The sequence below is a fragment of the Cohnella yongneupensis genome (assembly GCF_042655785.1).
GTDB classification, from domain to species: domain Bacteria; phylum Bacillota; class Bacilli; order Paenibacillales; family Paenibacillaceae; genus Cohnella; species Cohnella yongneupensis.
Window position 1 is genome coordinate 1 of sequence record NZ_JBHSNC010000013.1, and the last position, 56,653, is coordinate 56,653.

At 53.0% G+C, this 56,653-nt stretch carries 57 protein-coding genes and 2 pseudogenes (1 of these 59 cut by a window edge); 33 read left to right on the plus strand and 26 right to left on the minus strand.

Translation table 11 applies throughout. From position 1 onward, the window contains the following. Positions 1-184 precede the first annotated feature (184 nt). The 6 genes from ACFPQ4_RS04945 to ACFPQ4_RS04970 all read left to right on the plus strand — a co-directional run bounded on the left by ACFPQ4_RS04945 (position 185) and on the right by ACFPQ4_RS04970 (position 5,342). Entirely contained in the window at positions 185-1,333 is a 1,149-nt protein-coding gene (locus ACFPQ4_RS04945) for a S1 family peptidase (protein ID WP_378110670.1), read from the plus strand. A gap of 25 nt (positions 1,334-1,358) precedes the next feature. Then, positions 1,359-1,820, plus strand: a complete 462-nt coding sequence (locus ACFPQ4_RS04950) for a DUF3221 domain-containing protein (RefSeq protein ID WP_378110740.1) — start codon at positions 1,359-1,361, stop codon at positions 1,818-1,820. A 166-nt stretch (positions 1,821-1,986) separates the two neighbouring features. Further along, positions 1,987-2,580: a hypothetical protein gene (locus ACFPQ4_RS04955; protein ID WP_378110671.1), complete on the plus strand. Its 594-nt coding sequence runs from the start codon at positions 1,987-1,989 to the stop codon at positions 2,578-2,580. A 106-nt stretch (positions 2,581-2,686) separates the two neighbouring features. After that, a complete protein-coding gene (locus ACFPQ4_RS04960; protein WP_378110672.1) occupies positions 2,687-3,811 on the plus strand; it encodes an SGNH/GDSL hydrolase family protein in 1,125 nt (374 codons plus the stop codon). A gap of 71 nt (positions 3,812-3,882) precedes the next feature. Beyond that, on the plus strand, positions 3,883-4,560 hold the full coding sequence (locus ACFPQ4_RS04965) for a response regulator transcription factor (RefSeq protein WP_378110741.1): 678 nt from the start codon (positions 3,883-3,885) through the stop codon (positions 4,558-4,560). Then, the gene (locus ACFPQ4_RS04970; RefSeq protein WP_378110673.1) at positions 4,560-5,342 is read left to right on the plus strand and encodes a GNAT family N-acetyltransferase; all 783 of its coding nucleotides are present in this window, start codon (positions 4,560-4,562) and stop codon (positions 5,340-5,342) included. Before ACFPQ4_RS04965 ends, ACFPQ4_RS04970 begins: the two co-directional genes overlap by 1 nt. 8 nt (positions 5,343-5,350) lie before the next feature. Here ACFPQ4_RS04970 and ACFPQ4_RS04975 read toward each other — a convergent pair whose 3' ends face one another. Continuing rightward, on the minus strand, positions 5,351-5,965 hold the full coding sequence (locus ACFPQ4_RS04975) for a glycerol-3-phosphate acyltransferase (protein ID WP_378110674.1): 615 nt from the start codon (positions 5,963-5,965) through the stop codon (positions 5,351-5,353). Beyond that, entirely contained in the window at positions 5,962-7,065 is a 1,104-nt protein-coding gene (locus tag ACFPQ4_RS04980; protein ID WP_378110675.1) for a glycosyltransferase family 2 protein, read from the minus strand. The genes ACFPQ4_RS04975 and ACFPQ4_RS04980 overlap by 4 nt, the downstream gene beginning before the upstream one ends. Before the next feature lie 140 nt (positions 7,066-7,205). Between ACFPQ4_RS04980 and ACFPQ4_RS04985 the strand changes: the two genes are divergently transcribed. After that, complete coding sequence (locus ACFPQ4_RS04985) at positions 7,206-7,427, plus strand: methyl-accepting chemotaxis protein (RefSeq protein WP_378110676.1); 222 nt, start codon at positions 7,206-7,208, stop codon at positions 7,425-7,427. A 161-nt stretch (positions 7,428-7,588) separates the two neighbouring features. Continuing rightward, the gene (locus ACFPQ4_RS04990) at positions 7,589-7,849 is read left to right on the plus strand and encodes a hypothetical protein (protein WP_378110677.1); all 261 of its coding nucleotides are present in this window, start codon (positions 7,589-7,591) and stop codon (positions 7,847-7,849) included. A gap of 49 nt (positions 7,850-7,898) precedes the next feature. Here ACFPQ4_RS04990 and ACFPQ4_RS04995 read toward each other — a convergent pair whose 3' ends face one another. After that, positions 7,899-8,246: a VOC family protein gene (locus ACFPQ4_RS04995; RefSeq protein ID WP_378110678.1), complete on the minus strand. Its 348-nt coding sequence runs from the start codon at positions 8,244-8,246 to the stop codon at positions 7,899-7,901. A 136-nt stretch (positions 8,247-8,382) separates the two neighbouring features. On the opposite strand from ACFPQ4_RS04995, the gene ACFPQ4_RS05000 reads away from it, so the two are divergent. From ACFPQ4_RS05000 to ACFPQ4_RS05010, 3 genes are all read left to right on the plus strand, one after another. Beyond that, entirely contained in the window at positions 8,383-9,192 is an 810-nt protein-coding gene (locus ACFPQ4_RS05000; RefSeq protein ID WP_378110679.1) for a GNAT family N-acetyltransferase, read from the plus strand. An 80-nt stretch (positions 9,193-9,272) separates the two neighbouring features. After that, positions 9,273-10,244, plus strand: a complete 972-nt coding sequence (locus ACFPQ4_RS05005) for a glutathione S-transferase family protein (RefSeq protein WP_378110680.1) — start codon at positions 9,273-9,275, stop codon at positions 10,242-10,244. A 34-nt stretch (positions 10,245-10,278) separates the two neighbouring features. Beyond that, positions 10,279-10,779: a GNAT family N-acetyltransferase gene (locus tag ACFPQ4_RS05010; protein WP_378110681.1), complete on the plus strand. Its 501-nt coding sequence runs from the start codon at positions 10,279-10,281 to the stop codon at positions 10,777-10,779. Here the strand turns inward: ACFPQ4_RS05010 and ACFPQ4_RS05015 are convergent. Next, on the minus strand, positions 10,776-11,756 hold the full coding sequence (locus ACFPQ4_RS05015; RefSeq protein ID WP_378110682.1) for a BadF/BadG/BcrA/BcrD ATPase family protein: 981 nt from the start codon (positions 11,754-11,756) through the stop codon (positions 10,776-10,778). The genes ACFPQ4_RS05010 and ACFPQ4_RS05015 overlap by 4 nt on opposite strands. 140 nt (positions 11,757-11,896) lie before the next feature. Between ACFPQ4_RS05015 and ACFPQ4_RS05020 the strand changes: the two genes are divergently transcribed. Further along, on the plus strand, positions 11,897-12,442 hold the full coding sequence (locus ACFPQ4_RS05020; protein ID WP_378110683.1) for a glutathione peroxidase: 546 nt from the start codon (positions 11,897-11,899) through the stop codon (positions 12,440-12,442). Between the two features lie 80 nt (positions 12,443-12,522). Here the strand turns inward: ACFPQ4_RS05020 and ACFPQ4_RS05025 are convergent, their stop codons facing one another. The 9 genes from ACFPQ4_RS05025 to ACFPQ4_RS05065 form a co-directional block, all read right to left on the minus strand. After that, positions 12,523-13,674 carry a glycosyl hydrolase gene (locus ACFPQ4_RS05025; RefSeq protein WP_378110685.1) on the minus strand — a complete coding sequence of 384 codons (1,152 nt, stop codon included), beginning with the start codon at positions 13,672-13,674 and terminating at the stop codon, positions 12,523-12,525. A gap of 227 nt (positions 13,675-13,901) precedes the next feature. Then, positions 13,902-16,208 (minus strand): ATP-binding protein, encoded by a 2,307-nt coding sequence (locus tag ACFPQ4_RS05030; RefSeq protein WP_378110686.1) that lies wholly within the window; start codon positions 16,206-16,208, stop codon positions 13,902-13,904. Positions 16,209-16,513: 305 nt separating this feature from the next. Further along, positions 16,514-17,137 (minus strand): FMN-dependent NADH-azoreductase, encoded by a 624-nt coding sequence (locus ACFPQ4_RS05035; protein ID WP_378110687.1) that lies wholly within the window; start codon positions 17,135-17,137, stop codon positions 16,514-16,516. A gap of 85 nt (positions 17,138-17,222) precedes the next feature. Then, positions 17,223-17,597, minus strand: a complete 375-nt coding sequence (locus tag ACFPQ4_RS05040) for a DoxX family protein (protein ID WP_378110688.1) — start codon at positions 17,595-17,597, stop codon at positions 17,223-17,225. Positions 17,598-17,731: 134 nt separating this feature from the next. Beyond that, positions 17,732-18,169, minus strand: a complete 438-nt coding sequence (locus ACFPQ4_RS05045) for an RrF2 family transcriptional regulator (protein ID WP_378110689.1) — start codon at positions 18,167-18,169, stop codon at positions 17,732-17,734. Between the two features lie 140 nt (positions 18,170-18,309). After that, the gene (locus tag ACFPQ4_RS05050; protein ID WP_378110690.1) at positions 18,310-18,471 is read right to left on the minus strand and encodes a hypothetical protein; all 162 of its coding nucleotides are present in this window, start codon (positions 18,469-18,471) and stop codon (positions 18,310-18,312) included. Positions 18,472-18,556: 85 nt separating this feature from the next. Continuing rightward, complete coding sequence (locus tag ACFPQ4_RS05055) at positions 18,557-19,261, minus strand: DUF421 domain-containing protein (RefSeq protein WP_378110691.1); 705 nt, start codon at positions 19,259-19,261, stop codon at positions 18,557-18,559. 82 nt (positions 19,262-19,343) lie between these two features. Beyond that, positions 19,344-20,216 (minus strand): RNA polymerase sigma-70 factor, encoded by an 873-nt coding sequence (locus tag ACFPQ4_RS05060; RefSeq protein ID WP_378110692.1) that lies wholly within the window; start codon positions 20,214-20,216, stop codon positions 19,344-19,346. 4 nt (positions 20,217-20,220) lie between these two features. Beyond that, positions 20,221-21,540, minus strand: a complete 1,320-nt coding sequence (locus ACFPQ4_RS05065) for a phytoene desaturase family protein (RefSeq protein WP_378110693.1) — start codon at positions 21,538-21,540, stop codon at positions 20,221-20,223. 269 nt (positions 21,541-21,809) lie between these two features. On the opposite strand from ACFPQ4_RS05065, the gene ACFPQ4_RS05070 reads away from it, so the two are divergent. Further along, a complete protein-coding gene (locus tag ACFPQ4_RS05070) occupies positions 21,810-24,650 on the plus strand; it encodes a response regulator (RefSeq protein ID WP_378110694.1) in 2,841 nt (946 codons plus the stop codon). A 63-nt stretch (positions 24,651-24,713) separates the two neighbouring features. Here the strand turns inward: ACFPQ4_RS05070 and gdhA are convergent, their stop codons facing one another. From gdhA to ACFPQ4_RS05085, 3 genes are all read right to left on the minus strand, one after another. Beyond that, complete coding sequence (gdhA, locus tag ACFPQ4_RS05075) at positions 24,714-26,099, minus strand: NADP-specific glutamate dehydrogenase (RefSeq protein ID WP_378110695.1); 1,386 nt, start codon at positions 26,097-26,099, stop codon at positions 24,714-24,716. A gap of 701 nt (positions 26,100-26,800) precedes the next feature. Beyond that, on the minus strand, positions 26,801-27,376 hold the full coding sequence (locus ACFPQ4_RS05080; RefSeq protein ID WP_378110696.1) for a GNAT family N-acetyltransferase: 576 nt from the start codon (positions 27,374-27,376) through the stop codon (positions 26,801-26,803). A 112-nt stretch (positions 27,377-27,488) separates the two neighbouring features. After that, entirely contained in the window at positions 27,489-28,415 is a 927-nt protein-coding gene (locus ACFPQ4_RS05085) for an aldo/keto reductase (protein ID WP_378110697.1), read from the minus strand. Positions 28,416-28,639: 224 nt separating this feature from the next. Here ACFPQ4_RS05085 and ACFPQ4_RS05090 point away from each other — a divergent pair, with 224 nt between their 5' ends. Then, positions 28,640-28,996, plus strand: a complete 357-nt coding sequence (locus tag ACFPQ4_RS05090; RefSeq protein ID WP_378110698.1) for a nucleotide excision repair endonuclease — start codon at positions 28,640-28,642, stop codon at positions 28,994-28,996. Between the two features lie 94 nt (positions 28,997-29,090). Then, positions 29,091-29,435 (plus strand): Rossmann-fold NAD(P)-binding domain-containing protein, encoded by a 345-nt coding sequence (locus ACFPQ4_RS05095; RefSeq protein WP_378110699.1) that lies wholly within the window; start codon positions 29,091-29,093, stop codon positions 29,433-29,435. Between the two features lie 162 nt (positions 29,436-29,597). On the opposite strand, the gene ACFPQ4_RS05100 is transcribed toward ACFPQ4_RS05095, so the two are convergent. After that, entirely contained in the window at positions 29,598-30,644 is a 1,047-nt protein-coding gene (locus ACFPQ4_RS05100) for a glycoside hydrolase family 53 protein (RefSeq protein ID WP_378110700.1), read from the minus strand. Positions 30,645-30,974: 330 nt separating this feature from the next. On the opposite strand from ACFPQ4_RS05100, the gene ACFPQ4_RS05105 reads away from it, so the two are divergent. The 6 genes from ACFPQ4_RS05105 (at position 30,975) to ACFPQ4_RS05130 (ending at position 38,914) form a co-directional block, all read left to right on the plus strand. Next, positions 30,975-31,946, plus strand: a complete 972-nt coding sequence (locus tag ACFPQ4_RS05105; protein ID WP_378110701.1) for an ABC transporter permease — start codon at positions 30,975-30,977, stop codon at positions 31,944-31,946. A gap of 9 nt (positions 31,947-31,955) precedes the next feature. Further along, positions 31,956-32,837 carry a carbohydrate ABC transporter permease gene (locus tag ACFPQ4_RS05110; RefSeq protein ID WP_378110702.1) on the plus strand — a complete coding sequence of 294 codons (882 nt, stop codon included), beginning with the start codon at positions 31,956-31,958 and terminating at the stop codon, positions 32,835-32,837. Positions 32,838-33,005: 168 nt separating this feature from the next. After that, positions 33,006-34,625, plus strand: a complete 1,620-nt coding sequence (locus tag ACFPQ4_RS05115) for an ABC transporter substrate-binding protein (protein WP_378110703.1) — start codon at positions 33,006-33,008, stop codon at positions 34,623-34,625. A gap of 385 nt (positions 34,626-35,010) precedes the next feature. Next, on the plus strand, positions 35,011-36,822 hold the full coding sequence (locus ACFPQ4_RS05120; RefSeq protein ID WP_378110704.1) for a sensor histidine kinase: 1,812 nt from the start codon (positions 35,011-35,013) through the stop codon (positions 36,820-36,822). Continuing rightward, positions 36,819-37,631, plus strand: coding sequence for a response regulator transcription factor (locus ACFPQ4_RS05125; RefSeq protein WP_378110705.1), 813 nt, complete (start codon positions 36,819-36,821; stop codon positions 37,629-37,631). Before ACFPQ4_RS05120 ends, ACFPQ4_RS05125 begins: the two co-directional genes overlap by 4 nt. Further along, positions 37,628-38,914, plus strand: a complete 1,287-nt coding sequence (locus ACFPQ4_RS05130) for an extracellular solute-binding protein (protein ID WP_378110706.1) — start codon at positions 37,628-37,630, stop codon at positions 38,912-38,914. Before ACFPQ4_RS05125 ends, ACFPQ4_RS05130 begins: the two co-directional genes overlap by 4 nt. Here the strand turns inward: ACFPQ4_RS05130 and ACFPQ4_RS05135 are convergent. Further along, positions 38,882-39,775 carry an AraC family transcriptional regulator gene (locus ACFPQ4_RS05135; protein ID WP_378110743.1) on the minus strand — a complete coding sequence of 298 codons (894 nt, stop codon included), beginning with the start codon at positions 39,773-39,775 and terminating at the stop codon, positions 38,882-38,884. The genes ACFPQ4_RS05130 and ACFPQ4_RS05135 overlap by 33 nt on opposite strands. A 136-nt stretch (positions 39,776-39,911) precedes the next feature. Here ACFPQ4_RS05135 and ACFPQ4_RS05140 point away from each other — a divergent pair, with 136 nt between their 5' ends. From ACFPQ4_RS05140 to ACFPQ4_RS05155, 4 genes are all read left to right on the plus strand, one after another. Next, complete coding sequence (locus ACFPQ4_RS05140) at positions 39,912-40,658, plus strand: ThuA domain-containing protein (protein ID WP_378110707.1); 747 nt, start codon at positions 39,912-39,914, stop codon at positions 40,656-40,658. Next, positions 40,655-41,743 (plus strand): Gfo/Idh/MocA family protein, encoded by a 1,089-nt coding sequence (locus ACFPQ4_RS05145; protein WP_378110708.1) that lies wholly within the window; start codon positions 40,655-40,657, stop codon positions 41,741-41,743. Before ACFPQ4_RS05140 ends, ACFPQ4_RS05145 begins: the two co-directional genes overlap by 4 nt. Then, the gene (locus tag ACFPQ4_RS05150) at positions 41,740-43,425 is read left to right on the plus strand and encodes a glycoside hydrolase family 13 protein (RefSeq protein WP_378110709.1); all 1,686 of its coding nucleotides are present in this window, start codon (positions 41,740-41,742) and stop codon (positions 43,423-43,425) included. Before ACFPQ4_RS05145 ends, ACFPQ4_RS05150 begins: the two co-directional genes overlap by 4 nt. Before the next feature lie 151 nt (positions 43,426-43,576). Next, the gene (locus tag ACFPQ4_RS05155; RefSeq protein WP_378110710.1) at positions 43,577-44,539 is read left to right on the plus strand and encodes an alpha/beta hydrolase; all 963 of its coding nucleotides are present in this window, start codon (positions 43,577-43,579) and stop codon (positions 44,537-44,539) included. Between the two features lie 12 nt (positions 44,540-44,551). On the opposite strand, the gene ACFPQ4_RS05160 is transcribed toward ACFPQ4_RS05155, so the two are convergent. The 3 genes and pseudogenes from ACFPQ4_RS05160 to ACFPQ4_RS05170 all read right to left on the minus strand — a co-directional run. Beyond that, positions 44,552-45,022, minus strand: a complete 471-nt coding sequence (locus tag ACFPQ4_RS05160; RefSeq protein WP_378110711.1) for a (2Fe-2S)-binding protein — start codon at positions 45,020-45,022, stop codon at positions 44,552-44,554. Further along, positions 45,019-45,429: a hypothetical protein gene (locus tag ACFPQ4_RS05165; RefSeq protein WP_378110712.1), complete on the minus strand. Its 411-nt coding sequence runs from the start codon at positions 45,427-45,429 to the stop codon at positions 45,019-45,021. The genes ACFPQ4_RS05160 and ACFPQ4_RS05165 overlap by 4 nt, the downstream gene beginning before the upstream one ends. 25 nt (positions 45,430-45,454) lie before the next feature. After that, positions 45,455-45,715, minus strand: a pseudogene (locus ACFPQ4_RS05170) (molybdopterin cofactor-binding domain-containing protein); the annotation flags it as partial. Positions 45,716-46,000: 285 nt separating this feature from the next. Between ACFPQ4_RS05170 and ACFPQ4_RS05175 the strand changes: the two are divergent. Next, complete coding sequence (locus ACFPQ4_RS05175) at positions 46,001-47,278, plus strand: SGNH/GDSL hydrolase family protein (protein WP_378110713.1); 1,278 nt, start codon at positions 46,001-46,003, stop codon at positions 47,276-47,278. Between the two features lie 61 nt (positions 47,279-47,339). Here ACFPQ4_RS05175 and ACFPQ4_RS05180 read toward each other — a convergent pair whose 3' ends face one another. Genes ACFPQ4_RS05180 through ACFPQ4_RS05190 form a run of 3 tightly spaced genes read right to left on the minus strand, consistent with a single transcriptional unit; the run spans position 47,340 to position 50,296 of the window. Beyond that, entirely contained in the window at positions 47,340-49,034 is a 1,695-nt protein-coding gene (locus ACFPQ4_RS05180; RefSeq protein ID WP_378110714.1) for a methyl-accepting chemotaxis protein, read from the minus strand. 35 nt (positions 49,035-49,069) lie between these two features. Next, on the minus strand, positions 49,070-49,345 hold the full coding sequence (locus ACFPQ4_RS05185; RefSeq protein WP_378110715.1) for a cold-shock protein: 276 nt from the start codon (positions 49,343-49,345) through the stop codon (positions 49,070-49,072). Between the two features lie 33 nt (positions 49,346-49,378). After that, positions 49,379-50,296, minus strand: coding sequence for a LysR family transcriptional regulator (locus ACFPQ4_RS05190; RefSeq protein ID WP_378110716.1), 918 nt, complete (start codon positions 50,294-50,296; stop codon positions 49,379-49,381). Positions 50,297-50,403: 107 nt separating this feature from the next. Here ACFPQ4_RS05190 and ACFPQ4_RS05195 point away from each other — a divergent pair, with 107 nt between their 5' ends. After that, entirely contained in the window at positions 50,404-51,495 is a 1,092-nt protein-coding gene (locus ACFPQ4_RS05195; RefSeq protein ID WP_378110717.1) for a branched-chain amino acid aminotransferase, read from the plus strand. A 305-nt stretch (positions 51,496-51,800) separates the two neighbouring features. Here ACFPQ4_RS05195 and ACFPQ4_RS05200 read toward each other — a convergent pair whose 3' ends face one another. Next, complete coding sequence (locus ACFPQ4_RS05200) at positions 51,801-52,610, minus strand: ABC transporter permease subunit (protein ID WP_378110718.1); 810 nt, start codon at positions 52,608-52,610, stop codon at positions 51,801-51,803. Further along, positions 52,607-53,492: pseudogene (locus ACFPQ4_RS05205) on the minus strand (ABC transporter ATP-binding protein). The gene ACFPQ4_RS05200 and the pseudogene ACFPQ4_RS05205 overlap by 4 nt, the downstream one beginning before the upstream one ends. A 122-nt stretch (positions 53,493-53,614) precedes the next feature. Here ACFPQ4_RS05205 and ACFPQ4_RS05210 point away from each other — a divergent pair. From ACFPQ4_RS05210 to ACFPQ4_RS05235, 6 genes are all read left to right on the plus strand, one after another. Then, positions 53,615-54,208: a TetR/AcrR family transcriptional regulator gene (locus ACFPQ4_RS05210; protein ID WP_378110719.1), complete on the plus strand. Its 594-nt coding sequence runs from the start codon at positions 53,615-53,617 to the stop codon at positions 54,206-54,208. 12 nt (positions 54,209-54,220) lie between these two features. Further along, positions 54,221-54,895 carry an HD domain-containing protein gene (locus ACFPQ4_RS05215; RefSeq protein WP_378110720.1) on the plus strand — a complete coding sequence of 225 codons (675 nt, stop codon included), beginning with the start codon at positions 54,221-54,223 and terminating at the stop codon, positions 54,893-54,895. A 28-nt stretch (positions 54,896-54,923) separates the two neighbouring features. Beyond that, entirely contained in the window at positions 54,924-55,112 is a 189-nt protein-coding gene (locus ACFPQ4_RS05220; RefSeq protein ID WP_378110744.1) for an ATP-binding protein, read from the plus strand. A gap of 61 nt (positions 55,113-55,173) precedes the next feature. Then, a complete protein-coding gene (locus ACFPQ4_RS05225; RefSeq protein WP_378110721.1) occupies positions 55,174-55,689 on the plus strand; it encodes a hypothetical protein in 516 nt (171 codons plus the stop codon). Between the two features lie 169 nt (positions 55,690-55,858). Further along, complete coding sequence (locus ACFPQ4_RS05230) at positions 55,859-56,152, plus strand: hypothetical protein (RefSeq protein WP_378110722.1); 294 nt, start codon at positions 55,859-55,861, stop codon at positions 56,150-56,152. A gap of 149 nt (positions 56,153-56,301) precedes the next feature. Further along, positions 56,302-56,653, plus strand: partial view of an amidohydrolase family protein gene (locus ACFPQ4_RS05235; RefSeq protein WP_378110723.1) — the 5' end (the start) only. The gene runs 800 nt beyond the window's last position; the window shows 352 of its 1,152 coding nt (coding positions 1-352); it begins with the start codon at positions 56,302-56,304; its stop codon lies beyond the right edge, outside the window.

The window sequence follows — 56,653 nt, forward strand, 5'->3', positions numbered from 1 at the left end:
GATCTATCTTCTTCCATGCGAGCTGTCTTTTAGCGAGCTAAATGACCTTTTGGGACAGCCCCTTTTTGTTCCGTGGAAATGCGCAGCTTTTTCCGTAGAATTGAACATCGAGATATCTTTTTCATTATGGTACCCTTTAAAGGAAATAAATGGTCTTATTTCTAAAGCTGAAAGGGGCATATTTATGAAGAAGTTAGCCATGCTGTTGTTCGTATTAATCCTTACCCTAGTCTCGATGTCTACGGGATTCGCGGAACAGGGAAAACCGATAATCGAGTCGAACCCTGCGTCGTTCGAGGAGGAGAATCGCCAACTTACTGACGCGAGAGCAATCATCGGCGATTATGAGGCGTACGGCACCTTTTACGTGGATAAGGACCGTAGTTTTGTACTGGCGATAGCGAAGCCGGATGCAGGCACGGATCGTATCGCCAAAGCGCTGAAAGACAAATTTTCAGCGCAGAAAGTCCAGATCAAAATAGCGAAGTACGCCACGAAAGAGCTAAAAAAGGTTAGCAGTGAAATTTATGCTAGCTTCTCCGAGCTGGAGAGCGCCGGATCGAATTTAGTCAGCACCTCGATAGACGAAGCGCTTGGGAAAGTAGTCGTCGAGGCCAAAGCTATGAGACCCGAAACGCAGAACAAGCTGCAGCAAAAATATGGCGATATACTCGATATTCGAGTGGACGCGGCTACTCCTGAAGAGGTCGAGACAATTTCCAGAACGGATAACTTTCCGGTTATTGGCGGAGGCATTGCCACTAGCGGCTTTTGCACGTTAACGGCTACCGCGAAGAAAGGAACCGAACGGTATATTATTACAGCGGGGCACTGCTTGAGCGGAAATGGGACAACGGATATCTATCAATTTTCTACGAAGGTAGGCGTCGACTGGGCCAAAGCCGTGTCTCACGATATCGGCCTTATTAAAGTGACGGAATCCGGAAGGAAGATAAGCAACAAAATTCTTAGAAACTCAACGACCGCGTATGACTATAAATATACGGCGACGGCCAATGTTACCCAGGGATCCAGTTACTGCAAAGCGGGGATGGCGACGGGTTATACTTGCAGCGAGGTAATAAGTACGAGCTACAACGGTCTATATCAAGATACGATTAAGCTCAAAAACCCCAACTGGGCTTTCCAGGATAACGGGGATAGTGGCGCTCCTTTGTTCAGTTCGCTTTCCGTCAATTACGTCCTGTTCGGAATTATGTCGACAAAATCTTCGACGAACGATGCGAATGCTTTTGCAACCGCGACGAAAATTAGCTACTTAAACCACTATTGGTCGGATTACACCTTGTACACGTCCGATACCGATTATTAGTATGAGAAGCTTCATCTGTTTGTTGATGGGGATAGCGCTTCTGACTGGATGCGACAACGGCGACGAAGCGAACGGGGGCGCAGGAATGGTAGGTTTTATCGTCAAGAAGGCGACGAACAAAATACTCGTCGTTGCCGCGGATCCGTTGCGCGAGCGCCATTACGATGCCGTTTGGGTGAGGAGATCCGATCACGAGGAACTGCTTATCGGCCAAAAGGTGGAGGTGTTCTTCAAAGAGGACGAAATCGAAACGTCCAACCCTGGTCAAGGCACGGCGAGACGCATTCGCGTATTAGAGGCAGAAACGTCAGGAAGCTCCCGACTAAAGCCGGAGGAAGCGATTAGGTCGGCATTAAATCGAGTTGCCTACTGGGAGATTCCGGTCATTACGAAGGCCGAATATATTTCTGCCGATCATCGATGGATCGTAACGATGTTCGATGGTACGAATGCAGCAGAAGAGGTACAAATTATCGTTAAAGAATAGCGACTCTCGCGACATCGGCGAATGGAATAAGGCGGGTCTAGTTGAGCTAGAGGCACCCTGATGGGTGCCTTTTCATTTTTCATCCTAAGTTTATACAAAATTAAGATTTGTACGATATATTTGAGCTTACAAGGAAACGATAGTGCCAAAAGGAGAGGTTTAGCCCATGAAAAACACAAAAAAAGTTTGGATTCCGGCAATCGCAGGCGCAATGGTGGCCTTGATGTTATTGGCTTATTACTACTATACGAACTCGCTAAATAGCGGCGAGCACTTTCGCCCGAGGCGTCCGGAGGGCGGAGCCTTGTTCACGACGATGGGGACCATTGCTTTGTATGTCGCGGCCGCCGGGTTTTCTTGGTACTGGTTCAAGAAGAAGCTCAAGTCGCCTTCCGCGATCGTACGCTATGTCGGCAGGCTGCTACACAAGGTTCACAAGTGGCTAGGCTGGGCAACGCTTGCGCTAGGCGCAACCCACGGTACGTACTTGCTCGTAACGAGAATCGACGATAACAAAATTTACTCCGGACTCGCGAGCTTCGCTATCTTGCTGTTCTTGGCGGGCTACGGAATATATATCCCCAAAATCCGCAACAAATGGATGCGCGTCGTGCACCGTACGCTTGGGATGGCTTGGGTTCCCGTATTGTTCATTCATGCGGGCGGATCCGTCCTATTGGCGGCGATGGCGGCGGTCGCGGTGAACGGGCTGATTTGGTTGTTCGAGAAACAAGCGGTTGGGGCAACGCAGCGCGGTTGAATCGCCGCCTAGGATGCTATTTTACTAGCTATCGAGTGGTATTAGCTCCCGACAGTTTAAGATAAAATCAGGTTATAAATCCTTAAGCATAGGGGAGCGATAACCGATGAACGACAACAACTTGCAAGTACGCGCGCTAACTGACATCGATCATCTGAAAGTACATGGCAGAACGACAGGGCGTCTGTCGCCGTTGACGTTATTTTGGACAGGCAGCGCCTTGGAGCTCAATGTAACAGGGTCAGAGCTGTGGGTCGAAGTCGAGGCGGATTACAAGACGTACGAGCCATGGATGACTATCGTCATTAACTCCGTCCCCGTAAGCAGATTAATGCTAACGGCGGGAAGGTACTGGGTTTGCTTATTCAGAGGGATGGGCGGGGACACCGTCAAAAACGTGCGTATCGTAAGGGACGTACAGGCGATGAGCGGAGATTCCCGCTGCTCGATGAAGCTTCATGCCTTGAAGGGTGACGGAGCGTTTCTGCCCGTAGCCGATAAAGCCTGCAAAATCGAATTCATTGGCGATAGCATCACTTCCGGAGAAGGAGCCATAGGCGCCAAGCCCGAGGCGGACTGGATCTCGATGTGGTTCAGCGCCACCCGCAACTATACCGCGATGACGGCGGAAGCCTTGGATGCGGACTATCGGGTCATCTCCCAAAGCGGGTGGGGCGTGCTTACGAGCTGGGATAACAATCCGCGCGCGAACATTCCCGACTATTACGAGCAGGTGTGCGGTTTGCTTACGGGAGAGAAGAACGAAGCATTAGGCGCGTTCGAACCGAACGATTTCGATTCGTGGCAGCCGGATTTCGTGGTCGTGAACCTAGGCACGAACGACGGGGGAGCTTTCCATTCGCCGGAATGGAAAGACGAGGCGAATCAAACCACGCATAAACAGCGTCTTAACGAAGACGGTACCTATAACGAGGAAGATATCGGAGCTTTCGAAGAGGCAGCCGTGAATTTCCTCGTTAAGCTTAGGCGGCATAATCAACGCGCGCACATGGTCTGGGCGTACGGGATGCTCGGCACGCCAATGATGCAGGCGATCCGACGCGCAGTAGCGGCCTATTTGGAGCAGACCGGGGATACGAAGGTGTCCGTCGTTGAGCTTCCGAATATGACGGAGGAGACGGCGGGGGCAAGAGCCCATCCGGGCGTAATAGCCCATGAACAGGCGGCTCGGACGTTAACGGAGGCTATTCGGCGGATAACGACGAGTTGAAAACTTAACCGCGATTTAACCTACCGCAAGCTATTATTTTTCTTCACATTGAAATTTGGGCGGTGATGGCGCTGAAAGTATTGGTCGTCGAGGATGGTTTATCGATGCAGAAAGCAATCGGCACGGGGCTAAGAAAATTCGGATACGCCGTAGATGTCGCATCGGACGGAGAACAGGCGCTGCAGCTTGCGGAGGTTAACGAATACGACGCGATCGTGCTGGATTTGAATTTGCCGAAGCTCGACGGGTTAGACGTGCTGCGAGCAATCCGCGAGAGCAACCAGGAGATCAAGGTGCTTATCTTATCGGCGCGTTCCGAGGTAGAGGACAAGATCTCCGGGCTCGACATCGGCGCCAACGATTATATGGCGAAGCCTTTTCACTTCAGAGAGCTCGAAGCTAGACTTCGAGCTTTGCTTCGTCGTAAATTTATCGTAACGAACACGCAGGTGTCCCACGGACACCTAAAAATCGATAGCGCGTTAAAGCAAGCCTACGCGAAAGATAACAAGATCGACTTAACCAAGAAGGAATACGGTATTCTGGAATATTTGCTACAGCACAAGGATAAGGTAGTGAGCGCGGAAGAGATTATGGAGCACGTATGGGACAGTCAAACCGACTTGTTTTCCAACTCGTTCAAAGTCCATATCAATTCGCTCAAGAAGAAGCTAGCCGTACACCTTGGCGATCAGGAAGTGATCAAAAACTTACGGGGTATCGGCTATTTTATCGCGGAGGGGAGCTGATGCGGGTGAATTTCGAGCCGTGCCTAATGGATGACGTTCAGCAACTCATGCAAGATTATCTTCGGGGTTTGTCCTCTCCGTTCGACTCTTTTCTGGAGGAGCATATTGTTTCGTCGGCTTTCTATCGGATTACCGAGGAGCCGGGCGAGATGGGCTACTTCGCGATTCACGAGAACGGGCTTCTGACGCAATTTTATATCCGGCATGCTTTGCAGATGCACGCTCAAACGTTGTTCGACAGGGTCATCGAACAGTACGCCGTAAAGTCTTTATTCATACCGACAGGCGATGAGCTCTTTGTCAGCCTAGCGTTGGACAAATCTTATGTCGTGAACAAGCAGGCGTACTTTTTCCAAGATAGCGGTACCTATACGAGCGGAAGCCGGGTGCGGGATAACGAGACGTTCCGGCTTGCCGTCTTGGATGATCTGGAGCAGATTCAGCGGGTGTGCGGGGATTTCCTCGACGCCTATGAGCGGCGAATAACGAGCGGGGAACTCTTCGTCTATTATAGGGAAGCTGATTTACTCGGCATAGGGATCGCCGAGCGATCGAAGCTATTGCCGGGGCTAGCGAGCATAGGCATGTTCGCGAACGAGGCTTTCCGGCGGCAAGGGGTCGGGACGACGATCATCGAAGCGCTCCGGCAATGGTGCGCCCAGCACGGGATCCGGCCGATCAGCGGCTGTTGGTATTACAACGACGGCTCGAAGAAGACGTTGGAGAAAGCCGGAATGGTCTCTCGGACAAGACTACTGAATATAACGACGCACCTAGGTTAATTCTCCGGTTACCGTCGGCGCTCACGCTCAGCCCTCATAATCCTGGTAAGCTCGACCCTATGCGTATACGCCAACAGGATGATGCTGCCCAACCACACCCCTAATATCGGTCCCGCATACTTCCAACCATACAAGTACGCGCCGACTACCGCCATACCGGCAACTACCTGAAGCGCGTCCGCTTGCCTAGAGGGGAACGCTCCCTTAATGAGTAAACGGAAGATCGCTACTAAGATTGCCATCGTCACGGCATAGACCAACGACGCTTTGAACCCCGTTAAAGCGCTCCATACACCGAAAGTAACGGCAATCGCTTTGCCCCCTTTTCCCCGTAAGAAAGGCGAGAACGCATGTCCCGCAATCGGGGCAAGAGCCAGCGGCACGATCGCATAACCGTCCGCGTAATCCATGAACAAGAGGACGGGCGCGTACCCTTTCATAAAGTCCAATACGATGCCGATCAAGCCGAATTTCATGCCGGAAGCTTTCCATAGGTTCAATGCCCCCGGATTGCCGTCGCCGACGGAAGTAATATTCTTCTTAAGCACAAGGCCCAGCCAGTAAGAGAACATGAGGGAACCGGATAGGAACGCGCCAACGGCGAGCAGACAGACAACGATCATCGGTCCCTTTTACCCCCCACTTGAATGTGTCGTCCTTTCCAAGCTACGCGCCTCAGAACAACGACTTGATACAGCGAGTACAGCATTATGACGACGAAAAATAACGAAGACAGCGCGTGCAGCACGGGAATAAGGACGCCGAATTTTCCTACGTACCTAATGAAATACGCGATCTGCAGCATATACAACGCATAACCGATCCATAAGGGCCATGCCCAAGCGTTGCCGAGCAAGAAGAGCGCGGATGAGGAAACGAGCAGTCCTAGCGTCCATAAGGCGGTCGGAACGATCGTCCAAGGGCGGAGAGTCGAAGTGCTTAACACGGCGCCTTTGCTGAAGCCTTCGAGCTCGCTCCGAATGCCGTGCGGATACATGCGGAACGAGACGAGACCGTACCCGATATAATTCGTGACGGGAATGCCGGCCTCCATAAATTGAGACCCCAGGAACAAATCGTCGAGCACTTCCGATTTGATGCTGGAATGTCCGTTAACCCGCTCGTAATCGTCTCTCGAGGCCACGATGCAGGCACCGTACAGTCCTTTGCTAGCATTCGTCCGCTCGAACGGAGAAGTGAAGGCGAACACGCCTAGTATATTCGTGATCATGGCTAGCTTCTCGTATAGGCGAACGGTGTGATGATAAGGAACGACCGAGATAACACCGGACTTTCGCTCCATCGCCTTCATCAAGGAGGCTAATGCGGTGGGTGCCAGACGAATGTCGGCATCGAGGAAAACCAAATGATCGCCGGCAGATCGGGTATACCCGTTCCATACCGCCCAGTTCTTGCCCGTCCACCCGGGCGGGGGGCTAGTTCCCGCGATTACGGTTACCCCATAGTTTTCGGCGATTTGTCTGGTGCGGTCTTCCGAGCAATCGTCCACGACGATGATTTCGAACGGGTGAAGCGTCTGTTGCAGGAGGGATTCCAGGAGATGGGGCAAGTTGATTTCTTCGTTCCTGGCCGGAATGATGACGGAGAGCTTGAGGGGCGAATCCGAGCTAGGCCCCTGATAAGAAGGTAGCCTGTTTCTTCTGAAGAGAATGAAGCCGCACGCGCATCCAAAGACGATTACGAATAAGATTACGAACCCCATCGTTATCACTCCCTGCTTGTATTCCAATATATGAGGGATACGAAGCGAACAACCTCATTTTCATTATACGGCTAATACTTACCAAATAGTTAAAACAGATCCAGCATTCCGTCGTCGAATTAGAATCGCAAATTCAAGAAGTGTCCGCGTCGTCGCGTCAAATTTCCAGCGGAGCGGAGCAGACGATCGCAGCGATGGACGACATCTACCAAGTCGTGGAAAATAGCGCGGCGGCCACGCAGAACGTATCTTCGGCGGCGCAGCAGCAGCTTGCTTCCATGCAGGAAATCGCGGCGTCTTCGGAATCCTTGTCCAAGATGGCCATCGAGCTGCAAGAGATGAACGAGAAGTTCGTGATTTAACGCTGTCCCAATGCAATAATCGCCGAAAGGCACCCGATCGGGTGCCTTTCGCATGAATAATAGCGATATTTTCATAGATTACACATAGGTAACAATACATGAATACGCGATTAACAATACGCCGTTATGATGTAACAAAAGACGCTAAGGAGCGAGTTAAATTGATAACGATAGCCACCGGGCAACGGGAACCCGCCAAATTACCCGAATTTCGCATCAGCAACAGCGAGACGATGCAAAACAAGCTAGTGTACCAAATCCGGACGGGCAATATGGACGCCAACGGGCTGAACCGACTACAATCCCAATGCATGAACGAGCTTCACCAGCTTCGCTCCGAGCTTGATGAACTACTGCAGGAGCTACGCGAGATCGCCAATCCAACCGGTGACCATAAGAACAGGGAACGCATCGCTGCCTAACGGGCTCGGATGCGTTTTTTTATTGGCTCTGTAAACGAAGGACAACTCGTTATTTCTCCCAAAGCTCGACCAATCGACCGTCAGGATCTTCAATCCAAACAAACTTTCCAAATTCGCTGATCTCTGGTTTCTTTGCAAGAGGTACACCTATATGTTCAAGATGCTTAATAGTTTCGTCTAGATTATGTACTTGGAAATTTAACATTACTTGTTGTTCTGTTGGAAAATAACCGTCGTTCTCGGTAAAGAAAGAAAAGATAGTCTCATTTCCGGATTGGGGCGTAATCACGGTCCCATTCCAATTTTCTATTTCAATTTTCAACGCTTCGCTGTACCATTTTTTTATACCTTCAAGATTTTTAGTTCTCCAAAATATGCCCCCAAAGCCTTTAATCATCGTATCTAACTCCTATCCGTTATCATATTTTAACTACCCGATAGTAGTAGAATTCGAGATTTATATTTAAGTTCCTTTTTGAGAAATTTGGGAGCGCCGGCTGATAAAATAGAGAAAAGAGAAGGAGTGATTGTCTTTGGCAGCCCACACTGATGCACTGCAAGCAGCGATTCGCGATAATATGGTCCAGTTCTACGTCGAAATCGGGACAAGCAATCCGCAAGTCGAGTATGTGCATGACGACCGGATTACGCTGTATATGACCGGGATTCCGTATCCGATGTTGAACCGCGTTATTGAAACAAGGGTAACCTCCGTTCCAGAGCTATCGGACCAGGTTCGCGACACGGCAAATTACTATCGGCGAAACGATATGCCGGCGATCTGGCTGAATTGGTCGCTTAACGAACCATCGGAGCTGCCGGGGTTGTTAGAAGCTCAAGATTTTCAGAAGATAGGTACGATGCCCGGGATGGCGCTTCGGTTACGGGATTTAGCTCAAGAGAGAGCTGACATTCCGAATTTCGAAGTTAAGCAGGTATGCGATAAAGACGATCTCGAACGGTATGCTCGAATCGTGCAAGCCGCGTTCGGATTTCCTGAGGTCGTATCTCAGGCTTTTCAGCAATATTTTATGGGAGTCGGTTTCGGAGAAAATGCGCCGATACGCCATTATCTAGGCTGGCTTGACGGTGTTCCCGTTGCTACGGTAAGTTCATTCGTCCATGACGGTACGGTCGGGATTTATAACGTGGCGACTCTCGAAAGCGCGCGCGGAAGAGGCATAGGCGGAGCGATTACCCTGCATCCGCTACTCGAGGCAAAAGCGATCGGCTGCGAGGCCGCCATCTTGCACGCAACGCCTCAGGGCTATCCCGTCTATAAGAAAATAGGGTTTCAAGAGCTTGTCCAAGTGGAGATGTACCTGATGCAGAAGGGGTTGTAGGAGAAGCTGGCGCGCGTTTGGCAATCCGCTCTCTATAGATGCATAATAGAGGGAGACTGGGTAAAAGGAGATGTGAGCTTTTGAACGCAGAAATCCACCAAGACGGCTCTTTCAATCGTCAGGTAAATAGGTTCACGACGTCATTCGGAGAGCTTCCGGGCGAGCTACCCGTTCAAGCGGGGCTATATCGTCTCATCTGGTGCGCCGCGTGCCCGTGGGCGCACCGGGCCGTCATTGTCCGCCAAGTGCTGGGGCTGGAGAGCGCGATTAGCTTGGGAACGGTGAGCCCGATGCGGCCGCGACTGCCTCGCGTCGATTGGGAGTTCGCATTAGACTCGGACGGAGTGGATCCCGTTCTGGGCGTTCGGTATATAAGCGAGCTCTACTTGAATGCGGATCCAGACTATTCGGGAAGACCGACGGTTCCCGCGATTGTCCGGATCGCCGATCGGAGCGTCGTGAACAACAACTACTTCAAGCTTACGAACGATTTTGAAACCGTCTGGGCTCCGTATCATAAGAAAGATGCCCCGGACTTGTACCCGGAGCATTTGCGCGCCGACATCGATGCTTTGAACGAGACGATTTTCCGTGAAGTGAATAACGGGGTGTATAAGTGCGGCTTTGCGCAGTCACAGGAGGCGTACGAACAAGCTTACGATACGCTGTTCGCTAGATTAGACGCGCTGGAAGAGCTGTTATCCGGCCGACGGTTCCTGCACGGGGATTATATTACGGACTCGGACGTTAGACTATACACGACGCTAGTTCGCTTCGATGCCGCCTACTATACCGCGTTCCGGACGAATCGCAGCCTGATTCGCGAATTCGCGCATTTGTGGGCTTACATTCGCGATTTGTACCATACGCCGGGGTTCGGCGATACGACGGATTTCGATGCGATCAAACGCCACTACCACCTATCTATAACGATTAACCCGGACAAACCGGAAGTCCATCTGCTGCCCAAAGGACCGGATCTATCGGCTTGGGATATTCCGCATGACCGTCATCGGTTGAGCGGGCAAGAGGGCAAGTACCTCATTCGCTAGAAAAGTCGAGAACAAGAAGGGGGCGAATAGACGCATGAAAATACGCGAAGCCAGACAGGATGAATTGGCGCACGTTCGGGAGCAACGGATCAAAGCTTATCTTCCTTATGCGCGGCTCATTCCGGAGGGTCATTGGAAAGCGTTAGAGGGATCATTGGCTTCCGAAGCCGATCAACAATCCGGCGCACGGCTTTTCGTGGCTGAATCCGGAGGCGAACCGGTAGGCAGCGTAGTGTTGTTTCCGGCCAAGTCGGATGCCTATGACGGACATATCGAAGCCGTGGACTACCCGGAAATTCGGATGCTTGCCGTGCATGAGGACTACCGGGGGAAGGGTGTTGCCTCGGCACTGGTCACGGAATGCATCGCGCGAGCGCGAGCCGAAGGGCATCGTTATATCGGTTTGCATACCGGCGAGTTCATGGAACCCGCTATCCGGTTGTACGAGAGAATCGGATTCGAGCGGGTGCCGGAGAACGATTTTCAACCCGCGGGCGACGGGGTTAATGTGAGAGCGTATAGGCTACCGATCTAGAGCCGCGAATAGCGGCTCTTTTGTATGTTGCTTACAATCCCGTCGGTGATCGGCAGAGTTAACCGGTTCATGGCATACAATACGCCTCCGGCGACAGGCGGCAACTTCGGTTGTACGACGTTGTACCGCCTGTTGTTGCCTTGCAGCAGCGTTTCGCTGACCGTTCGAGCGAAATAGGCGCTATTGATCACGCTTCCGATGAACGCAACGTCGACCGTATCGTTAGCAAAAGAAGCGGCCAGCAACTCGATTCCGACTTTGATCTGGCTAATGGCGCGGTTACATACTTTTATAGCGAGTGAGCTTCCATGCTCGGCTGCTTCCGTTACGGTCGGCGCGAACCGTCCGAATAGTTTGTCTCGCTGTTGCCGTTCTTCCGTGAACCCTTGCCGCGCCAGCTCGAACAGATCAGAAAGAGACTGTACGCCCCAGTGTCGCAGCATAGACTGAACGAGCGACTCGTCGGTTTCATCGGTGTTGCCGGCAAGCACTTCAAAGACGGCATCGTAGGCGATGAATCTGGCGGCACTGGCGGCATAATGATGGAAGTCGTAATTACGCAAATACTGCCCGTTCTCGTTAATGCCGACGACGATGGATCCCGTGCCCGAGATAACGATGATCCCGGGATTCGCGAGATGTGCTCCATAATGCGCGACTATGGCGTCGTTAACGTGCCACTTGGGACAGGCCAACCCGGGTAGTTCGGTGAGAGGCACGATCCATTCCAGGTCGGATTCCGAATCGTATCCGGCGATCCCCGCCCCGACTCCTCTAACGTGATGCCTTTCTTTTCCCGCCAACTCCAATGCTTCCGCTATTGCCCCCTGGACGTTATGCGATGCGTTTCTGTCTCTATAGACGGACGCGGATCCCTTCTCGCAATAAGCCAGCACGTTGCCAAGCAGATCGCAAACCATGACCCTAGTGCGGGTCCCGCCTCCGTCGATTCCGATGATTACGTCTTCCGATAACATCTGCAGCGCCTCGCTTGTTGGTAGTTGGATGGCATATTGGTGATTCCTATCAAGACTATCCATTTTATATATTAGACCAATAAGTGGTAGGGCTCTATGATGTAAGTATATCAAACAGACGCCCAAAGGAGGCTATCCCGATGTCGATCTATGATTTTCAAGCGAATGCCATTGGAGGCGAGTTGGTTAACTTGTCCGTCTATCGCGGCAAGGTTTTACTCATCGTCAATACCGCTAGCCGGTGCAGCTACTCGCGTCAATTCGCCGATCTACAGCGGCTTTATGAGAGCTACCGCGAGCAGGGGCTCGAAATTCTCGGATTTCCGTGCAATCAGTTCAACGCGAAAGAGCCGGGCGGCAATTCCGAAGTGCGGCAATATTGCGAGAGTACCTTCGGCGTGACGTTCCCGTTGTTCGAGAAAATCGAGGTGAGAGGCTCCGATGCGCACCCTTTATATCAGTATTTGACGCGGCAAGCGCCGTTTCAAGGCTTCGACACTGGAACCGTTAACGGTAAATGGATGAACGATTTTCTGAAGGATAAGTATCCGGATATTTACGAAGGAGACGGGATCAAGTGGAACTTCTCCAAGTTCTTGATCGACCGCAGCGGGCATGTCAAAGCTCGCTTCGAGACGACGGCGGAGATCGTGGAGATAGAGCCGGTCGCTAAGTTATTATTATAGGATTATGAATGGTGAGGGGAGTCTTGGGTATGAAGAAGGGCGCTCTAGGCGAGCGCCCTAATCCCGTCAAACTATTAAATTCAAAGCTTCTTGAAGTCCGGTAACTCATCTAACGTAATTACATAATCGTGATTGTACACTTTATCGACGTATACGGGAGTATTCTGTTCCATGATGTGAATCGTATGCCAAGTCATGAACCAAGCCCATTTGGCGCCGTCTTTAATCATTTCGTCCGGATCCGGAATCGGGCCGTTCTCATGATAAACGATCGGCATCTCGGTTCCGATGGATTGAGCCAACTTGTTATATTTGGCGACTTGAGTTCCCTCGCTGTAATTGTCCGCGCCGATAATATCTACGTAATCGTCGCCCGGATACCAGCCATCCTTAACCTCTCCGCTATAGCCAAGCACCCAAATCAGGTTGTTCAATCCGTGGACGTTAGTATAGCGGTCGTACATTAAACGCCATAGCTTAATAAAGTTTTCGGAACCGCCCTTGCCCCACCAGAACCAAGCGCCGTCAAATTCATGGAACGGCCTCCACAGCACGGGAACGCCGGCGTCTTGCAACTTCTTCAATTCCTCCGCGACTCTGTCCATCTGGGCGAGCATGCCTTGGTTTAACTCCGTGCCCGGAGTGAGCGCCTCTTCTAAATCTATCGTGCCTTTGCTGGATTCGTACCCGACGCCGTTGGGTGGGGTGCCCCAATGCCAGCAAATCGTGACGATACCGCCTTCTTGCTTCCACCAATCGATAGCCCGCTGGGTAACCCCGTCGAAATCCTCGTTGATGTAATCCAGCCCGCGAATGGCAGGCAGCCTGCCGGTTATGTCCTTAATATAATTCATTTCGTAATCCGGAGTACCGTTCCAAGTGGATTCCTGTTGACCGCTAATCGTGTAATCCCCATGAATGTCACGAATATAGTTATATAAAATATTGGCTTCTTTCGTAGCTTTCGGATTCGATAGATTGTTCGTTTCGGACAAAACGATGTCCGGCGACACGATGGAAATTTCCTTCGGTTGTTCGCTAGCTAATGGCTGAGATTCCGTCGGCTGCAAGCTGGTTGCTTGCTGCGTTTGGGTAGGCTCGGAGTTGGCGGGCATTGTCGCTTTCACGGAGGAGTCACCTGCTTTGTTTTTATCGTTATCGCTGCATCCCATCGGAATTGCCATTAGCAAACAGATGGTCAAACAAAAACTGACGAAAGGCGTTTTGTTCATTATTTTCCCCTTTCTTCTTCTTCTTCTTGGTTCTTTAATTATAAGAAGCGCGATTCCTAGAAAAAACCTTAGTAAGAGGAGAGATTGCGTGTAAGCATACTGAGCGGTATATCGTATTAGAGGGGTCGATTGCATAAAAAAACCGAAGAAAGCAGGCGTAAATGACAAATGCACCCCGCTGGGGTGCATTTAATTTCTCCATTATGTTGATTACGTTGAGCGAAATATTACAAACCTCCTAGAGGCAAGCATACTTCTACGCACGTCCCGCGGCCGAGCTCGCTATGGAACGTAATCGTGCCGCGGTGATTGGCGATGATCTGCTGGCTGACCATGAGTCCTAGTCCGTTGCCAGTAACCTTCTTGGTGAAGAACGGCTCTCCTAGGCGACGAAGCTCTTCCGGCGCGATGCCGCAGCCCTCGTCCGTGACTTTGACAATAAAGCTCTCGTTCGGCCGATGAACGATCTCGATCTGAATTACGCCACCGTCTTCCATCGCTTCCATGGCGTTTTTCAAAATGTTGAGGAACACTTGCTTCAGTTGATTCGGCTCGCAGATCAGCTTCGGTACTGGCTCTTCCGGGAACGCGGTAACGAACTGCACGTTGCTCATGTTCGCCTGGGAATCCAAGAACAAGAGCAGGTCTCCGACAATCCCGGTCAGATCCGTCGGCGTAAAGCGGCTGACTTGGGGTTTGGATAACACCAGAAACTCGCTAACGATGAAGTTGATGCGGTCGAGCTCGGACATCATGATATCCATGTGCGCCGGCGAGAGCGTGCTCTTCTGCTTCATAAGCTGGACAAAGCCGTGCAGCGTTGTAAGCGGATTGCGAATTTCGTGCGCCACGCCCGCGGCCAATTGGCCGATAAGGCCAAGCTTCTCCGAACGGCGAATGACTTCTTCCGATTGTTTCCTCGCCGTTATATTACGGGATATCGTGGCGATCGCCATAATCGCCCCATGCTCGTCGCGAATGCCAGATACGGTGATGCTAAGGTCGATCGGCCGACCGTTCTTCCCGTACCGGATCGTTTCAAAGTCGGCGACCGGTTCGCCTTGAAGGACACGAGCGCGAATATCGGCGTCCTCGGCATGTAACTCGCGCGGGATATTGTCCAGGCGTTGCCCGACAAGCTCGGCGCCTGGCCAGCCGAACATCGACTCGAACGCTTTGTTAACGGATAGGACGTTGCCGGCGAGATCGATAACGTGAATGGCGTCGGACGTATTGCCCACGAACGATTCCAAGTATTCCTTCATGCTTCGCAGCTCTTCGGAGGTTTCCTTAATCCGGCTCGTATACTGGTGAAGATTGCCGGACATCAGGTTCACGCGCGATGCGAGCATCCCGAGCTCGTCCTTGCTCTTCACGGTTACGGTCGTCCCGAAGCGGCCTGCCGCGATTTCGTTCACTTTGCTAACGATACGGTTCAAAGTCTTCACCATGAACCCGGATAAGATGTAGCTAGCGATTAGAGTAGTGAGGATAAGGCTTAGCGAAATCAAGGAATGGTCGATCAACTGGCGTCTGAGCGTCTGGTCGATCACCTTGCGGTCAAAGCTGACGCTAACGACGTAGGGTTTGTTGCTGACGATCGGAAGGAAGCTCTTGATGACGCTTTTTGTAACCGTATGTCCGCTCTGCTGCTCGATCGTTACGTCTTCGTTCGAGTTGATCGTCGTTCCTTGCTCGGTAGCTAGCCTAACGCTGCTGGCATCGTTCGTTTCGCTTTGCAGATTATACGTCCCGAAAGGTACTTGCCGCACGTCGAGGTTTTGGATGCGCTTGCCTTGCTTCACCCTCCAAATGGTCGGCTTGCCGAAAAACTCCGGATCGATTCCGGTAATCTCGAGAATGTTAGGGTTACTGCGTAAAATCGATCGGATGACGGCGTTCGTGCCGCTGTTCTCCTCGAAGTCCAGAACGGGCTTGGCGTCTACATACGGATTGATCATATAATCCGTCGTTCCGTCGAAGTAGTCGCCCCACTTATTGATTTTGGACGGATCGGAGGTCGCGAAGTTAATCGGTCCCGTCCAGTAGTGAGACTGGCGCTCTCCTTCTTTGACGGTCAGTACGTCGTGATAATCGAACAACTCGTTAAAAGCCGTGAACCAGAAGCTCCAGGGTTTAGAGCTCATGCCTATCTCTTTGGGAGCGGACGATTTCGCCACGACGATATCTCCGTCTTGACGTCTTGTCCATAGCGTAATGCCGTCGACCCCGAGTTTTCTGCTTAAGGATGCAAGCTGCTCGTTCGTTACGTTATCGATATGGGGGTCCAGCTCTTGCTTCGCGGCAATGGCGGCGAGATGGATTTTGTCCCCGAGAGCGTCTTCCATATGTTTTCTGAATTGTTCGGTTGATTGCACCGAAGCTTTGATCTGCAGAGCGACGTCTTGCATTTGCTGCCTGGCGTTATGCTGCATGTTCTGTTTAGTAGAGTAATAATAGATCGATATATTGAGCGATAATATGATCGTCACGAAGACGGTGATGAGCAAAGTGAGCTTGGTACGAATGGACACGGAACGTGCCTCCTGGCGCAAAGGATGCGGTTCTAGTTGGTTATCTAAATATTTCGACAGAATACGACATAATCCTTTCGAGATAACAATGAAACAAGGCATCCTCGGTCATATTAAATGACCGAGGGATGCCCCAAATCGGAATCAAGAATTGAAATGCAAATTGGAATGAGAATCTAATATTGTCCGGTTAGCGCAAGACTATAGGCGGCGACCTCATATACAGAGGCAGCACAAAAACAGCGGAACAGGATATTCCCTGTCCCGCTGTCTCTATGGAGCGTTCACCCAGCGAACGTCAACGATTAGAAACCGGCTGCTGCCGTTGCCGTTGCTTTCAAGCCTTCGGAGATAATCTCCGCGGAGCGATCCTTGAATTGGTTGTGACCTTCGATAATGACTTCCTCGGTTTGGATACCGAACAGTCCGAGCGTCGCTTTGATCGGTCTGATCGCTGCTTCCATGGATGCCATCGGCTCCGTGGAGTAGACGCCTCCGCGTGCGCACAACAGCGTCACTTTTTTATCGCCTACGAGCCCGACCGCGCCTTTATCCGTATACGTGAACGTTTTGCCGGCCTGCGCCAAGTAAGAGATGTAGCTGATAACCGGCGACGGGGCGGTGAAGTTCCATAGCGGGAATGCAAGGACGACCTTGTCCGCCGCCAAGAATTGTTCCAGGTAGCGATTCGCGGTATCGGCAGCGCTTTGTTCCTCCGGCGTCAGGGGATAGCCTTGAGCCAGTTTATAATTTCCAGTCATTGCGTCGTTGCCGAAGTGAGGAATGTTGTCCTCGTAAAGGTCCAGTTCGGTAACGGTGTCGTTAGGGTGCGCTTCTTTATAAGAATTCAGGAACGCCTCGTACATTTTAACGCTAACCGCCTGATCGGCGGGTCTGTCATTTGCTTTAACGAATAGGATGTTTGCCATGATGTAGTTGCTCCTTTTTATCGTATGTGGGATCTAGATGAGTGTAAGTCGTTATTCTCTTGCGAAGCTCGGAATGGGTTATCCGTTAGTTAAATCCAGGAAAATTGGACAGGTCGGAGGCGTAGTAACCGAATACGATCCAGGCCAGAACGCCGGCCAATAGAATAGGAAACGTTTGTTTGAGCGAATCTTTGATCCGGACGTGCGTCAGAACTCCGCCGATCGCCGTAATGCCGATAATGAGCGCTCCGAGAGCAGTCCAACTCGTATCCCAGTAGCCGACGATAAGCACGGCAGCGCCGATTAGCTCAACAAGGCCTGTAACGACGCGGAACCCTTGCGGCAAGCGCCAACGATCAAAGTTGTCGACATGCATTTTCGAACCGGAAAGCTTGCCCATTCCAGCCATCAGAAACATAAGAGCCAATAAACTCTGCAAGACGATAACGACGACTTCCACGAAGATCCCCCTTTTTAATATGTGCTTAAGATAAGCACACTATGGTCAAAAAATTAGTGCAATCTTTAACTGCAACTAATATAGCACAGTATAACGGATATTTGTGCGTTTGAGAACCACTTTATTAAATAAAGTTACTCTATAAATTTTTCTACTCGTTCCATAACGTCCGCAATTGTAAATTGTCCAAGATGTTCGATCGCTCGCTGTTCGGCTTCGTTCAAGATCTTCTCGATCTCCGCGTCAAGCTTCATGCCGGCCTCTCCGCAGTCTATGTCGATCTCGGACTCGGACGGAGTCGGGCGCACCGCATTATAGATTTCGCCGAGCGTAATTTGATCCGCCGATTTCCGCAATAGATATCCGCCTTCACGGCCGCCCTTCGACTCTACGATCCCGGCGACCGCCAAAGCCTGCATAACCCGACGCATGAAGGTGGCATGGGATTGAACCTGGCATGCGATCATCGCGCTGGATAGGATACAGCCGCTCTTCGCTAACCAGACGATGGAATGCACGGCTATTTTAAATCGGGGGGGACCCATGTTAATTCCACGGTTTGCGGTGCTCATTATTCAGTGCTCCTTTGCCGAAATGGCAACTATATCTCGCACATTATAGAGCAATCCCAAAGCCTATTCAAGGGTGTGTATCGGCTATACAACCGAAAGGGCACTCCTACGATGGAGTGCCCTTAACCTGTCGCAAGGAGCTATTCGTTCTGGTCGCTCGAGGCCGTGGCATTCGCGTTATCGAAAGCTTCGGCGGCATCTTCGGCCGAGAATTCGACCTCGTCTTGGCCAGGTACCGGCAACTTGTTAAGAGGCGTTGTCTGAACTTCCGCCTTCGTTGCTTCATTAGATGACTTGTTCATGGAAAACACCTCCTTCGTGTGCGCGCACAAAGGGTATTGTTAACATCCCGCTAAGGTTTTAGTCATGGATCGTTCTTAAAAGCAGTTAATCTATCGGTCGCTTGATGTCGTCTTGATAGTAATCGAAGAACAGCTTGTTCTGCGTGCCGCGTACCGCGTAGAAGACGTCGGGCAGCGTTTTGTTGCGCTTGCCGAGCTCTCTCTCGAGCCATTCCTTCGTTAATCCGTTGCGGGCGAGATTGTCTTCGATGATTTTCCCGTCCATGATCAGCTCGACAGGGAACGATTTGACGGCTTCCTCGTGCAGCTTCAAATCTTTGCGGGTAACGAATTCATATTCGCTTTTCTTCTTAACGGACAGCTTGCCGTGGTCTTCCAACACCGCGTATTCGACTTCTTCCAGATTGAAAATGTTTTTCTCCCTCAACGATTGAGCCAAAGAATCGAGCGTGTAACGAATCTTCCTCATGTTGCCCTCGAGAATTTTGCCATGCTCGATAACGACCGTGGGCGTGCCGGATGTCCATCTGCTCCAAGTTCTGCTCTTAAGCGCGAGCACCGACACGAGGTAGGAAATGCCGAAGAATACGAGCAACGCGAGAATCAAAGTCCAAGAGGAGACCTTATGATTGAACGCTAAATTCGCCGTAATGCCCCCAAGCGTAATACTGCTGACGAAGTCATGGAAAGTCATGTTGGAGATCGTCTGCTTTCCGAGAATCCTCGATATGATCAACAAAATGACGAAAGCCGCAACGGTTCGTACGATCGTCTCCAAAGATCCTGCCACTAGATATCGCACCTCGTCCTGATTCCCGCTTATCGCTTTATCACTATTGACCGATAACGGCGCATCTATAACTTGCGAGCAGCTATCCTAGGTTCAAATGCCTGAGCTTATCCGGATTGCGTACGAGATAAATACGCCCAATACGATTGTTTTCGATTTCAAGGCTGATGACGGACGGAGGCGGATTGGTAGGGCTGCTGAGGACAAAGCCCAATTGACCGTTAACCCGCACGAGGCGCACCTCGCCAAGTCCATCGTCTTTCGTTGCCAGCCCAAGAATGAAAGCAATGACGCGCTTGCTGGATACGATCGGGTTAATCGCCGCGAACGCCTTGCCGCCGCCATCGCTGTAAAGCACGATATCTTCGGCGAGCATCGCGAAGAGGCTCTCCATGTCTCCGGTAGAAGTCGCGTGGAGGAACCGTAGCACGAGTTCGTCGGACTGCGTTGGCGCGGGCGGTTCGTCCGTCGGCTCGACTTGGATTTTACGGTTGAGACGGCTGTAAATTTTACGGCAACCCAGCTCCGTCTTATTAATGAATTCCGCGATTTCGCGATAGTCGTAGCCGAAGGCTTCCCGGAGAATGAATACCGCCCGCTCGACGGGCGTCAGCCGATCGAGCATGACGAGGAACGCGTACGAGATCGTATCCTCGAGGACGACCGTTTGCAGCGGATCTTGGGTAGACTCGCCGCCGTAGGTTTGCACGAGAGGCTCCGGTAGCCAGGGGCCGACGTACACCTCCCGTTTTTTGCGGGCGGATTTCAAGAAGTCGATGCAGCGGTTCGTGACCGTTTTGCAAAGGTAGGCTTTCAAGTTCCGGATAGGGTTGGTGTTCTCGTCGACCTGCTGCGCCGTCACGAACGTATCCTGCACCAAGTCCTCGGCATCCGTAACCGAGCCGAGCATGCGATACGCGATGGAAAGCAGAAGCGGCTTATACGTTCGGTACATGGAATCAAGCTCCAAGATAATTCCCTTCTTGTCCCTGTTCTATATGAGTTATTATACATTGCGCGGCCGCTTTGGCGCTTGTTAATGATGCATTGAGCAGTATGCCCTCCGATCCGACCCAATCGCCGGCGACGTACAGACCCGTCCGGCCTTCGACGATCGGTCCGGGTCTGCCCGCAAGGCCGCCGTCGGCAGCCGTTACGATCGCATGCGAGACGAGCATACGCGGCAGGTAACGGCGTTGGATCACGTAATCGCGCCAGCCAGGTTGCAGTAGGTCGAGGAAGCTTTCCAGCTCGCGCTCATCCTGCGCGGCGTCGCTGTTTTGGGTAGGCGACAAGTATTTCATAAGATGCACGACCGCGTGCTTCGGATTATCGGTGAAAGAAGCGACGGCGGAATGGTTGGAGTAGTAGAGCGGGCTATCTGCGCCTAAGGCGAATTTCGTTCGCGGCTGCGGCAAGCCGGATACGACAAGATCGAGGCATGCCGCGCGAACAGGAACGAGCCGCTCGTAGCTCGCGGCTTCCGCCGGCAGAAGCGCCGGATTAAGCAGGACAAGCGTGTCCGCCGGTCCGGCGGTGGATAGTACGCGACGCGCTGAAAGCCGCTCGCCGTCTTTCAGTATAACCGTCATCTGGGGATAGGCGCCGGCAATTTCGCGCGCTAAGACTTGCGAACGAATAGTTACGCCCGCTAGCTTGGCTTGCTCGGTTAGTTGGTTCACTAGGGTCTGCCAGCCTTCGTTGACGTACAGTACCTGGGCTTGCTTGAGCTGCTCGAGTACGGCTCCGGCGCTTAGTAAGGCAGGAGCATGGCAATACGTGGATACGCGAACTAGCGCAAGCGCGATATCTCGCACTCGCGGGCTGGAAATATGGGTTTCCAGATACGATTGCAGGCTAACGTCGCTCAACGCGGAAGTATCAGTCTTGCGAATGCCGGCGTAGAAACGAATCAGCTCGGTTTTCTCCGACCACTTGAGGAACGAGCCGAGCAAGAGCTTGAAGAACGGAACGGCCTCGTCTTTGCCGTCGAGGCCGCGAAATACGAACGCGCTCGTCGGCTTCGGGCTCGCGCCGGTCGGCGTAACGCCGACTTCCCGCAGAATAGGGAGCGTGCTCTTGTAGAGCGCATGCGCACCTAGGTTTACGCGGGCGTCCGCGATGGCTTGCGTCGCCGCCCTGCCTCCGGGCTGCGCGCCTTTGTCTAGCAACAGCACCTTCTGTCCTGCCCTCGCCAAATAAATAGAAGCCGTTAGCCCGGCGATCCCGGCGCCGATCACGACAACGTCCCATGGTGCTACTTCCTTGTTTTGTTCCATATCCATCCATCCTCTCGGTTCTGATGGTAATAGGACGATTAACCGAGTGGATCTGTGACACCGACGAAAACGAACAAAGACCGCCGGTGTTCTCCCGGCGGTCTAAGGTGAAACAAATGTCCAAGATGGTACTACAAAGGTTCATGAATGCTTATATAATATGGAAATATTAAAGGAAAGAATCGGTATTTGTCGAATGGTACATTACAATCGATATTTTTGTAACCGGATAACGGTGTTGCAGACTAGACAACAGGGGAGATCAGGCGTTGACTATTCCGGAGACGAATACAACTTATTCTTGGACTCTGTCCAGCCACCAATCAACGCGAATTCAAAGAACAACTTTCCTCGTTTTAATCCTTTTGTATTTTGTGATTGCCGGTTTGACGATTCCGTTCGGTAGTATCGGACTTACTCCCAGTCCTTCTTTTGTGCTCATTATGTATGCGGCAGTCGCATGCTTCGATTTAGTAACGGCCATTATTTTATTGAATCAATATCGCTCCCATAACCATCTTTCGAATCTTATCCTATCCGGGGCTTACCTTTATTCTTCATTAATTTTAATTCCAGCCATTCTAACGTTTCCGGGTATTTTTCCCGGCTTGCTTCGTGTGGGAACGCAAACCTCTGGTTGGCTCTACATTTTTTGGAGCTTGGGCTTTTCACTCCTGATGTGCGGATACTTGGCCGTTCATTTTCGTAAAGATGAGCAATTAAAGGACGATCGACAAGCCGGGAGGCTAGAAAAATACTTATTAATCACGATCCCGTTAGTTGTCATTGCATTAGGAATCGTTGCCATAAACGCGGACTCGCTGCTTCCATACGTCTTTACCGCTAACGGAACAAGAACGAATTTTTACCGCTATGCCTTAGCTCCGATCGTCCTGGGAATCAGCTTTATTTCTTTCATAGGGATAGTCCTTATTCACAAAGGCAAAACCGTTGCGAGCCTCTTCCTATCTCTTGCGGTATTGGCCTCGTTTCTTAACGTTTTCTTGAATGCTCTCTCGGGGGGCCGGTTTACCCTTGGTTGGTATGCAGCCATATTTAACAGCTTTATGAATGCGGCCATCGTGCTTATATTTCTCCTTTATGAAATTAATCAACTGTACTTGCTGCTAAGGAAATCTTCCAACGCCCTAGTTGCTGCCAAGGAAGCAGCGGAATCGGCCAACAAAGCTAAAAGCTCGTTTCTGGCGAACATGAACCACGAAATCCGTACTCCGATCAACGCTATTATGGGGCTCAATTATTTGTTGCGGCAAACTAGCTTATCGGATGTACAGATGGGCTTTGTAGACAAGTCCATCGTGTCCGCCAAAACTTTGCTGAATCAAGTCAACGATATTTTGGATTTCTCCAAGATCGAAGCAGGTAAAATGGAGCTGGAAAAAATCGATTTCGATATTTTCGAGGTTATCGACGACATCTTCAACATTGTCAGCTTGAAAGCGTATGAGAAAGGGATAAAGCTTCACGTCTCCATAGATCCACGTGTCCCTGAGATGTTCATAGGAGATCCTTTCCGGCTTAAACAGGTCTTGCTTAATCTAGTCAACAATGCGCTGAAGTTTACGGATAAGGGCGAGGTAACCGTTTCGCTGGATGTAAAGGGGAATAATGATGGAGCCTTTACACTCTTATTCCGTGTCCAGGACACCGGAATAGGGATGACGGAGGAGCAACTGAATTTGTTATTCCAAGAATTCACCCAACTAGACATGTCGAATACCCGTAAATACGGCGGAACAGGGCTTGGACTAGCCATTAGTAAAAGTATTGTAGAAGCAATGGGCGGCACTCTTGTGGCTTCAAGCCAGGTTGGAATAGGGAGCTGTTTCTCATTTGATGTACCCTTCGTTGCAAGCCAAGCAACGTTGAGCGAGTATAAAAATATGAAATTTATGCGAGTCTTGCTCATTTTCGATGATGAAAGTATGCTGCAAGTGCTTAAAAATCAGCTGCAGCAGTTTAAATTCATCGTACATGTATCGCATTCCGAGGAAGAAGCGATTCGTCAAATTCGTCAGCATGGACGATTCGATCTCATTATGATCGACTGGAGTCTAGGAAATTCAGATATAGAGCGTCTGGCCGAGCGGATTAAAGAACAGTACCCAGCGGTTCCGCTGCAAGTGATCGTACTGATTAGCGCATACCGAGAATTGGAGCTTCAAGCGAAAATTCAGTCCGATACCTTCACGAAGGTGCTATTTTATCCAATCAGTCAATCGCAGTTGTTTAATGAATTGCTCTCTTTACTGCATCCGCAAATCGAAACTCGAAAGCTTAGTCTCAATAACCCCGAACAGCAAGACAAATCTGCGGATCTGCACAATACTTCTATTCTAATAGTCGAAGATAACGAAATTAACCAATTGGTCGCCAAGGAAATATTGAAGGAGATGGGGATAAAGGTGACAGTCGCGGACAATGGGTTGGAATCGTTGAAATGGATTGAGCAGGAACGATTCGATGCCATTATCATGGATTTGCAAATGCCTGTCATGGATGGCTTCGAGGCAACGAGACAGATTCGAATGCGCGAGAATATGAAGGATATTCCGATTATCGCCATGACGGCCGATGCAATGGTCGGCGTAGAAGAGCAAGTGTTAGCGGCCGGCATGAACGGTTACGTGACTAAGCCGTTTGATCCCCTCCAGCTCTACAGTGTCCTTCAACGTTATGTACAACATCCTCGCGAAATAGCGTTGGCTACGGATGAAGCGGCCACGGCATCCGATGCAACATCCTCCTCTTATCAAGGGTTGCATGTAGAAGAGGCTTTATACCGATTAGGTGACAATAAGGACTTATATCGGCAGCTCCTTCAGAAGTTTATGATTCAGCACCAAAAGGGCTCATACAACATAGGTCTTGCGATGGCGTCGGGAGATCACAAGGAAGCGATAAGGAGAGCGCATTCTCTAAAAGGAGTTGCCGCGGTTCTTGGTGCCATGGAGTTGTCGGACTTAGCGTCGATGTTCCAGCAAGAGCTTGAGAATGATAATGAAATCTTGTCCTCGCATTTGTGGGTTGAATTAGATAAACAAATCGCCATTGTGCAACAATCCATCTCGTCCTACTTGCTTGTCTAGATATCAGAACAAACAAAGGGCACCCCTCGCTGGGGTGCCCTTTGTTTGTTAGAACGATAACGTTTAGATAACGCCGTGAACAAGCATGGCGTCCGCGACTTTGAGGAAGCCCGCGATGTTGGCGCCGACGACCAGGTTGCCCGGGTGGCCGTATTCCGCGGCCGCTTGCACGCTGTTGCGGTAGATGTTCGTCATGATCTCGTGCAACTTCGCATCGACTTCTTCGAACGTCCAAGCCAGTCTCATGCTGTTCTGGGACATTTCGAGCGCGGATACGGATACGCCGCCGGCGTTAGCCGCTTTGGCCGGTCCGAACAGCACTTTGTTGTTCAAGAACACGTCGATCGCTTCGAGCGTGGACGGCATGTTCGCGCCTTCGCCGATCGCTTTGACGCCGTTAGCGACGAGAATTTTAGCCGATTCTTCGTCGATCTCGTTTTGCGTAGCGCATGGAAGGGCGATATCGCAAGGAATCGTCCAGATTCCGGTGCAGCCTTCATGATATTCCGCTGTCGGATGTTCTTTGACGTATTCGGAAATCCGTTTTCTGTCGACTTCTTTCAGTTGAATAACCGTATTCAAATCGATGCCGTGCTTGTCGTAGATGTAGCCGTTGGAATCGGAGCAAGCCACGACTTTAGCGCCGAGCTCCATAGCTTTCTTCATCGCGTAGATCGATACGTTGCCGGAGCCGGACACGACGACCGTGCTTCCTTTGAAGTGTTTGCCTTGGTCCTTCAGCATCTCTTCCACGAAGTAAACGCAGCCGTAGCCGGTTGCTTCCGTGCGGGTCAAGCTGCCGCCGTAGCCGATGCCTTTACCCGTCAATACGCCGGCTTCGAAGCCGCCGCGGATGCGTTTGTATTGGCCGAACATGTAGCCGATTTCGCGTGCGCCTACGCCGATATCGCCGGCAGGTACGTCTACGTCAGGTCCGATATATTTGCAAAGCTCGGTCATGAAGCTTTGGGTAAATCTCATCACTTCGGCATCGGATTTGCCTTTAGGGTCGAAGTCCGATCCGCCTTTGCCGCCGCCGATCGGTTGGCCGGTCAAAGAGTTTTTGAAAATTTGCTCGAAGCCGAGGAACTTGATAATGCTTGCGTTAACGGACGGGTGGAAGCGAAGGCCGCCTTTGTAAGGTCCGATCGCGCTGTTGAATTGAACGCGGAAACCGCGGTTGACGCGCACTTTGCCTTGGTCGTCTACCCAAGGTACGCGGAACGAAACGATGCGCTCGGGCTCGGAAATACGCTCCAAAATGCCGTTTTTCATATATTTCGGGTGTTTTGCGAAAACAGGTACGAGGGAATCGAAAATTTCTTTTACCGCTTGGTGGAACTCGTTCTCGCCAGGGTTGCGTTTTTTGACCGTCTCGTAAACTTCGTTCACGTACGCTTTTGCGACTTGCAGGCTGTCTTGTAGAACTTTTTGAACGCTTGTGGTCATCTGATTCTCGTCCTCTTCCTATAATGTAGTCGTAAAACGATAGCATCGTGCGTCTGGCACGAACTATCCCATGAGAGTATAGATAACATAGTATCAGAAAAAGACAAATAATCAACGTAAAAATGCAAACATTCCGTATAATTTTCACAATTGATTAAATAAATATGCAGATTTACCGCCCTGTAAACTGTTGGATGTCAACAAAGGTGTGAAGGCGAAAAACACTCAGAATTGTTTCAGAATCGGCCGCTTGCAAATTCCGAAGGCGTTCCTCGAATCGATGAACGTAGATGGTAAAGCGGTTTTGTCGTTCGACGGGAAACGAGTGACCATCGGTCCGCCGGAATGATGCGGTTAGGTGGGAATACCGCTCAACCCGCCGGTTGTAACGGAAGCAGAAGCCGTTATTCGGCCCCAAATCGACTATTTCAGAAGCTAACGGAACTGAGCGACCTTAATGGAGCATTAATTGGTGTTGGAGTGCCTTGCGGCTCCGGATAGCGTCTCCCAGTTCCGTTAGAAATTCCAGAGCCGCGTTTTCCGCAAAATAAGGTCTTCTGCAGCCGTTAGCCGGTCGGGCGGATGCGGAAAAAGCCGGTAACATTCAAAGGAATCGAATCGGAATCCTAGCAGAAACCCGGACCCCAATGAAAAAGAGCCCGAAAGTAGCGCGGGTGCGCTAATTCGGGCTCTACTTCGGGTTAATTCACCAGCAAGGCTAGCAAGGCGATATTCAGAAACTTATGGGTTACTTCGTGCATTAAGTAGTGTTTCAGCAAGCCTTCCTGTTGGAAGCCGAGCTTCTGCAGCAGCTTTAGCGACGCTACGTTCTCCGGAACGACTTCGGCTTGAATCCGATGCGGTCCAAGATGTTGCTTCGTATAGTCCAATGCGGCCGTGAGCCCCTCGGTCATAACCCCCGAGTTCCAATATTCTTCCCGCAGGTCGTAAGACAAGGTGAGAGGGAAACGCGGAACGTCCGCGAAAGTGCCTTTCATAGGCATAACCATGATCGTACCGATGAGGATGGGGCTATATCGGGTCGAAATTCCCCAGGGGATCAACAGGTTATGCTGGAAGCGTTCATTCCAATGATTGATCATGCCGATACATTCGTCAATCGACGACGGACCGTCCCAATCCAAATATTTCGTGAAATCCCGACCGCTGTAAAAGCCGTAGAGATCGCCCGCGTCACGGGTCGTGATTTGTCGCAACCGTAACGTGTTCGTCTCGATCGTCGGAAAAGCATCAAGTTGTTCGTCGCTCGGCTGCATGGTGTGCGCTATCCCCTTTTTTGGCCACGATAACTTGATCCTACACGAAGTTTCTTAAGTTCAGCTTAAGCCGAGATAAAAAAAGCACCCGCAAGGGGTGCTTAGTCGCGACTTATGGAAGAATGTTGCCCGCAGAGCGGAAGATGCTATACCACTCTTCGCGCGTCAGGCGAATATCGGCCGCTTTGCAGCAATCCTGCAGGCGCTCGATGTTCATCGTGCCGATGACCGGCTGCATGTTTGCCGGATGGCGAAGCAGCCAAGCGACGGCGATCGTAGTGTTGCTTACGCCGTATTTTGCCGCGATCTCGTCGATCGTCTTGTTAAGCTCCGGGAACTTCTCATTGTTGCCGAGGAACACGCCTTCGAAGAAACCGTATTGGAACGGCGACCAAGGCTGGATCGTAATGTCGTTCAGTCTGCAGTAGTCGAGAATACTGCCGTCGCGGTTAACGGCTGCGCCGTTCTCCATGTTGACGTTGAAGCCTTGCGAGATCATCGTGGCGTTCGTGATGCTAAGCTGCAGTTGGTTAGCTACGAGCGGTTGCTTCACGGATTTTTTGAGCAACTCGATTTGCATCGGATTTTGGTTGGACACACCGAAGTGACGGACTTTGCCCGAGCTCTCCAATTGATCGAATGCCGCTGCTACTTCTTCCGGCTCGACGAGCGTATCCGGACGGTGCAAGAGCAGAACGTCCAAGTAGTCGGTTCTAAGCCGCTTAAGAATGGCGTCTACCGAGGTAAGGATGTGCTCCTTGGAGAAGTCGAACATGCCTTTGTCCGGACGAATGCCGCATTTCGATTGCAAAATGACTTGGTCGCGCACGCTCGGGCTCATTTGGATCGCGTCGGCGAAAATTTCCTCGCATTTGCCCGTTCCGTAAATGTCCGCGTGCTCGAAGAAGTTCGCGCCCAGATCAAGCGCGGTCCGCACGAAACGTTCGGCTTGCGGCTTGTCCAACGAGTTGATGCGCATGCAGCCGACCGCGACGACGGGCACGTCTAACGTGCTTGTGCCTAGCTTTATCGTTCTCATGAGTATGTACCTCCGTAATGGAAATCGAATGATGGGATGATGCGCGGATGCATCCTTACTATTGTGGCATACGCGACCGACGGTTTCAATGTTGGGAACCGCCACGCTTACTCGGAACAAACGCCATTAACAAGGTTAACAGGTATAAGGTTAGAGAATCCGGGCATTCGTGTGATAAGATAGTTAAAACTTAGTTTCCATACGGAAAGAGGACTGGACCTGCGATGATACTGATTAAACCCCCTACGCCCGATGTCACCATTACCAAAAAAATCGATCCCCAAGAAAGCAACATCTACGGATTTACGGAGTTTCACTTGATTTCGAGAGAAGTCGGCGGAATCTTCATGTTCTACAACGCCCAAGACGAGCTGCTGTTCGTAGGGAAGGCAAGAAAGCTTAGACCGAGAATCAAGAAGCATTTCGAAGACTCCGTATCCCCGATCAAGAACCATAGGGATGAAGTGACGAAGATCGAAGTGTGCCACGTCGAAAATCCGGTCTACAGAGAGATTTACGAGACGTTCATCATTAACGAAGGCAAAGCCAAGTATAACGAAGACAAAGTTTTCTTCAAGTAATAGGCTTTGGATAGCAAGATCTCCAGTCTTTCGCGGACTGGAGATCTTTTTTTGTTTTCGCGCTTGACTCTCCCGTTACGTGAGACCGTATCGTGTGGTTAACAATGCTCACGTGATTTTCGGTACCGGACCGGTCGGCATGGCCGACATGCGCGAATTGAGAAGAAGAGGCGTGCAAGACATTCGTATGGTGAATCGAAGCGGTCGTCTGCAGGGAGAAAATAATGTCCGCGTCATCCGGGGCGACGCGTCCAACGCGGCCGAATCGATCGCGATTTGCGAAGAAGCCGCCGTCGTCTATCATTGCGCGCAACCGGGGTACTTGAATTGGCCTAAGCGCTTTCCCGCGATTACGAACGGCATTCTGGAGGGTGCGGCTGCCGCGAACGCGAAGCTGGTCTATGCGGATAACCTGTACATGTACACTGGTAATAACTAGATCGTTCTTCCAAGCGGGAGGGAAACGGTGTCGGACTTGGCAACCGGCACTTGAAGCTATGGGCTAATGCAGGTATTCCGGTGAGTGACCCCATGGTGAAGGAAATACCTGCACTAATGCAGGTATTTCACCTAGCACAAGCCCGGGGCATAAGCGCCAACCTTAGTTCAAGAACCCTTCCAACGCGATCGTCGGCTTCATGTCCGCCTGCCAAGCTCCCAAGTTGTATCCGCCGTTGTAACCCGGCGTCGCTTCGGGCTCCCAGTAGAAGACGCCGAGGCCTTTGCCGCCGGAGATGTTCCGGATCTTCGTCTTAATGTCGGAGACGAAGCTCTTCGCGGTGGACGGCGAATTGTAGGCCATGCCGATCTCGGTGATCATGACCGGCTTGCCGTAGCGGGAAATCATATTGTTGGCGTTGCTGATCGTCTGCGTCACCTTCGTCGACCAATCGGAGGTCGACGGGTACAGCGACATGCCGATGATATCGAACGTCGCCCCGTTCGCGACCAGCCCTCCGATGTTCCATACGAACACGGAGTTATCGTAACCGTTCGCCAAGTGGACGATCGTCTTCGTGCTGCTCGAAATCGACTTTACGGCGTTATTGCCCGTGTTGACGAGCCAAGCGTAGTTTTTCATGTTAAGCGACGCTTTGCCGTCGTTCCAGAGCATGCCGTCGTTCGTCTCGTTGCCGATCTGTACCCAGTCGGGCGTGACGCCTTTGCTCTGCATCGTGGTCATGACGTCCCGGGTGTAGTTGTAGACGGCATCCATTAGCTGCTGGAACGTATAGCCCACCCAAGCGGCGGGTTTAGTTTGTTTGCCGGGATCCGCCCAGGAGTCGCTGTAGTGCAGCGTAAGCATAACGCTCATACCGGCGTTCTTCGCCCGCAGCGCCAGAGCGGCCGCGCGGTCCTTGTTCAGATATCCGTTGCCGTAATTGCTCGAAGGGTTGACGAAGACGCGGATTCGGACGGAGTTGATCTGATAGTCGTTTTTCAAAATATCGATGATATCCCGCTGTACGCCGTTCTTGTCTTTCCACTTGTAACCTTGGGCTTCCATGCCCGGAACCCAGCTAATGTCCGCCCCTTTGGCGAAAGCCGGAGCGGCCTCCGCCTCTCGCGGGGAGCCGGCGGGCACGATCAACGCCAGTACGAGCAATAACGCGGTAACGAACAATCCGATCCTTGATTTTTTCACCATTTCAAGTCTCCTTCGCTCTTGGATTGCAGTATTTTCTCCCTACCTGCTATGCCGCTCGCTCCCGATGCCCGCCTCCTTTCCTCTTTTCCCCCTCATTGTAAGTTCGCCGCCGAGACCAATACAGGATAGATTTGCAACAAAATGGTTCCTTTGAAAGCGGAATAAAGTGCATTCCTATCCTGCGCAGACAAAACTCCTTAATAAATTACACCATCCCGCCCTCGAGGCGGTTATTGTGCTTGATATAGTACACCAACATCGAATATAAAGCGGTTTCATGGCGGGGCGATCCTCCACATAATGAAGGTATCAACGCAAAAGGAGCATCCCATGGCTACGAGTAAACTATCCGCTACAACGGCGCCGATCGCCCGCACCAAGCCGCCGGGGGCGACGCTTCAGAAGCTATGGAAGTATCGCGCGCTATTCGTTCTGGCTTTGCCCGCTTTTCTGCTGCTGCTCGTTAACAACTACTTGCCGATGTTCGGCATATTCCTAGCCTTCAAAAACTTGAACTACTCGAAGGGCATCTTAGGCAGCGACTGGGTCGGATTCGACAACTTCAAGTTCATGTTCGCCTCTAATGACGCTTGGATGATCATTAAGCACACGCTGCTGTACAATTTCACGTTCCTCGCTATCAACACCGTGCTCGCCGTCCTGTTGGCTGTGCTGCTCAACGACGTGAAAAATCGGGTCATGTCCAAGTTTTTTCAGAGCACGATGCTGCTGCCGCACTTCATCTCGATGGTTATCGTCGGGTACGTCGTGTACGGCTTCCTTAATCCGGAGCTCGGGTTCGTCAACAAGTCGATTCTGGAGCCGATGGGCCGCGAGACGGTAGCCTGGTATGCTTCTCCGCAATATTGGCCTTATATCCTAACGATCGTGAACACGTGGAAATCCGTCGGGTATTTAGCGGTCGTGTATTTGGCCGCGATCGTCGGCATCGATCAAGAGTATTACGAGGCCGCGAGAATCGACGGGGCCGGCAAGTGGAAGCAAATGACCAAGATCACGATCCCCCTCATCATGCCGGTGATCGTCACGTTAACGCTGCTGGCCATCGGCCGGATTTTCAATGCCGACTTCGGACTGTTCTACCAAGCGACGATGGCTTCCGGCATGCTGAAGAGCACGACCGAGGTTATCGACACTTACGTATACAACGCGTTATTGGTAACCGGAGATACCGGCCTTGCTTCCGCGGCGGGATTGCTGCAAAGCGTCGTAGGCTTCGTCTTGGTCATCTCGGTGAACCGCATCGTCAAACGCTTCAGCAAAGATAACGCATTGTTCTAGGAGGAGAATATGGCTACGAAGAACCGCACGAACCCGCTCATACTGCTAGTCTTGATTCTCTTCAGCTTGGCGTGCTTGATCCCGTTATGGCTCATCTTCATGGTGTCGCTTACGAGCGAGAATGACATTAGCACGTACGGTTATCGCTTCTGGACGAACCATTTCGACTTTACGGCATATGGCTACTTGCGGCATGACGCCGAGACGATCGTCCGGGCTTTCGGGGTGTCGATCCTTGTTACGATCATCGGAACGGTGGTCAGCTTGTTCGCTACTTCGGCGATGGCCTACACGTTGTCGCGCAAAGACTTTCCGCTGGGAGGCTTTCTAAGCTTCTACGTCTTCTTCACGATGCTGTTCAGCGGAGGCTTGCTACCTTGGTATCTCGTCTATACGCGGATGTTCCATCTGCAGGATACGCTGGCGGTGCTTATCATTCCCGGACTTATCGGGGGTTTCAACATCTTCATCATGCGGACGTTTTTCACGAACAGCATTCCGCCTTCGTTAATCGATTCCGCGCAGATCGACGGCGCAAGCGAATACCGGACGTACTTCAGCATCATCCTGCCGCTGTCCTTGCCCGTGCTGGCGACCATTGGACTATTCGTCACGGTGTCCTATTGGAACGATTGGTTCACGAGCTTGGTGTTCATCAACAACGACAAGCTATTCACGTTGCAATACTTCCTAAACAAGACGTTGATGAACGCCTTATTCCTGCAATCGATCGCGAACAAAGCTTACAGCTCAACCGCGATCATCATTCCGCCGCTCGAGTCGATCCGGATGGCGATGGCTATGCTGGCGATTATCCCGGTCTCGCTCGTGTTCCCGTTCTTGCAAAAGTACTTCGTCAAAGGTTTAACCGTAGGCGCCGTGAAAGGCTAAACTCGGACTCGCATTATACATGATTGATAGGAGTCGACCCTATCCATCTCTGTATAACAATCGACATAAACGCTCTACCGCCATCCCTAGGGACGCCGGCAACCGTTTATGCTTGGCCGATTTAGTAATAGATGCAAAGCCATTATCCATTCCTTAGGGGGAAATCAAGTGACCAGATTACGTAAAGGCTCTACCCTCGCGTTATCGACTTTGCTGGTGGCAGGACTCGCTTTGACAGGTTGTTCGAACAATAATAACGATTCCGCGGGCAATTCGCCGGGCGTTTCTCCAAGCGCTTCCCCGACTGCAACCGAGACGGCGCAGCCTTCGGCGTCCGCGACCCCGGAGACGAAAGCGCTTGATCCGTACGAAGTCGTTATGGTATATCCGGACGCTCCGCAAAAAGACGATGCAGCCGTTCAGGGCGCGATCAACGATTATTTGAAAAGCACGTATCCGGACTTGAACATGACAGTCAAATTGAATCCGATCGACTGGGGTTCGTGGGGCGACAAGACGAACTTGATGATGGCTTCCGGCGATAAGTTCGACCTGTTCTTCACCGCCGGCTGGCTCGGTTTCGAGACGCAAGTGAACAAGGGCGGCCTTCTGCCGCTGGACGATCTGCTGGCCCAATACGGACCGGACATCGAGGCGGTAGAGAAAGACTACCACGACGCGGCTCGCCGCCAAGGCAAAATTTACGGCGTCCACACGCACCAAGAGCTCGGCAACCAACAAGGCATCGCGTTCAACAAAGAGCTCGTGGACAAATACAAATTCGATCTCAGCGTGCTGAAATCGGGTAATCTCAAAGATTTGGAGCCGATGCTGAAGACGATCAAGGAGAACGAACCGGGCGTAACGCCGTTCGTAGGACCGGCTTGGCCGCTCGACGCGTATTTCGGCTCCAGCACGCTGGACGAAGTAACCGGCGGCTACGGCATCGACGTAAACACGGACGCATCGAACTTTACGGTAACGTCGAAATACGACATGCCTCGCTTCAAGGAGCTGGCGTCGCTGACCCGCGATTGGTTCCAAGCCGGCTACATTAACAAAGACGGCACGACGCAAGGCCTCGACATTTGGCAGAAGTTCAAAGCGAAGAAAGCGTTCGCGACGATGGCGGACATGGAAATCGTAGCGGACTCCAACATCGGCGAGCCTAAGCCGATGCCAAGCCGCAGCGCTCAGACCGGCATCGATATCATCCAAGTGCCGCTTAATACGGACAGACTGCAAACGGGCAAACTGACAGCTACGATGCAAACGATCTCCAAAACGTCCGAAGATCCTGCCCGCGCGATGATGCTGCTGAACCTGTTCTACAAGGATCAAAAGCTGCTGACGTTGTTCAACTTCGGCATCGAAGGCACCCACTACGTGCTCAAAGACGGCCAAGTCGCGCTGCCGGACGGCAAATCGCAAGATTCGGTCGGCTACTATCACGACATCATGTGGCAGATCGGCAACCAAATGCTTAACTACACGAGACAAGGCGAAGATCCTAACAAATACAAGAACTACGAAAGCTTTAACCAACTGATCGCGCAGAAGCAATCCCGCCTGTTCGGGTTCGTCTTCGACTCGGCGCCGGTTCAAAACGAGCTGATCGCCATCGATAACGTGAAGAAGGAATTCGAGGACGGCATCAAATCCGGCCAGATGGATCCGGACAAAAACCTGCCGAAGTTCATCGACAAGATGAAAGCGGCCGGTTCGGACAAAGTCATCCAAGAAGCGCAGAAGCAAGTCGACGCATGGCGCGCGGCAAACGGCAAATAATAGGTACGAGAAGACATCGCCCAACGGGCGATGTCTTTTCCCGGTTTTCATTGGGGAACAGAACCCTTATACGATTAAAGATATCGCATAACCACGACAATACGACTGTGTTCGCCTATATGTGATATAAAATATCGGATAAAGATGCCATTTTGATATTTGGAGTGGAGTTTTCGTCCTATACGATTAAAAATATCGCATAATCGCTGTAATCCTGTTAGTAACCGGCGTATCCGATAAAAAATATCGGATAGCGTCGGTGAGCGTGCGCCATCGGAAGCGAGTAAGGCTGTTGTACAATAGTCTTGGGGTCCCCGCAAAGTAATCGGACTTGGTTTCAAAGCTTATCGTCACTTTGTGGGGAATAGAAATGGAGGGGCGCATCATGATGATCGGCAACATACGTATTTTCAACCGCTTTGCCACCAAAATGATCGTCGCTTTCGTGGTCGTCATTTTGTTGCCGACGCTGTTCACGAGCGCTTCCTTCTATTTCGTGTCGGGCAGCACGGTGAAACATAACGTAAGGGAATCGTCCGTGCAAATCGCGCAGCAGGCCGCCGATTCCCTATCCTTCATCCTCAACGCCGGCAGCGACGTCGCGGATTTGATCTCGAACGACCTGCGCATCCAGAAGCTCGTGGCCAGCCAAGGCAATCCGGGCCCCGAGGACTTGAAAACCTGGCTCGACACTGAGGAGTATTTGAAGAGCTTTCTGAACAATCTCGTCTATACGAGCTCTTTTATTAATATCGTGTACGTGCTTAAGGATCAGAACAACAGCTGGGGCAGCGGGACGTTCTCCAAGGTGAAGCTGTCGCAATACAACCTCGAGGAGCTGGATTGGGTCAAAGAAGCGAAGCTGAAAAGAGGCGGATTGGTCTGGAAAGCACTTCAAGAGGACCGGTTCAGCGGGGGCGGCGACAACACCGAGCTCGTGCTGCCGATCGGGCGCGTGCTCGAAGATTATCGGACGATGAACGGCATCGGCTACATCCTCGTTAACCTAAACGGCCGCAAAATTCTCGACAACATCGAGAGAATGAAGCTGGGAGAGACCGGAGGCTTCATCGTCGTGGACGAAGCCGGCCGGATTATGGTGGATTCCGACCGCGGCTTAATCAACACGGTCGTCGCTAATCCGGACCTGCTCCATAACATAACCGGCAATCCGTCGGTAGAATTCGAGTTCAAGAGCGAAGGGACCGCCTATTACGGGGTGAAGCAACGGCTCAGCAACGGATGGCTGATCGTCGGCACCGTGCCTGAACACGAAATAACGGACAAGTTGGACACGCTCCACAACCAGATCTTGCTGTCTTTCATCGTCTTTACGTTAGTCGGTATAGCGATCGGGCTGTTCATCGCCCGAAGAGTTACCCGCCCGATCAAGCAGCTGACGAAGCAGATGAAGCTCGTGCAGCTCGGCGATCTATCGATACGCTCCGACGTGTCCACGAACGACGAGTTCGGACTCATGAGCCGCCAGTTCAACCGAATGATCGCCGACATCGACCGCCTAATGGAGCAGGTGTCGACGGAGCAGCGGCAGAAGCAGGACGCGGAGCTTCGCGCGGTGACGCACCGGATCAACCCGCATTTTCTGTTCAACACGCTCGGCACGCTAAGATGGCTTATCAAACACGGCCAATCGGGCAAAGCGTTCGAAGGCATTTCGTCGCTGATCCGGCTGCTGGAAGCGAACATGGGCAAGAAGGGGCACTTCTTCACGATCGAGGAAGAGATGGACATTATCGAGAAGTATTTGGCTATTCTCGAGCTTCGCTATAGCAAGCTGTTTAAGCTGAGCCTTAAGCTAGACCCCGACGCGGTGTCCTTCCTCATTCCGCGCATGATGATTCAGCCGCTCGTGGAAAACGCGATTTTCCACGGCATCGTTCCGCTCGACATCGACGGAGAGATCGAAATCGAGGTGCGGATGGAGCAAGAGGCGGTCGTCATTACGGTGAGCGACAACGGGATCGGAATTTTGCCGGAGAAGCATTTGATCGAACGATCGATCCGCGACGCCGTACGGGACGGCCATACCGGCATAGGGTTGCGGCACGTGTACGAGAGCCTCGAGCTTTACTTCGACCACGGCTCCGAGCTTTCCTTATACAGCCATGCTAGCGGCGGAACGACGGCCAAAATGATTTTGTACCCGAAGCCGGGGACAGGGGGTGAGACGGCATGATTCAAGTCATGATCGTGGATGACGAGCCGATCATCCGTTTTGGCATCAAAGCGTTGATCGACTGGGACAAGGAAGGCTTCCGAGTGGTCGGCGAGTACGCGAACGGGGTCGTGGCGCTCGACACGATGCTGTCGCAGCCCGTGGACATCGTCATCACGGACATTAAGATGCCGATGATGGACGGCCTGACGCTCACGCGCGAGGTCATGAAGCTGAAGCCGTCCTGCAAGGTCATTCTCGTGAGCAGCTATAACGACTTCGAGTACGTACGCGAAGGGCTGAAGCTGGGCGTCGTCGACTATATTTTGAAGCATTCGCTGGAGCCGGAGGAGCTGTTGGCCGCGCTTCGCAAATGCAAGGATCGGCTGGACGAGGAGGCGCATGAGCATGTGCTTGCGGCAGAACCCCGAGGTGGTATGGCGCCGAACGATCCCGAGCTGCACGCCGAGCATAGTCCGATCGAGAAGGCGCTCGAGTATATCGGCAGGCACGATCTGAAGACGATCACGCTGCAGCAGGTGGCGGACGCCGTTCACGTGAGCCGGAATTATTTTTCCGTGCTGTTCAAAAAGACGACAGGCCACAACTTCATCGATTACGTGATCAATTTGCGCCTGGAGAAAGCGAAGGAGCTGCTCGCCGAATCGCATCTCAAAATCTACGTTATCGCCGAGCAAGCGGGCTTCAACGACGTCAAGTATTTCAGCAAGCTGTTCAAGAAAAGCTGCGGCCTGTCGCCGATCGATTATCGAATGCGCTACGGGCACGGCGGCCGGTATGACTCCGAAAGGGGTGAGCCGCAAGAATGAGACCGACATGGGCGGTAGTTACCCTTTTCGCGCTCTTAATGCTGACGCTCACGGGGTGCTTGCAGTCGGGCATTATCGAAGACAAGAGCAAAGTGCGCAAGCTGGACGACGAACCCGTCAAAACCGTCGTCATCTGGCACACGTACAGCGACGAGGAGACGAGGGTGTTCGAGGAAGAAGTCATTCCCGCGTTCGAACAAGCGAATCCGGGCATTCGCATCCAGTCGGTACGGCAAGCGTCGAACCAAGAGTATCTAGGCGCGCTAATGACGCGGGCGGCGGCGGACAAGACGCCGGACGTAATCCGCCTCGATTATTCTTGGGTATCGAGGTTCGCGGGCCGGGGGCTGCTTGTGCCGCTCGATCCGTTCGCGGATTACGGGGGAGTCGCGCGGGAGCTGCGCGAGCGCATGCTTGAATCGAACCGCGTAGGGGAGCATGTGTACGGCTTGCCGCTCAACATTACGACGAAAGCCGCGATTTTTAATCGCCGGTTGCTGGACGAGGCCGGTCTTGCGACGACTCCGAAATCGTTGATGGAAGTCGTGGAGCTCGCGAGGGAGCAGCATGACGTCATCGGAATGACGGGCATCGATATGTGGGGCAGCTTGCCGTATTTCTTCGGACTGGGCGGGAAGCTTTCGGATGAAAAGTTTACGGCCACGAACGGGTATTTGAATAGCGAGGCCAGCATTTATGCGGTGAAGACGCTGCTGCAGCTGTACCGTGAGGGAGTGCTGAATCCGCACTTGCTGGATGACAAGGGCGACTTGTGGAAGGACGTGTATTCCGACAGCCGGATGCTGATGATCGACGAGGGGCCATGGTATTACAGCATTTTGCTCAACTCGACGAACTTGGACGTCGATTTGATGCAAGCGACCGTTCCGGTTCCTTTTCCTTCGCTCGGAATGTACGGCTCGGTCATCGGCGGGGAAAGCCTCGTCATGACGAAGGGGACGAAGGTGAAGGAAGAGGCTTGGATGTTCATCCGCTGGATGATGCGGAAGGAGACGCAGGCGACGATGTTCAAAGCCGGACTCATTCCGACGAACGCGGAAGCTTTGCGGGCGCCGAACGTGGCGGGCGCGAACAACCCGTATATCGAGCCTTATCTCAATGGGCTCGACAAGGCGTTCTATCGCCCGGCGATCCCGCAATGGAACGACATCGAGCTATTGTACAAAGACGCGATGGAGCGTATTTTCGTAGAGGGCGAAGACGTCAAAAAAGCCCTTAACGAGGCATCCTCAGCCATCGACGCGCTCCTCGCCCGCCAGTGATTGCCGGTACTGGAGCGGGGATACGCCGACGTATTTTTTGAATACTTTGCTGAAGTAATAAGGGTCGTTCAGGCCGGTCAGGTAGCCGATTTCGCCCATGCCGAGGTTCGTCGTTTGAATTAATTCCTTGGCGCGATCCACGCGTACTTTGTTCACGTATTGGACGATCGGGTAGCCCGTCGCTTGCTTGAAAATCCGGTTCAAGTAATCGAAGTTGCTCGCGAAGGATTGTTCGATGTCTTGGCTCGCTATTTTGCCAACGTAATGATGGTGAATATATTCGAGCAGCGCGTTAACCTTCACGAACGACTTCGTGCTCTTGCCGCCGGCTTTGCGAAGCTCTGAGACCAAGTTTTCCCGGGACAGCTCGATCAGTAGCTGGGCGAATCGCAGGCCGGTGAGCGCGCGGTTATAACGTTTGCGATAATACAGCACGAGCAACTCTTGCATCGCGCGGTACGCTTGCTGTAGGGCGGGCTTGTCTTGCAGCGTGAAATGCTTGTTCAAATAACAAATGTTGAAATCCCGGTCGTCGTCGTCCTGTACGCCTTCGAGGATGAACCGTCTGGCGAGCGCTTGAATGTCGTCGATCGGCCGGGATTCGATATCGGCATGGCTAAAGTGAACGTAATAATAATCGCACGCGTGCTTGGCGGTTCCTTCATGGTCTAGGTTAGGCTCCAGCAGGAACGCGTCGCCTCTTTTCAAGACGTACTCCGTTCCGTTCTCTCGAAGGTGAAGCTCCCCGCTCTTGATGAAATAGAGGATGTACTCGTCGGTATTCCGTTTGAAGTGGATCCACGGACTTGTATAGGACACGAATCCGATCAAGCGGATTTTGGGGACGATATCCATGTTCACGGCGAGCAATCGCGTCAGCCTCCTTCGTCGGCATAAAAGTCGCTATCGTACAAACGCGGTCTCTATCCGACATTCCACACGATTGTATCACGTCCTATACTGGGGAGGAAGCCGAAACCCTAGGAGGACGATCGAATTGGCCACTCTTAAAGTTACCGTATGGAACGAATACCGGCATGAGCGTCAGAACGAAAAAGTCGCAAGCATCTATCCGCAAGGCATTCATCACGCGATTGCCAGCCATCTTATAAAAAATGAGGCGTTACAAGTAAAAACCGCGGTTCTCGACGACCCCGAGCACGGGCTATCGGACGAGACGTTGCGCGATACGGACGTGCTCATCTGGTGGGGCCACATGGCTCACGACGAAGTCCAAGACGAGATCGTGGAGAAAGTACGGAGCAGGGTGCTAGACGGCATGGGGCTCATCGTGCTTCACTCCGGACATGGCTCGAAAATTTTTCAGAGCTTGCTAGGGACGAAGACGGGCGCGCTGAAATGGCGGGACGACGGGGAAAAAGAACGGTTGTGGGTTATCGAACACGGGCATCCTATCGCCGATGGCATCGGAGAGTACATCGAAATTCCGCAGGAGGAAATGTACGGCGAGCGGTTCGAAATTCCGGCGCCGGACGAGCTCGTATTCGTCTCTTGGTTCGAGGGGGGCGAAATCTTCCGCAGCGGCTGCTGCTATCGGCGGGGCAAAGGCAAGCTGTTCTATTTCAGACCTGGGCACGAGACGTTCCCGACGTATTACCACCCGGACGTGCTTCGCGTCATCTCCAATGCGGTGTCGTGGGCAGCGCCGACGCAAGGCGCGGCGGTTTCCTACGGCAGAGTCGATCCGATCGAAAAGATTGCCTCGGCGGGAGGAGTACGATGATGGCTTCGAACGCGAATCGAATCGGGTTGATCGGTCTCGGAGACATGGCTAACGCGCATATTAACGGATTCAAAAACCATGCGCCGCACATGAACATTACGGCGATCTGCGACGTACGGGAAGCCGCGCTGGCCAAGACCGGGGATCAGCTACATATCCCTGAGTCGTTGCGATTCGCCGATTACCGCGAATTAATCGCGAACGACGAGGTTGATACGGTCATCTCTATTACGCCGAACGCGCTGCATGCGGAAATTATGGAGCTGTGCCTGCAAGCGGGCAAGCCGTTCTTGTCCGAGAAGCCGTTCGCGATGACGATGGAGGAGGCGGATCGGCTTCTGGCTCTATATAAGGACACTCCGGTTCCCGCCATGATCGGCTTCGGCTATCGGTATACGCCGGCTTTCCGATTCGCTAGAAAGCTGCTCAGCGAGGGTAAGATCGGCAACGTGCGGCACTTCTCCGTGCAGTATTTGCAGGAATGGGGCTCCGCGGCGTTCGACGTCCCGTTCGTCTGGCGGTTCGATAAGAAGGCAACGGGCACCGGAACATTAGGCGACTTGGGCACGCATATGATTGATTTGGCCCATTATTTGTTCGGTTCGTTCGAGGAGTTGGCTGCTAGATTAGTTACGCTCATCGAGGAGAGGAAGAGCCTCGCGACCGGCGAACCGGTTCAAGTAGAAGTCGACGATCTCGCCTGCTTCCATGCGCTCATGAAGAACGGGGCGGTAGGCACCTTCCAGACGACGCGCAACGCGATCGGCTCGGGCAACCAGCTGGATATCTCGATCTATGGCGATGCCGGAACGATCCGCGCCAGCACGGAAGATCCGGAGCATGTCGTCTGGATTCATCAGGACGGGGAGACCGGAAGCCGGGTCGAGAAGCGTCTCAGCGTACCGCATAGCGTTAAGCTGTCGCAATGGGAGGACTTCGCGAGATTGTTGGCGGGTTCGCCAAGCGACGGATTGCCGGGCTTCATGGCCGGCTACGAAAGCCAGCAAGTGCTGGAGGCGATCGTGCGCTCGCATGAGCAGAAGCGTACGGTAACGGTTGGAGAGGAAGGAGCGGATAAGCAATGACAACAGGCGCGTTCTGGCAAGAGGAAGTCGTCTATCAGATTTACCCCCGAAGCTTCAAGGATAGCAACGGGGACGGCGTCGGCGATATTCCGGGCATTATCGGCAAGCTCGATTATTTGAAAGAGCTGGGCATCGGCATCGTGTGGCTAAGCCCGGTCTATCAATCGCCGAACGACGACAACGGTTACGACATCAGCGATTACGAAGCGATCATGGACGAGTTCGGCACGATGGAAGATTGGGAAGCTTTGCTCGAAGGGCTGCACGCGCGAGGAATCAAGCTCATTATGGATCTTGTCGTCAACCATTCGTCAGACGAGCATCGTTGGTTCGAGGAATCGCGGAAGTCCAAGGACAATCCGTACCGCGATTATTATATTTGGAGGCCGGGCAAGGCGGACGGGGTAGAGCCGAACAACTGGGTGTCGGTGTTCGGGGGATCCGCATGGCAGTACGACGAGGCGACGGACGAGTACTATTTGCACCTGTTCACGAGGAAGCAACCGGATCTCAATTGGGAGAACCCTAAGCTGCGCGAAGAAGTGTACAAGATGATGAAGTTTTGGCTGGACAAAGGAATCGACGGATTCCGAATGGACGTCATCAACTTCATCTCCAAAGCGGACGGGCTGCCGAGCGCGGGAGACGATCGTTATGCGTGGGGCGGGGAATTCTTCATGGGCGGTCCGCGCATTCACGAATATATGCGGGAGATGAACGAGCGGGCTCTATCCCGATACGACGCGATGACCGTCGGCGAAATGCCCGGTGTGACGCCCGAGGAAGCCGTTAAGTTCACGAGCCCGGAAAGCCGCGAGGTCAATGTGGTGTTCCAATTCGAGACGATGGACATCGACTCCGGCGAAGGAGGCAAGTGGAACGTCAAGCCTTGGCGCTTGGCGGATCTGAAAGCCGTCACGAACAAATGGCAGTACGGATTGAACGGCAAAGGCTGGAACAGCCTGTACTTAAACAACCATGACCAGCCCCGCATGGTGTCGCGGTTCGGGAGCGATTCCGCCGAATACCGCAAGCCGTCGGCCAAGATGCTGGCCACGTTCCTCCATACGCTGCAGGGTACTCCATACATTTATCAAGGCGAAGAAATCGGCATGACGAACGTCCAATTCGGATCGATCGAAGAGTACAAGGACGTGGAGACGCACAACTACTATCGCGAAGCCGTACGGGATCGCGGCGAGCCCGTCGATCGCGTGATGGCGTCCATCTATGCGAAAGGCCGGGACAACGCCCGCACGCCGATGCAATGGGACGGCAGCGCGCAAGCCGGGTTCACGACCGGAACGCCATGGATCGCGGTTAATCCGAATTATGCCAGCATTAACGCGGAAGAGTCGTTACAGGATTCGGACTCGATCTTCCGTTACTATCAGCGATTGATCAAGCTGCGCAAAGCGAATCCGATCATGATTTACGGCGATTACAACATCGTGGCGGAAGAGCATGAACAAATTTACGCGTATACGCGCGAGTGGCAGGGCGAGAAGTGGCTCGTCGCGCTGAACTTCTCGGCGGACGATGCGCGGTTCGAGCTTCCCGAAGCGTTGCGCGGTTGCAGCGAAGAGAATCTAATTGTCGCCAACTACGACGATGAGCCGAACCGATCCTCCGCGGAGTTGAATCTGCGGGCGTATGAGGCGCGAGTATACCGAATCGTCTAATCCTGCGGCGCCTGGTGGTGTTGGCGAATTTTATTGCTATTTGCGCACGGGGAAATTACAATCTTTCTGAGCTAACCAGTACCGCATACACTAAAGGCACCTAGCGATCGCTAAGTGCCTTTTATTTTTGCCCATGGGGGATATTCATCGCATGAAAGCCATAATCGTAGCAGGTTTGTTTGGAATCATTAGCTTCTTTGCGCTTGGCGGATGTAATTCGGGCACTAGCGAACCTTCGCTTTCCGTAGCCAACTTATCCGCATCGCCGATCGCTGCACCCGCGCCGAGTACAAGTCCGTCCGCGTCTACGCCCCCCTCGGTCATAACGGCTCACTCGCAGATCGATCAAGTAAGCTTTCACAGCGCAGCGCTTGGTAGCGAGATGAATCTGTCCGTTTATTTGCCGCCCGGATACAGCGAAGATGTCCGGTATCCCGTGCTGTATATGCTATATGGCTACGGCGGCAATCACGACTCTTGGTTCACATATTTGAACATCAATACCGTGGCGGACCAGCTTATCCAAGAAGACAGAATCCATCCCGTTATCATCGTATCGCCCGATTACGGCAATAGCTTCGGCGTGAATACGAAGGTCGGGGAAGGCCATGACCCCGGAGGCGTGAGCATCGGTCCGTACGAGGATTATTTGATTCAAGACGTCATCTCCTATGTAGATGGCCATTACAGCACGCAGGCCTCCAAGGAAGCCCGGTACGTCGGCGGCGCATCCATGGGAGGATACGCGGCTTTATACTTGGGATTTAAGCATCCGGAGCTGTTCAGCAAAATCGGCGCCCACAGCGCGGCGATCTGGACTTACACGCCGACGGACGAGTTCACGGACCAACGCGATTGGCTCTATGCGGCCGGGATGCGGCGAGACGAGAGAGACCCGTTCAAGCTGGCTTCAGCGGATAAGCTGAAAGGCATGAAAGTTTACTTGGATGCCGGAGAAGACGATGCGCTAGCGGAAAAGGATAAAAGCCTGTACGATCTGCTGCTGACGATGAACGTCGACGCGAAGTGGGTGCTTAGCCCCGGCGGGCACACGGTGTCTTACTGGAGCGGGCAGCTAAGCAATTACATGCTCTTCTATGCGGGCAAGGAATAGCCCCGTCCCGTCTCAATCGCCGAGCACCGATCGGACGGCTTTCCGTATTTCCTCGTAGCTCGTGCACCGGCAAAGGTTAGATTGCAGCCATTGCCGCGTCGTATCCTCGTCCGCATCCGGATGCGTATTAACCAAGGCATGGCATACCATGATGAATCCCGACGTGCAGAAACCGCATTGAAACGCGAACTTATCGATAAAAGCTTGCTGGATCGGCGTGCCCTTCAGCCCTTCGATCGTCGTAATCGCTACCCCGCGGGCTTCGATGGCAAGCATCAAGCACGATTTGATCGGCACGCCGCCGACGAGAACCGTGCAAGCGCCGCAGTCGCCGTTTTCGCAGCCCGCCTTAGCCCCTGTTAATCCCAGTTGCTCGCGCAGTATGCGCAACAACGTGTCCGCATAGCGGATCGTGGCGTGCTGGCGTACGCCGTTAACGAGCAGCTCCATTTCGCATTTTACGCTTCCGCCCCGGTTAGTCATGTGCCCCTCCGATCGAGCTCGAGCTTCTCCATAACTTCCGTTAACGCGCCTTGCAACACGAACGTCCGATAGGCGGCAGAGCTTAGGATGTCGTCCAAGATCGGCACGGGCCACATTCGGATCGCGTTATCCACGCGCTGCTCCAGCGGGACCGATGTATCGTTCAGCACCTGCTCGATTCGATGCGAACGGAAAGGAATGGCGCTGACGCCGCTAAAAGCCGTTCGTATGCCATCCGACGCGCGCAAAGCGCATATTCGGACGATCGGATAGTCGATATACTCCATCTTCGTTTTCTTGACGGTGACATAGGGGAGATCGACGTACGCCTTGTCGGTAACGATCTGAACGAGGAGTTCTCCTCGAGGCAGGCGGGGAACCCCGTTAAGAATGTCGCCGATCGCCACCGTGCGCCTGCCGTTCGGACCGGCTACCGATCGTGCCGTGCTCCGATATGCCTCTCGCGCCGTAGGGGCCTTCCAAGAACGGCGTCTCCACGAACTCCGCCACGTATTTAGGCGTTTCTCCGAATCGGGTAATCTTATAGGAACGCAGCTGAGGATTGAGCACGATTCCCGCATCGTCGAATAAAAAAGCCTCTCGGGAGGCGCAACTAAGCCCCATGTTCATGCCGCCCGTCACTTGTCCGCGAGCCGTCCCCTCGTTAATGACTTTGCCCGCGTCGATGACGGATATATCATCTCCAATGCCCACACACGCCCCTTATGCCGGATGACGTACGGAATCAACCGGCCCCGGTGGGACGGTTCTTCTACATCGTATCGGGCATAGCGGTTGTCCTATTCATCCAAGCGCCTTAAAGACTATCGGGAAGGCCTCCGCGGTACATCTCCAAATCGATTACAACATCGCCAATCGTTGGTGAAGAGCGTAGGGTTCCGAAGTGCAAATAGACAGGTAGATCGCCGGTAGAACGGGTGATACGCTGAGGAAAATAAGCCTAGGGAGCTTCGAATAATGAGCCATAAAAGAAGAACGTTACTCCTTGCCGTCATCGTTGCGATAATCGCAACGGGCTGCGCGAATAATGAGCCGAATGCTTCTCCGACTATCGCTTCGGCAACCCCTTCCTCTCCGCCTACGGAAGCGGCATCGACGGAGCCGCCAGCGTCCTCACCGCCTCAATCCGAAGCGCCGACGGACCCCAAGCAGCTCTATTACGAGCGTTCGATTGTGACCAAAGGCGAGCCTGCGCGCATCGCCGCTGCCATGAAGAGAGCCAAAGCGGGACAGCCCGTCACGGTCGGCGTCATCGGCGGGTCGATTACCGCGGGCAGCCTATCCAGCGACGCGAACAACAAATCGTGGGCGGCGTTAATCCGCAATTGGTGGATCGATCATTTTCCGGAATCCCGGATTACGTTCGTTAACGCGGGAATTGGAGCTACCGGCTCGCTCTATGGCGTGCATCGCGTGGACCAAGATTTGCTCGCGGCCAATCCGGATTTCGTCGTCATCGAATTCAGCGTGAACGACATGGGCATCGCCACGTCTACCGAAACTTATGAGGGGCTTGTCCGAAAAGTGCTCAAGTCGGCCAATAAGCCGGGCGTCGTCTACTTGAACATGATGAACGGGTCCGGCAACAGCTGGCAGTCGCACTTTACTCCGGTTAACGACAAGTACGGTATTCCGACGATCAGCTACAGGGAGGCGGTATGGCCGAAAATTCAAGCTGGTGAGCTGCGCTGGTCCGACATCGCGGCGGACGACGTTCATCCGAACGATACCGGGCATGCGATGGCGGCGGATTTAATCGTTCATTACTTGGACGGCGTGCAAGCCTCGCTCGATACGATCGGCGATCCGGATCTTACGTTGCCGGCCCCGCTTACGGACAACGGCTACGAGAACGCGACCGTCGACAATAATAAGAACCTGACTCCGGCGTCCGTGGGCGACTGGGAAGCTTACTCGGACCCAGGATTATGGGGCGACGGCTGGAAAGCGACCGACAAAGGCAAGCCGCTCGTGCTAGACGTCACGGCGGGGTACGTCACGGTGAACTTTGCCCGGTTCAACTTCGTCGGCAAAGGCGCCCAAGCCTACGTCATGATCGATGGGACGACCCGAATCGATCTGAACGCGGATTTCAGCGGGGGATGGGGGAATTACATCGAATCCCGTACGCTCTTGAAGGAGAAGGAAATCAAACCGCATCGCCTGGAATTCTATTACGACGACGAGCCTTACTCGGAGTTCCGAATTTCCAGCTTGCTGATCGCCAACTATTAGCGGATAGAAGAAGCCCTCATCTGCCTGTACTAGGCGAATGAGGGCTTCCGTATGTGCCAGCTTATACTTTGAATTTGCCGACGAGCGCTTGAAGCTCTTCGGACATTTTGGACAGCGAGGACGCAGAGGAGGTGATTTCCTCCATGGAAGCGAGCTGTTCTTCCGTCGTCGCCGATACGTTCTGCGAGCCGGAAGCGACCGTGCGAGATCCTTCGACAATGACGTCGAAGGCATGAACGACTTGCTCGGCGCTGGCGGACATTTGCTGCGAAGCCGCGGAAACTTCCTGTACTTGGGACGCTACCTGGTTGACGAAAGCTTTGATTTCCTCGAACGTGCTTCCCGCCGTATGCACGACCTGAGTGCCCGTGTGGATGTCCGTCGTTCCGGTTGCCACGGACTGAACCGCTTTGTCGATGCTTCCTCGGATCTGATCGATCAACTCGGTTACTTGCTCAGCGGAGCGCGAAGACTGCTCGGCCAATTTGCGAATTTCTCCCGCCACGACGGCGAATCCGCGACCGTGCTCGCCGGCTCTAGCTGCTTCGATGGCCGCGTTAAGCGCGAGAAGATTGGTCCGATACGCGATGTCGGTAATGGCATTGATAATTTGACCGATCTCGCCGGACAAGTTGCCCATCTGTTGCACTTCGCCGGCCACCACTCCGAAGGAAGATTCGATCGCGGACATTTGCGTTTGCGCCGATTGAATGGCTTCATTCCCTTCTACCGTCTTGTGTGCCGCCTGCATCGATACGGAAGAAGCCATTTGCGCGTTCGCGGCGATTTGCTGCACGCCGGAAGACATCTCGTTCATCGCCCGTACGCTGTCCTCCACGCTAAGCGCTTGTTTCTCGGAGCTCATGACGACTTCTTGGATCGTCTCCGTAATAAGCGTCGAGGCTTGGCTCGTCTGCTCCGCGTTCGCGGTCAGCTCTTCCGAAGAGGTGGCCACTTGCTGGGCGCTTACGGTTACCTGTTGGATGAGATCCCGAAGGTTGGACTTCATCTGGTTGAAGGACGTTGCCAGCGCGCCGATCTCGTCTGTGCTTCTGACGCGAATGTTGTCCGCGGACAGATCGCCGGTCGCGATCCTTCCGGCTACCGACTCCATGGCGACGATCGGCTTCGAAATCGCGCGCGAAGCGAAATAGCCAATGAGGATGGCAAGCACGAAAGCGATCGCGCTAAGCGCTGTAACGACTTTAATGGCGGTGTCTACGGTCGACGCGCTGTTCGCGCTGCCTTCTTTCATTAGTTGCTTTTGCCCCGAGGCGATGTCGTCCGCAAGCGGCAAGAGCTTGTCGCCCAGCGGTTGCACTTCGATCTGGTAGTAATTCAAGAACTTCGCGGCATTCTCGTTGTTCTGAACCATCAGAAACAATTGATCCGCTTTCGCTTTGTATTGCTTATTGAGTTCATCGAGGTTTTTTAGCCTCTGTTGATCTTCTGCCCGGTGCGCCAGCATCAAGGTTTGAATGACATACGCGGATAGCTGGATATGGGCGCTCTGCACTTGATCTTTGAACGCGGATTCTTTGGATACGAGGTAACCGTGAATGCCGGAGGCTTGTTTGGTCGCTTCTAACTGAATGCCTTGGGCATTGGATAGGATTACGGCACGCCTGTTAATCAGATCGGCATCCGCTTTGTTTATTTTATTCAAGTAGTTCAAAGAGATTAAACTTGTAATGCCTAACAAGATTGCAATAACTAAGAATGCTCCAAGCAGCTTTTTTCCGATGGTCAACTTCACGGTGGTGCCTCCTTGTTGTATGTATCCAATGTTATTCAATTGATAACGTTTTCTTCTAGTGAACATTCCCTATTATACACCGAAATATTGGAAGCAGCTACCTGGGCCTGTTCCACCGAATGCGGATTCTCTCTAAGGTCGAATGCGACTTTCTGTCCTGCTGCGAGAAATCTAAACCCCGAAGGAAATCTCGCGGGATCATAATAGATACCGGAAAAATGTACCCATACATCGTTTTCGACCTCAACCGCGATCCATCCGAAGCCTTGTTCTTCGTCGAACGATCTGACCCGTCCATGAAGCATCGGCATCCCTCCCCGTTGTAGGCTATGCTGTCCGAGTGGTTATTTACTGCCCGACGATTCGGTCAGCACGAACATATCGATGAACTCGCGCGCGCTCTTGGACAGATAGCGGTCTTTTAACCAGACTAGTCCGATCTCGGAGTGAAAGTCCGTATTCTCTATATCGCACGCGGCGATGTCCGCCAGAGGGAACGAAGCGATGACCGACTTCGGCAGGATCGTCGCCCCGATGCCCGCCGCGACGAGCGCGATAATAATGGCAACGTTGGAGCATTCGCATAAAATAAGGGGTTCCAGACCCGACTGGTGGAATTCGTGCAGCACTTTGGCATGCATCCCGGTCGTCTGATCCGTCTTGAGGGTGATGAATGGATACTGAGCCACCTCGCGCATGCTAATGCTGCGATTCGGTCCTGTCTTGGCCTTAACCCATGAAGCGGGAAGGATGGCGACGAACGGATCGGGCGCCAACTCCACGATCTCGTAAGGCTCCGGATCGAGGGCCGCTTCGAACGGAAGTCTGGCGATGACCAGCTCGATGGCGCGTTTCTCCAGCTGTTCCGCCAGAAGAAAATGATCTCCTTCACTAATTTTGAACGTCACCTTCGGATAGCGCTGCTGGAATCGTTGAATCGGCTGCGGGAGCAACGAGATGCAGGAGACGACGGAGCCGACCGAGAGCACGCCGTGGATGCCTTCGTCCAGCTCTTGCACTTCCCGCACCGTCTCGTGAAGCTGCCCGAGCAGCTGCTCGGCTCTTCGCCGCAGCAATTCTCCCGCATGCGTTAGCGTGAGCCGTTTGCCGCTGCGATCGAACAACGCCACGTTCAGCTCCTGCTCCAGCAGCTTCATCTGCCGGCTGAGCGGGGGCTGCTCCATGTTGAGCCGCTTGGCGGCGCTCGTTACTTGGCCTTCCTCGGCGACTACCAAAAAATATCGAAGCTGCCGCATGTCCATCCGAAGCACTCCCAACTATACTTAAAAGGTATGTTTATCGAACCAAATAGATATTTCCAATATACTTAACCGATTGCTATGATTCAACTAACAGAATGAGGAGAGGGATGAACGAGAAGATGCTTCCGCCGATCGCCATTGAACTCACGAAATCGCCAAAGGCTAGACCGCCAGCCGATAAGCTCGGTTTCGGCAAGTATTACACCGACCACATGTTTATTATGGATTACGACACGGACAGAGGTTGGCATGAGCCGCGCATCGTGCCTTACCAACCTATCACGCTCGATCCGTCGGCTAAAGTGTTCCACTACGGACAGACGGTGTTCGAGGGGTTGAAGGCGTACCCGACGGCGGATGGCCGTATTCTTCTCTTCAGGCCGAGGAAGAACGCGGAAAGGCTGAATCGCTCGAACGAGCGCCTGAGCATGCCGACGTTGGACGAAGAGATAGTATTGGAAGGGCTGAAGCAGCTCGTGAAGATCGACCGGGATTGGATTCCTAACGAGCCCGGCACGTCCCTCTACATTCGTCCGTTCGTCATCGCGACCGAGTCCGCGCTAGGCGTAGCGCCTTCCCGCGAATATAAATTCATGATCATCCTGTCGCCGGTCGGCATGTATTACGCGGGAGGCATGAAGCCGATCTCCATCTTCGTAGAGTCGAAATACGTGCGCGCGGTCGAAGGTGGCGTAGGCACGGCCAAGACGGCGGGCAACTATGCCGCCAGCTTGAAGGCGCAAGAGGAGGCCGCGCGCCTAGGTTGCGACCAGGTACTGTGGCTCGACGGCGTTCAGCGCAAGTACGTGGAGGAAGTCGGCAGCATGAACGTGTTTTTCCGGATCGGCGATAAAGTAGTGACTCCGGCTTTGAACGGCAGCTTCCTGGCTGGCGTGACCCGCGATTCGGTCATCCAGATGCTGCGTCATTGGGAGGTTCCGCTTGAGGAGAGAGCGATCACGATCGACGAGATCGTTCAAGCCTATCGCGAGGGGCGGCTTACGGAAATTTTCGGAACGGGAACGGCGGCCGTCATTTCTCCGGTTGGAGAGCTATGCTGGCATGGCGAGAGAATGAAGGTCGGCAACGGCTCCGCGGGAGAGCTGTCCGCGCGCATCTACGATACGTTAACGGGCATTCAAACCGGTAAGCTGGAGGATCCGTTCGATTGGACGATCGCGATCGACGGGGCGGAGTGAGGGGCGCGAGTGGGAGGCTACTCGCCGTAAAGCCAGCCACAACGGACACAGATGACGCTATTTATCGATTTAGTAACGAAAAGAGCGCGAAGCGGACCTAGCGGCACTTATTCGACCGCTATTCACTCTAATATCGCGTGTTGAGCACAAATAGGGCCGTGTATGTCCGCGTCATTCAATAAAATCGCTATTTAAATCGAAATAGAGGCTATGTGGTCCACCTCATGAGGGCAGGATTGGCGAAATCAAAAAAGACGGTGTTCTGGGTTCGCCCCAGAGGCACCGTCTTTTGCTGACTACAGTATTCATAACGATAAGTCCCGTCTACGGAACAGCACAACCGCGAGACTGAATGATAGCAGTCCGATGGCCGCGAGCGTGATGGACGAAGCCGTCATATGCGCATCGCCGTTAATAATATCAGCCGGGCGGTACAACGAGAATACGGAGACGTTGCGGATCCACTCGATCTGCACGCTGAGCTTGCCGAGCAAGTCCATGCTGAAGAAGCCGAACGTGATGGCGCCGGCGATGCCGAGCGCCTTTTTCTCGTCGCTGGCGAGCGACGAGACGAGGAACGAAAGGCCGCCGACGGCGAAGAAGAGCAAGAACGCGGCGGCGTTCATCTGAATGAACTTGGTCGTATCCAGCGCGTAGTCGTCGCCAAGGAACCATGCGTTGCCCGCAAACCCCGCGATCGTCGTGACCGCGAGAATGAGAAACAGCCCCGTCGTCAACACCGCCGCTTGCGTGAACGCGATCTGCCCCCTGGTCGTCGGCGTGGATAGCAGATAAGCCATCGAACCTTGATCGACCAGCTTAGCCATGAGCTTAGTAGCCAATTGGACGCACACGATCGACAGAATGAGGACGAGAATGAGGCCGTAAAACTCGCCGGAGATAAACGCCTCGGCGCTGCCGAAGCCGTTCAGGCCGAATGCGCGTCCGACGCCTTCCGGCATGGAATCGACGACCGAATCGATCGCCTCCGCGTTCTTCGCGATGCCCGGGTAGAGCCAGAACATGAGCAGGATGTAGAAGGCAGACCCGAAGGCGTAGTTCAGAAAGCCTCGCATGTTCACCTTCATCATCTGCTTGAACAACGTCATCTTCATGGCGCGATCCCCTTCCGGTCGTAGTAGTTCATGAAGATGTCTTCAAGGTTTTGGGTGTAAATATCGATGCTTCGCACCTTGTATTTAGAAGTCTCCGCTACGAACCTGTCGTAATTGCCTTGCACGGTACTCTAACGCGATTGCCTTCATGCGACTCGATCGGCAGGCCGGAGTCAAGGAAGGCGCGCGCTTCTGCCGCCAGCTCGAACGTAACCTCGAACAGCTTCCGCTGCATCGATTGCAGCTCGTGGATATCTTTGACGGCAACGATGACCCCGTCTTTGATAATCGCGGCGCGGTCGCACGTTCGCTCGATCTCCGGAAAGCTGTGGGAGGACATGAGGAACGTCGTGCCCCGGGCTTTTTCCTCTAGCACGAGCTCTATGAACACCTTCTGCATAAGCGGATCAAGGCCGGAGGTCGGCTCATCCAAAATAACCAGCTCAGGCTCATGCATGAACGCGGCGACGAGTCCGACCTTCTGCTTCATGCCTTTGGACATTTTGCGAATGGGCGTGCCTACGTCGAACTGCAGCCGATCGATTAAGCGGGTGCGCTTGGAAAGATCCTTCAGTCCTCTCATATCCGCCATGAAATCGAGGAACGACTTGCCCGTCATCCCGTCGAAAAAAGCGATTTCCCCCGGCAGGTAGCCGACGTAAGCCTGTACTTTCCCTTGTTCCTTCCAAGTGTCCAGTCCGCCCACCGTGCGGTTCCCCGATCCGGCTTCATGAAACCCATGATGTGACGGATCGTCGTCGATTTACCGGCCCCGTTCGGACCTAGAAATCCGAATACCTCGCCCTTCTTCACCTCGAAGGAGACGTCGAAAATTCCTTTTCCGCCCGCGAACGTCTTCGTCACTTGCTTAACGACTAACATGGCCAACAGTACCTCCCCATTGGAGATATGAAATATGGATATTAATATATTTCATATTTTATACATGCTATACTATACCCAGCAGGCGTTATCGTCAATTACGAAAGTTAGGGTGAACGGCAATGAACGGATTCGAGAAGCGGGCTAATCGGATCAAGGAGAAAATCCTTCATAAGACGCTGGAGATGATGCGGACGACGGACCCTAAGGGAATTCGCATCGCCGACATTTCCAAAGCCGCCGAAGTGTCCCAGGTGACGATCTACAATTACTTCGGAAGCAAAGAAGCGCTGCTGCGCGAGGTGTTCGTCGACTACTTCGACAAGGCGGTTCGCGATTTCGAGGACAATATGAACGAAGGCCATTCGCTCAAGGAGAAGGTCGCGCACATTATCGATCTGGAGAAGTCGGCATATCGGGATTTTCCGCCGGGCCTGATCAAGCAGATGCTGGCCGAAGACGCCGAGCTGGCGCGATATATCGAAGCGATGTACAGGGAGAGAACGATTCCGTTAACCGTCCGGATCATTCGCGAGGGACAGGCTAGCGGGGTCATATCGGAGGACGTCTCGATCGAGAACGTACTGGCATTCATTCAAATTTATATGAACCAATACGAAGCGTTGCTGGATATGGCCGATAAGAGCGCGGACCGGGATAAGTTCCTCGAGGGCATGGTCCAAATGTTCTTTTATGGATTGTCCGGCAAAAGGTAGAGGAGAGACGAGATGACGTTTACGGACGGGAAATGGACGGCGGAGCAAAAAAGGATCATCGATGCCGCGGCAAAATGGGTGCGTGCTAAGCTCGAGCGAGAGAGCAGCGGGCACGATTGGTGGCATATCGAGCGCGTCGTGCGAACGGTGCGAACGATCGCGCAAGCGGAGCGGGCGGATTCGTTCGTCTGCGAACTGGCAGCGCTTTTGCACGACATGGCGGACGAGAAGCTGAACGACGACCCGAAGGCGGCCGAGCAGGAATTGGAGCAATGGCTTGCGAATTGTGGAGTGAGCGAGGCGGACGCCGTACATATCCTCGAGATCATCGGCACGATGTCGTTCAAAGGCGGCGCGCGGCCGCCGATGCGGACGACGGAGGGTAAAGTCGTGCAGGACGCCGATCGGCTCGATGCCATCGGCGCGGTCGGAATTTCCCGCGTGTTCGCGTACTCCGGGGCGAAGGGGCGTCCGATCCATGATCCGGAGTTGCCGCCTCGACAGAACATGACGCAGGAAGATTACCGCGGGGGGCGCGATACGGCGATTAACCATTTTTACGAGAAGCTGTTGAAGCTTAAAGATTTAATGAACACGTCGATGGGTAAAGAGCTGGCGGCGGAGCGACATCGCTTCATGGAGACGTACTTGGAGCAGTTCTATGCGGAGTGGGACGGGCGAAAATAGACGATAGGCACATGGGGAGCCCGAACATCTGCCGCATCTGTTCGATCGGCTGTACAAGGCCGAATCCAGCCGGTCCTCGAGAGGCTCGGGGCTTGGGCTGACGATCGCCCGTCACATTGTCCAAGCGCACGGCGGCACGATCAAGGCGAGCTCGGAGCCGGGCAAAGGCATGGAGATGCGGATCGAGCTGCCTCGATCGCGGATGACAAACTTTTGATACATTTTCCCTGTAGAGTGAAAGAAGTAACAATCTATCACTAAGCAGGAGGGAAGAGAAAATGAGCAAGAAGAAGTTCATCGTAGCGGCGCTTGGACTGGCGCTTACGATCGGCACGGCGCAATCCGCGTTCGCCGCGACCGCCGATGCGTCCGGCGCGTCGGCGAAGAAGACGCAGCATGCCGAGTGGAAGGCGCAGACGGCTGCGCTGAAGAGCGAGCTCGCGTCTTTGCGGGCGGAGCAGAAGACGCTGACCGCGCTAATCGTTCAGCAGCATAATGCGAACAAGGCGGCTCGCACAGGGCTGTCCGCGGAAGCGAAAGCGGCGTTGAAGGCTACGCTGAAGAGCTTGGCGCAGCAGATCAAAGCCGAGCGCGCGAGCATCGAGACGGTCCGCACGCAGAAGCAAGCGCTTTGGATGCAAGTCAAAGCGGCGAGACAAGCCGGCGATACGGCGACCGGCGTTGCGGACCTGGAGCAGATCGTAACGCTCAAAGGCCAGATCATCGATGCGAAGCAGCAGATTGTAACGCTTCAGCAAAGCCTGCAAGCCGCGCTGAATGGCGCTAGCGCCTAACGGCAAAGAAGAGCAAAAACAGGATATGACACACGAAATGGCGTGCAAATTGACAACCAATTTGACACGCCATTTTTCTTTTTAATTTCGATGTCGACGCAAATTAATTTAATGGAAATTTTAAGGATAATTTTATTAGGTGCTGTATAATTGCAATGAGGTGATTCGAATGTATTTTGAGCGCACAAGTCTTGCAAAAATCATTTTAATTGTGCTAGGTGTTTTGTTTACTATTTTGACATTTATATTCTATGGAATGAGCAACTTTGGTGAGCTGATTCATTATGGCATTGCCGATCGATTGATGCGAAAAATAGATACGGTTGTATTTTTCATTTTTGCGGCCATTTCGTTCGCTGCCAGCATCGTGCTTCATGTCATCATGAAAGATGCGCAAGAGGAACTTGATGCTGTGGCAGCTCGAATTTCACGCGAAATCGATAAAGCCAAACACGCCAATTGAAACCCCCAACGGAGCCCGTCAGAGCCCTGGCCAAGTGTATTTCGTACAATTATCGTCTGCAAAGTTCCGGTCCCGCGGCATGCTAGTTGCATTACGCACAGGCGAAATACAGAAAGGATCTCACCTATTATCTATCAGGAGACTCTACTATGCGTATAATGACCTATCGCAAGCTGCGCCGTGCCATAAGCTTTGCATTCGTGCTCGTGATTCTCCTCGTCTTGGCAACGGGCTGCGACGGATCGAAGGCTCCGTCCTCGTCCCCGGCGGTGGGGCCTTCAACGCCAACTGCGACAATCGAAGTAGCGTCCGAACCCGCGGCACCCGAGCGGAAGACATTAGAGCAACTCGTCGAGCAGTACCACTCTCTGGGGCTGACGGACGTTCATAATCACGACGCCAGCGGCTCTGCCTATGCGATAAAGCAGTCCATGTGGGACCAAAATGCCGTCAGCCGCGTCGTGCTGTTCGGGGACGTCTCGGAACCGAGCGCCGTCCTTA

Excerpts from the sequence above, each read along its gene's own strand:
- ACFPQ4_RS04975 (WP_378110674.1), bottom strand. The coding sequence starts at position 5,965 with ATGATCGTTGTCTGTCTGCTCGCCGTTGGCGCGTTCCTATCCGGTTCC.
- ACFPQ4_RS05050 (WP_378110690.1), bottom strand. The coding sequence starts at position 18,471 with ATGAACAAGTCATCTAATGAAGCAACGAAGGCGGAAGTTCAGACAACG.
- ACFPQ4_RS05210 (WP_378110719.1), top strand. The coding sequence starts at position 53,615 with ATGAACGGATTCGAGAAGCGGGCTAATCGGATCAAGGAGAAAATCCTT.
- ACFPQ4_RS04950 (WP_378110740.1), top strand. The coding sequence starts at position 1,359 with ATGGGGATAGCGCTTCTGACTGGATGCGACAACGGCGACGAAGCGAAC.
- ACFPQ4_RS05085 (WP_378110697.1), bottom strand. The coding sequence starts at position 28,415 with ATGAGAACGATAAAGCTAGGCACAAGCACGTTAGACGTGCCCGTCGTC.
- ACFPQ4_RS05105 (WP_378110701.1), top strand. The coding sequence starts at position 30,975 with ATGGCTACGAGTAAACTATCCGCTACAACGGCGCCGATCGCCCGCACC.
- ACFPQ4_RS05150 (WP_378110709.1), top strand. The coding sequence starts at position 41,740 with ATGACAACAGGCGCGTTCTGGCAAGAGGAAGTCGTCTATCAGATTTAC.
- ACFPQ4_RS05060 (WP_378110692.1), bottom strand. The coding sequence starts at position 20,216 with ATGTACCGAACGTATAAGCCGCTTCTGCTTTCCATCGCGTATCGCATG.
- ACFPQ4_RS05185 (WP_378110715.1), bottom strand. The coding sequence starts at position 49,345 with ATGCCGATGCTTCATGGACGGGTCAGATCGTTCGACGAAGAACAAGGC.
- ACFPQ4_RS04980 (WP_378110675.1), bottom strand. The coding sequence starts at position 7,065 with ATGGGGTTCGTAATCTTATTCGTAATCGTCTTTGGATGCGCGTGCGGC.
- ACFPQ4_RS05145 (WP_378110708.1), top strand. The coding sequence starts at position 40,655 with ATGATGGCTTCGAACGCGAATCGAATCGGGTTGATCGGTCTCGGAGAC.
- ACFPQ4_RS05090 (WP_378110698.1), top strand. The coding sequence starts at position 28,640 with ATGATACTGATTAAACCCCCTACGCCCGATGTCACCATTACCAAAAAA.
- ACFPQ4_RS04995 (WP_378110678.1), bottom strand. The coding sequence starts at position 8,246 with ATGATTAAAGGCTTTGGGGGCATATTTTGGAGAACTAAAAATCTTGAA.
- ACFPQ4_RS05190 (WP_378110716.1), bottom strand. The coding sequence starts at position 50,296 with ATGGACATGCGGCAGCTTCGATATTTTTTGGTAGTCGCCGAGGAAGGC.
- ACFPQ4_RS04960 (WP_378110672.1), top strand. The coding sequence starts at position 2,687 with ATGAACGACAACAACTTGCAAGTACGCGCGCTAACTGACATCGATCAT.
- ACFPQ4_RS05015 (WP_378110682.1), bottom strand. The coding sequence starts at position 11,756 with ATGTTATCGGAAGACGTAATCATCGGAATCGACGGAGGCGGGACCCGC.
- ACFPQ4_RS05160 (WP_378110711.1), bottom strand. The coding sequence starts at position 45,022 with ATGACTAACCGGGGCGGAAGCGTAAAATGCGAAATGGAGCTGCTCGTT.
- ACFPQ4_RS05175 (WP_378110713.1), top strand. The coding sequence starts at position 46,001 with ATGAGCCATAAAAGAAGAACGTTACTCCTTGCCGTCATCGTTGCGATA.
- gdhA (WP_378110695.1), bottom strand. The coding sequence starts at position 26,099 with ATGACCACAAGCGTTCAAAAAGTTCTACAAGACAGCCTGCAAGTCGCA.
- ACFPQ4_RS05125 (WP_378110705.1), top strand. The coding sequence starts at position 36,819 with ATGATTCAAGTCATGATCGTGGATGACGAGCCGATCATCCGTTTTGGC.
- ACFPQ4_RS05225 (WP_378110721.1), top strand. The coding sequence starts at position 55,174 with ATGAGCAAGAAGAAGTTCATCGTAGCGGCGCTTGGACTGGCGCTTACG.
- ACFPQ4_RS05020 (WP_378110683.1), top strand. The coding sequence starts at position 11,897 with ATGTCGATCTATGATTTTCAAGCGAATGCCATTGGAGGCGAGTTGGTT.
- ACFPQ4_RS05045 (WP_378110689.1), bottom strand. The coding sequence starts at position 18,169 with ATGAGCACCGCAAACCGTGGAATTAACATGGGTCCCCCCCGATTTAAA.
- ACFPQ4_RS05155 (WP_378110710.1), top strand. The coding sequence starts at position 43,577 with ATGAAAGCCATAATCGTAGCAGGTTTGTTTGGAATCATTAGCTTCTTT.
- ACFPQ4_RS05035 (WP_378110687.1), bottom strand. The coding sequence starts at position 17,137 with ATGGCAAACATCCTATTCGTTAAAGCAAATGACAGACCCGCCGATCAG.
- ACFPQ4_RS05010 (WP_378110681.1), top strand. The coding sequence starts at position 10,279 with ATGAAAATACGCGAAGCCAGACAGGATGAATTGGCGCACGTTCGGGAG.
- ACFPQ4_RS05130 (WP_378110706.1), top strand. The coding sequence starts at position 37,628 with ATGAGACCGACATGGGCGGTAGTTACCCTTTTCGCGCTCTTAATGCTG.
- ACFPQ4_RS05025 (WP_378110685.1), bottom strand. The coding sequence starts at position 13,674 with ATGAACAAAACGCCTTTCGTCAGTTTTTGTTTGACCATCTGTTTGCTA.
- ACFPQ4_RS05065 (WP_378110693.1), bottom strand. The coding sequence starts at position 21,540 with ATGGAACAAAACAAGGAAGTAGCACCATGGGACGTTGTCGTGATCGGC.
- ACFPQ4_RS05110 (WP_378110702.1), top strand. The coding sequence starts at position 31,956 with ATGGCTACGAAGAACCGCACGAACCCGCTCATACTGCTAGTCTTGATT.
- ACFPQ4_RS05120 (WP_378110704.1), top strand. The coding sequence starts at position 35,011 with ATGATGATCGGCAACATACGTATTTTCAACCGCTTTGCCACCAAAATG.
- ACFPQ4_RS05100 (WP_378110700.1), bottom strand. The coding sequence starts at position 30,644 with ATGGTGAAAAAATCAAGGATCGGATTGTTCGTTACCGCGTTATTGCTC.
- ACFPQ4_RS05215 (WP_378110720.1), top strand. The coding sequence starts at position 54,221 with ATGACGTTTACGGACGGGAAATGGACGGCGGAGCAAAAAAGGATCATC.
- ACFPQ4_RS04970 (WP_378110673.1), top strand. The coding sequence starts at position 4,560 with ATGCGGGTGAATTTCGAGCCGTGCCTAATGGATGACGTTCAGCAACTC.
- ACFPQ4_RS05230 (WP_378110722.1), top strand. The coding sequence starts at position 55,859 with ATGTATTTTGAGCGCACAAGTCTTGCAAAAATCATTTTAATTGTGCTA.
- ACFPQ4_RS05195 (WP_378110717.1), top strand. The coding sequence starts at position 50,404 with ATGAACGAGAAGATGCTTCCGCCGATCGCCATTGAACTCACGAAATCG.
- ACFPQ4_RS04955 (WP_378110671.1), top strand. The coding sequence starts at position 1,987 with ATGAAAAACACAAAAAAAGTTTGGATTCCGGCAATCGCAGGCGCAATG.
- ACFPQ4_RS05080 (WP_378110696.1), bottom strand. The coding sequence starts at position 27,376 with ATGCAGCCGAGCGACGAACAACTTGATGCTTTTCCGACGATCGAGACG.
- ACFPQ4_RS04945 (WP_378110670.1), top strand. The coding sequence starts at position 185 with ATGAAGAAGTTAGCCATGCTGTTGTTCGTATTAATCCTTACCCTAGTC.
- ACFPQ4_RS05200 (WP_378110718.1), bottom strand. The coding sequence starts at position 52,610 with ATGAAGATGACGTTGTTCAAGCAGATGATGAAGGTGAACATGCGAGGC.